The organism is Thiospirillum jenense, assembly GCF_014145225.1.
In the GTDB taxonomy this organism is placed as follows: domain Bacteria; phylum Pseudomonadota; class Gammaproteobacteria; order Chromatiales; family Chromatiaceae; genus Thiospirillum; species Thiospirillum jenense.
The window spans coordinates 1-57,671 of sequence record NZ_JABVCQ010000002.1 but is presented as its reverse complement, the minus strand read 5'-3'; the positions used below and the strand labels follow the sequence as shown (position 1 = coordinate 57,671).

Below are 57,671 nucleotides of genomic sequence, written 5' to 3'. Positions count from 1 at the left end.
TAATCCAACACCGCCTTCCCAAATTTCAAAGCCCGCTTCTATTGCCACTAGATAATCATCAGAATTACAATAACCGCGTTGCTGACAATCTACTAAAGCATCAGTTAAATTAATATCGACTGTGCCAGTAGTGGGTTCTTGCCGACGATATGCCACATAATGTTGCCAATTACTCCATGGTGCCGCATGATATACATCATAATTAACTGGTTGCCATACGTCATTTATTTTTTCGCGTAGTATTATTGTGCCAACCAGTTCGCCACCGGGGCGTATATCGCCGCGTGAATACATCCAAATCATCAATTCTGTTCCAGTAGGTGCGCCGCTGGTATTGTTAGTTGGGTTAATCCACAAATCATAAGCCGCATTCCAAATGCCAGCTGCTGAAGTATTAGAAATAGTCCACTGACTGGTGACTTCTGCAAGTTCGTTTAAATGAGAACTTGTCCAGCCATCGGTACAAGGTCGCCCCCAAGGATGACAGCCTCTCACAATAGATGGATAGGAAGCGGGAATAGGATTTTCACTATGAAATGTATGATTAGTGGATAAAACTTCATAAGTCGGTGTACGCATAACATCTAATAAAACAGTTTGCGTTCCAGCGTAAGGGCCATTGACGTTATTGCGCACATAATAAAAGGCGTTTTGCTCATTCTTAACTAAAATCTCTGCATTGGCTTCTGAATAAGCACTTGGAGTTTGAAATTGCATCTCACCAACCCGCGGAGCATAGTTTGTACTGACTGATGTGTATTCTATTTTGATTTTGTCGTAAAACTGCGTATTAACTGATACCTCCTCCCATCCCGGTAAAGCCGCAGATGCTGACGTAGCCCCAACCAATTCACTCCAAGTATTTTGACCATTTACCATACCTAAAACTTTATAGGTCGTAATATGATTGATACCATTACCTTGCGCATAACTGTAGAATCTTACCTTAGATACTAAAGTTGGCTGGCTAAATTCTATTCCCATAAAATTGGGGGCTTCATTCAATTCGGTGCTATTGACAGGCACTGTGGTCGGTGATTCACCGTATAATGGTGATAATTGATACCCCCAGTTAGGGGTGCCTATTAGTGTTCCAAGCGGCTCTGACCATTGAAATTCTGAATAATTGGAAAGCGTCTCATCTGCGTTGCTCTGTGAGAAAAAAAGCCCCCAACTCATAATCAAAATTAGTAAGGTATGTTTGTTAAATGGCTGTTTTTGAAAACGCGCTTTCATCGTAGATTTCCTCAAGTAGTTTAATAAAACTCGGTCAATATTCATGATGACAGCTAATTAACACTGACAAAAAAATAGCAAACCGCCGGAGTCGCCGCCACCGCGCCAATAAACCGAGCGTCACAATCAACAAAAGCGAAAAGAGCGGCTGCCGCGCCATTTGGCGAATGACGGGCGGTTGCAACCAAGCTGTCAGTTTCATTGGTAATTCCCCTGATAAAATTAAACAACACCCGTATTGTTTATCTGAAACACCCGCGCACGGCGGGATAAACAGTATAAAAAACACTCGGATAGAGTTTAGCTGGGAATTTGGAAAACTGCCAAATTTTTTATTGCCAAAAACGATTGACAAAATGCAATTGTTGAGTGATTTACAATGGAATTAAGCGGCGGGCGAACACTGTTAAAGTGACGACTGAAGTGCGGCGCGGGCGGGATTGGCAATATGCGCACCTGCTAATACAGGTGGCGCTGTCCGGCAATCCAATTGCTCATTCGTGGGGCCGTTTCAATACGCAGCACGAGCGCATCCGGCACCGCACCAAAGCGCCGTTGTAATAGGCGTAATAATGATTATTTTTTGTCTTATCTTCTAAGCGTCCTTGGTTTAGTCGTTCCCACGCTGGAGCGTAGGAGTGCACTCTTCCTTGACAAGCCAATTAGTTAAAATTTGAACCGTGTAACTCCTGTTAACTATTAAAAATAAGTAATAAAAACTCGGCACAGACTATCAAAAAATATCGCCTAACGCTGAAACACCATTGCAGGATCAATGGTCATGGCTTTACGAATTGAGACAACGGCCGCCAACAAACACATCGTTAATGTTAATAAAAAAAGCGCCGCCGCTAATTTGGGTGACACCAACACTAATACTGCACTTTTTAAACTGGCTTGTGCCAATAACATCGCCACTGAAATACCGACCGCATGACCAATTACAGCGCTAATTAAAGCCTGTCCAAAAATAATGCGGTAAATAAACCCACGCGGCGCGCCCATCGCCCGCAATGTGCCAAATTCAGTTAAATGATCAACGGTTGTCGCATATAAAACCTGTGCGACAATGACAACCCCAACAATCACTCCAAGCATGGCAGACAATAATACCGACGCTCCCGCACCGGTAGTGAACATCCAATAATGATGAGTCATGTCTGCCAGCCCTTGAGCAGTATAAACATCGGCACGCGGTAATAAAATGCGGAGTGCAGCGCAGACCGATTCCGTGTCAGCACCAGGGAGTAAAGTAACTAAAATGTAATTCCATTGATGCGGTGCAAAGTCAATAATACTTTGCGCTGTGCGAGCTGAAGTGAATACCCAGGGGAAGGTCGTAAATGAACGAATACCCTGCGTAAAACCCACCACCCGCGCCCGATGTTGATTGATTTCGACTTCTTGCCCAACTTCATTAACACCAAGTTTATCGGTAAATAAACGATCAATCATTACGCTATCGGCTTGGCGCAATGATTCCAATTCGCCGGCGACCAGATTCCATGGGCGCGCCAAGCCATAATTCAGATCAAAACCAAGAATTTGCACACTTTCTTCACCACCTAATGGTTTTTTCCAGGGTGCAAATTGAATAATTAACCCTTCAGCATGAGCAACGCCACTAACTGAACGTGCGAAATATAACTCGCGGTCTTGAATGGGCGGCGCTACTTCAAAATTGCGCGTACCCTTTGCCACAATCCAAATATCAGCGTGGGTGTGTTGAATAACACTGGTGGTGCTTTCAGTAAAACCGAAAAATAACCCCAATTCCATTGCAATAAGAATCACCGCAAAAATAATTCCAATCATGGTGACAAAAAAACGCGAGCGGTCATGGGCAAGATTACGCCAAGCGAGTAAGCCGGCCATTCCTAAACCAAATGCTGTTGTGTATTGTGACATGGTTTTGAGTTATTCACCGCTCGCAATAATTCGTCAGATTGTAGGCAATAAATACATTAGGTAATCATGCTACTTGCAAATCATTCAGATACAGTTGCCAAGCTGCTATGATAACGCGAATACGCAAAATAAATGACTAACCCTAATGCTAACCAAATACCAAAGCGCAGCCAGGTGATTGCAGATAAATTCACCATTAAGAATAAACAGGATAACGCGCCGAGTAGTGGGACAATAGGTGCGCCGGGGCTAAGGAATGGACGCGGCAAATCAGGGTGGCTACGCCGCATCATCACAACGCCAATGCAAACTAAAAAGAAGGCGGCGAGGGTGCCGATATTGACTAATTCAGCGACGTCACTAATTGGCGTGAATCCAGCAATTGCCGCCATTAAAACGCCGCTGACCATAATGACGCGAATGGGGGTGCGGGTTTTTGAATGCACCCGGGCAAATACCGGCGGCAATAATCCGTCGCGGGACATGGCTAAAAAGACGCGGGTTAATCCGTAATATAAAACCAACATGACAGTGGTTAAACCGGCAATGGCACCAGTCGCAACTAATCCCGCCGCCCATGGATAACCGAGGCGTAACATAACATCAGCGACGGGTGAACCGACATTTAATGTTGGATAAGCGACCACTAAGGTTAATAACCCAGCGACAATGATATAAATGAGAGTGCAAATACCCAGCGATAATAGAATGCCAATGGGCAAATCACGTTGTGGATTGCGGGCCTCTTCAGCGGCAGTGGAAACCGCATCAAATCCAATGTATGCAAAGAAAATAACTGCCGCGCCACCCATTACGCCTTCCCACCCAAATGGCATGAATGGAGTCCAATTCGCAGGTTCAATATGAGAGAGCGCAACGCCAATAAATAAGGTGATCGCTAATAATTTGACGACAACCATAATGGTATTGACTCGCACACTTTCACGCACACCTAAACTTAATAAAAATGCTAAAATTAACACAATTAACGCGGCGGGTAAGTTAATCCAACCACCTTGCACAGGTGTTTTAGTTAAAAGTTCCGGTAATGCCAAACCCATTGCAGATAACGCATTATTGACATAACTTGACCAGCCAATGGCGACAGCCGCAGTTGCTACACCATATTCGAGAATTAAATCCCAGCCAATAATCCACGCAACTAATTCACCTAAACCTGCATAGCTATAGCCATAAGCGCTGCCACAGCCACCGACTGCCGCCGCCAATTCTGCATAGGCTAACGCACTGAACGTACAGGCAATTCCCGCAACTGCATACGATAAAATAATTGACGGTCCGGCTTGCGTGGCGGCGGCAACACCTGTTAAAACGAAAATACCAGCGCCAATGATTGCACCTATCCCTAATAAAGTTAGATCAATTGGCCCTAGCACCCGACGTAATTCACCTTGATGATGAACATGATCGGCATTAATTGTTTTAGTACGCAATAAAGCGGCAAGTTGCATAAATGATTTCCTTTATTTTAAGCTGACTAAAAACGTTTGAACCTTGCAGAATTTAGCACATCCTTAACTGCCATGAGGGTAGACAATAGGCATGAATTTTGTCATAACCTCTGTGTAATAACGGTCGTTTTACATCACGAAACGACAATGCAACAAAGATCATCACCGGCTTTTTGTTATGCCATACAACCGCATTATTGGTGTCATGTTGCTATTAAGCGTCAGTCGCGTGGCGGAAATGCCCAGCGTTGCCCTTGCTGCAGTGCCCCTACCCGTGACGATTGGCGTGTTAACGCACCGCAACACTGCCGCCACACTTGCCCGCTGGCAACCGACGGCAGACTATCTTAGTACAACTTTACCACAGTATTATTTTTGCATCATGCCGCTGAGTTTCAACGCCGTTGAAGCGACAGTCACCAGTGGCAACCTTGACCTGTTGCTAGTCAACCCCAGTCTGTACGTCATGTTGTCCACGCGCTACCGTGTCTCACGCATCGCCACGCTGCGTACCCGCCGTCAGCAATTTACCACAATTGCACATGACCAATTCGGCCGTGAACCGGGTTTGAGCCGGTTTGCCAGCGTCATTTTCACCCGCGCTGTTGCGGATACCCCACAGAATTTAGCCGAGCTACGCGGGCGCAAAATTTCAGCCGTTGCGGCATTATCCCTGGGCGGTTTTCAAATTGCACAGGCAGTGTTGCAACAACACGACATTGAACTAAAAAACGACACTCACATCACTTTTACCGGCAGTCACGACGCCGTTGTCACCGCTGTTTTAAGTGGTCAAGCCGACGTCGGCATCGTACGCACTGGTATTTTGGAACGCTTTGCTGCCGACAAACTGCTTGATTTACAACACATTCGCATCCTCGGGCAGCAATTTCATAGCAATTTTCCACTCCTACACAGCAGCCCGCTCTACCCCGAATGGCCCTTTAGTATTTTGACCAATACCGACGCCACATTAGCGCAACAGGTCGCTATTGCACTATTAAAAATGCCACCCGATAGCGCCGCCGCAATTGCCAGTGATAACGCCGGCTGGACGGTGCCATTGGATTATCAACCGGTTCAAGAATTATTACAGACGCTACAGTTACCACCGTATCAACCGTCATCAAATTCTCTTGCCAACATCATTATCCAGCATTGGTTATCGGTATTGATTGCAACTATGATTTTAATTATCATGGCCACTCTCACTGGCTGGGTATTTCGATTAAATTATCAATTAAATCGCGCAAAAATACAACTAGAACAGCGTCAGCAGTTTATTCTTGATGCCGTGGCAGAAGGCATATTCGGAGTTGATTTAACTGGCCGTATTACTTTTGCCAATCGCGCAATTGAAAAACTCACTAATTGGAGTGCCGTAGATTTAATAGGTGCCGAAGAACATGCGCTATTACACCATACTCAAACGAATGGTGAACCCTTTCGCATAGAATACTGCCCAATTTGTGCCACCCTGCGCGATCATAAAGCGCGGTTTATTGAAGAAGACATTTTCTGGTGCAGTGACGGCTGCTGGGTCTCAATTGAATATAGCGCCGCGCCTTTGCGTGATGATCGCGCTCAAGTAATTGGTGCGGTCATTGTGGTGCGCGACATCACTCATCGCCGCGCACTCGCTGAACGATTACGTCAATTAGAAATCGAACACTCCCACATCACCCGCTTAACCACACTTGGCGAAATGGTCTCCAGCATCGGACATGAAATTAACCAACCATTAACCGCAATTGCAACCAATGCCCGCGCCTGTCTGCGTTTAATTAATACCAACCAAGCCGACATCACCATTTGTCAAGACGTATTAACCCGCATTGCTGAACAATCCGAACGCGCCGCCGAAGTTATTCGTCAAATGCGGCGCTTAGGATGCAAACAAGAAACCCAAGCCGCCCCAATCGCGGTCGCGGCGCTATTCGACACGGTACGCGTCTTATTAGGTCAGGATGCACGACGGGCGGATGTCACATTACAATTTGATGTGACTCCCATTACCACAATGGTATTGGCACAAGAAATTCAAATTGCACAAGTTTTGCTCAATCTCACTCGCAATGCGTTAGAAGCGATGAATGAAACGCCAAATAAACGCCGCGTCATCTTATTGCGGGCTGCTATCCGTTCCGAACAACCGGATCAAATAGAATTGCGCGTCGCGGACACGGGTCCAGGATTAGCTCGGGGTGTTGCACAACATTTATTTGAACCCTTTGTTACTACCAAACCGAATGGACTAGGACTCGGGCTATCTATTAGTTCGCGGATTATTGAAGCACATGGCAGTAGTCTGCAAGTTGAAACTACGCCAGGCATTGGCACAACTTTTTCATTTACCCTTCCACGAGTATTCAATACAACCATCCCGCTTGTGTCATCAACTGCAATTGACACCAACGATAGCGGCGCAAAGGAACGCCTATAAATGAACCCAATTGTCTTTATTATTGATGACGATCGTGACGTCCGTTCGGCGCTGGCTTTATTAATGACTTCCGCCGGCTTTGCGTATGAAACCTTTGATTCCGCTTGGAGTTTTTTATCACGATTTGATATACAACAATCTGGCGTATTAGTGCTAGATATACGCATGCGCGACATGACCGGATTGGAATTACAAGAACGATTAGCACAGGAAACCTATCATCCGCCAATCATTATGATTACAGGGCATGGTGAAGTGCCGGTGGCCGTGCGTGCTGTTAAAGCCGGTGCAATAGATTTTTTAGAAAAACCCTTTAATGACGAAGTCTTACTCAATGCAATACGCCGCGGTTTTGCATTAGATGCTGAATACCGTTATCAAACATCACGCCAAATCACCGTACAGCAACGACTACAGCGTTTAACCCCCCGCGAACGTGAAGTGCTTGATTTAATTATTGCGGGCAAACGCAATAAAGTGATTGCCGCTGATTTAGGAATCAGTCAATCAACCGTTGAAGCGCATCGTGCAAAAGTAATGGATAAATTAGAAGCCCGCTCGGTGTCGGAACTGATGCGTATGATGTTGGCGTAAATAAAACTCAAAATCAATGCAATTGCTTTTACATAGCAGGTGGTGATGCTCAAAAACGCATTAACTTATTTATTAGTTAGGCGTGACGCAATTTAACAACTCATGCGTCTAAATTAACATATGCTTGTGTGAAATGCACTCATGCTAAAAACGCTAAAACCTGCTATCATATTCTCGCGTTGATGACACCGCTTGTTGCAGTCAACGCGAATGAAATGAACCGTTTTTTACACTCACATTAAGGTATGACCTATGAATAAAATGATACAGTTCACCATTGCTGGTTTATTGGGTTTAGGCATCGTTACTGCTGCTGTTGCAGCGGATATAACACGCCCAGAAGAGCAAATTTTAACCCGTCAAGCAGGGTATAAGTTCATGGCGTGGAACATGGGCAAAATTAAAGCAAACCTGGCTGGAGACTATAATCAACAGCAAGTGAAAGCAGCCGCTAATACAATTGCGGCCATTGCAAATTCGGGTATGGGTGCGCTTTACGGCCCCGGCACAGATAAAAATATCGGCACAGTAGAAACACGCGCCAAAGCAGACATCTTCACTGATAAAGAAAAGGTGATTGAATTGGCGCGTCAATTCGTGACAGCGGCTAATCAACTCGCGGAAATTGCTACCAATGGTGACAAAGATGCAGTGAAACAAGCCTTTGGTCAAGTCGGGCAAAGTTGTAAATCATGTCATGATAAATTCCGCGCTGATTAATATTAGTTAGCGATTTCATATGGTGCTGTTAGCGTGTTTATTATGACATAATCGTTAACAGCTGCTCAAACAATGCGAATGCGCTGTACAGCTTTAATACCGCGCATTCGGCATTTAACCGCCTTAATCTTATGAACAATCAACTTGTTTATCCGCGTGAACCACTGCTAAGTGCCAGCACATTAATTTTAGGTTTATTAGTATGGTTGATACTTATCATTGGCACTTTCGGCGGCGCGTTAATTATTATTTTGTTAGGATTTTTATCCTACTTGTTCACCCAGTCCGCCTTAATTGCTCGAATAAAAGGCAATGGTGTTGAATTATCCGCAGCACAATTTCCCGACCTCTACGCGCAATTTGTTGCCTGTTGTCAACGCTTGAACATTAAAAATCCGCCACACGCATATCTTCTGAGTGGCAATGGTGTATTTAATGCGTTTGCAACCCGCTTTTTAGGGCGCAATTATGTCGTATTATTATCTGATATCGTTGATGCAATGAATAATCATCCCGACGGGGTACGCTTTTATATTGGTCACGAATTGGGACATATTCGGATGGGGCATTTAACTGGTCATTTATTACGCTGGCCAGTATTGTGGCTGCCATTATTAGGTGCGGCGTATGCACGAGCATGTGAAAACACCTGCGATCGGCATGGACTGGCGTGTAGTGATTCACCTACCAATGCCGCGCAAGCAATTGCCTGTTTAGCAGCTGGCGGACAACGTTGGCAACAATTAAATCTCACCGCTTATTATCAACAAGCACAAATCAGTTCGGGGTTTTGGTCATCATTCCACGAATTGATTGCCGGTTATCCCTGGATAACTAAACGTATTGCGCATGTGATGGATCGTGAGGCAAAACTATTGCCGCGCCATAAATTGGCTTATCTATTAGCAGCATTTGTTCCCTATACTGGACGATTGGGCGCAGGGTTTGGTGTGTTAATTCTTATCTATATTGTTGGGATACTTGCTGCCATTGCGATTCCGGCTTATCAGGATTATCAAACTCGTATTAAAATTGCGACGGCCTATCAAGAAACGACTGAAATACGCACGACAATAGCGCAACACTATTTAAGTTATCATCAGATTCCCGATTCACTGGACAGTTTGGGAATAAAAATACATTTAACTAATGGGGCGCAATTGTTGTTAGATGCAAACACGATGATGCTCACGCTGCGATTAGAACATGGTGAGTTGTATCTAATACCTGAAGAAACAGCCGATGGGCAAATTAATTGGCGCTGTAGTGGTAGTGCGGATTTAAAACCCGCTGTATTGCCGCCACCTTGCCGAAGTCAGCATTAATTGCCCTGAACTATTATCCAACCATTTAGTCAATTCACGCATTTTTTAATACTGTTTATTTATATGCCACGCATTAACACCGAAGCTTTTTATCAACGCGCTATAGAAAAATATGGCATTACGGCGGAGGGTGTGCATTGGAATTCGACCCAATCGCAAGAACACCGCTTTTCTATTTTACGCGCATTACTACCGCCTGATTTAACAGACGTGACCTTAGTGGATGTCGGCTGTGGATTTGGTGATCTCTATTTATTTCTCGCCCGCCAACAGGCATTACCTAAGCAATATGTTGGTATTGATGTCATACCAACTATGGTTGAGCAGGCGCGTATTCGTACTGGCTGTGAAATTTTACAGTGCGATGTGTTAGCAGATAATCTGCCCATAGCCGATTATTATCTGTGCAGCGGTGCGATGAATACATTAACTCGTCAGGAAACCTTTTGTTTTATTGAACGTTGTTTTCATGCTTGTCAACGCGGATTTGTGTTTAATTTGCTCGATGGAATTGATTGTTCGGATGTGTTTAATTATTCTAATCCCAATACCATCGTGACCTTTGCTCAGGAACAATTGGGCAGTCAAGCGGTGATTAAACAGGGTTATTTGCGGGATGACTTTAGTGTTTTTTTACCGCGTTTATAACATGCACGATGGCGACGATTGTTGTATCATTTTGCTAGATGATGGTTGATTGTTCCCGCGCTCCAGTGTTGGAAGGCTGCTTCACTTGAAAAAATAGCCAGTTAAGTAACTTATGAAATTTTATTGCAACTAAAATTTCTACAATTCATCACTTAAACCATAGAAATTTAATTATGGATTGGAAAACAGCTTCTATTCATTACGCCAAACGTCTTGAGGACGCACTCACTATTCGCCGATATGCCAGCCAATTAGCGCAGTTGTCGCAAGTGCGAACACTTGATGGAATAAACGACATTAGTCGTGTACTTAACGATGAAGGTAAACAGGCTGAACGGCAAAAGAAACGTCTCGATAAAGGCGAGTTTCGTATTGCAGTTGTGGGATTAGAAAAAGCGGGCAAAAGTACTTTTGTTAATGCTTGGCTTGGTTGTGATTTGCTGCCGACAAAATCGCAACGCTGCACCTTTACAACGACGCAGATTTATTCAGTGCCAGATGATTCAAATCAACGATTAGAAGTTGATCCAAAAACCTATCAGGCATTCGAGCGCTTATGTCGTGAATTAGAAGCGACCAAAAATGGTACTGATAGAAGTCAAGCTGAAAAAGCGGAAGCGGATTTACAAACAATTCGTAAAAATGACCATACACTCAAAAAAGTTTTAGAAGAACCGCCATTGCGTGAATCCTTCATTAACTTAGAAGACATTAAAAACGATCTGCGTAAATATGTTGCCGACGCATGTTATGCCCATGCTATTCAAGAGGCGCGGTTATTCACCTCACGCCTGGCAGAAGCTGAAGGAATTGTATTTTATGATGTGCCTGGATTAGATTCAGGTTTAGCCAAACATATTGAAGAATCGCGTGAAATGTTAACGGATTGCGATGCAGTCATATTAATTCAACGTTATCCAAGTCTGCGTGGACATGAAAAAGATTTAATCAAATTTGCTCGTGAAGGCGATAAACATATTGGCCTAGAAGAAAAACTGTTTGTCTTTTTTGCGCGCATGGATAGTTTTGCCTCGCACGAAGCATTCAAAAAAGATTATGAAGCTGTCGTACATGAATGGCAACAAGAGAAGAACGCATTATCGTAGGATCGGCGGGAGCGCATCTAGTTTTACATGCTGCGGCTGATGCAGAAACAATTGAGTATGTTGGTTCGATGAGTAAAGTTATCAATGATCTGAATCGTGTACTCAATGTGCAATATGATTCAGAGACACTCAAAAATTTAACCGGCATTGCCGAAATTAAACAACGAATTAATACCTATCTTAATACAGAACGAGTCGTAATTCTTGAACGGCGCTGTGACGCTCTCATTGATAATATTTATCGTCAATCTAGTGAGTTATATCGCCAAGTGAGAGCGCTTTATCCTGAAAATCCCGAAGCGGCAAGAGAAAAAATCGAAAGGAACCGGCGATTAGAATTTCGATTGTGGTTTAATAAAAAGAAAGAACAAATTCGGGCTGCTATGCATGAGCATTTCGAGCAAGTGCGGCATGATTTAAAGGCTAATACACTACAAACGTTTCAAGGGCGTTATAACCAAATTGTACGCGAAAAAATTGAATTACTGCCAAATCGTCAGGCAGAACAACGCAATGTATTATTTGGTGCTTGCTCAAATCCCGTATTTGATTCAAAAAAAGCTAATTATGATTGGCGGGAGCATTTATATACCGATGTCCGAAAAATGATTGATATCATTGCACAAGAACTTGCTTTAGAACTAACACATGAAGCACACACTTTAGTGGGATTTATGACGCAGCAATTATGGGATAGTGACTTTGTTGAACAGCGAATTATTGGCGATTTCAAAGCATTTGAAACTCGATTGCAATCCAGTCTTAAAGCATTATTTTTACGTTTCGTACGTCCGATTGCTGAGGGACTCATTCGCGGACCACTTGACACTGAATTGCGTCGAGACCTGATTGCTGCATTAGAGCGTGACATTGACATGATTGATATCTATTTCCCTGAAAAAGGCGATGATATTTATCGCTCGTTTAAGCGTTATTTGCGCTATGGCGTAGGACTGCTTACTGACGAGACAATCATTAAAAAAGAACTAAATAATAAGCAACCATCTGCAGCGTTACTTACAGCGTTGCAAAAAGTGGCTGAGTTGCAAAAAGTGGCTGAACAACCGATAGGCAGCACAAAAGACGTTGAACGCAAACGCACTGTTATTTGTGAAGTTGAATCGGATATTTTTGCACTTGAATACTATTTGTTAAACTCTCTTTTTGCAGCTTCTGGTTTCGAGGCATTTTACCTGCAAGAATTAGAAAATTTGCGTGATGATTTCTATAAAATGGAAGAAACCGATATTTGGGATCACATTGCCGATGAGGAATTTAAAAAGGGTAATCCGCTGTTGTTGAAAGAATTACCATCTCACATCCGCCCACAAGAATTGCAAACCGTCGTCAGTGACTATTTACGCCAACTTGGTGTGGTTTTGCATAATCATCCTTTGTAATAGAGAATATAATAAACGCGAATTACTGTGGGTTTTAGGTATGACAACCTAATTGAAACCAGCGCCTTATATTTAGAAATGATCACGTTGAAAAAATAGTCACTAACGATTACCTGGGCAATAGAAAGCCCATCACTCTAATCGAATCGCACCATTCAATCCCAGTGCCTGACTGAATGCACTGCCTAATGAAGTACCGAGCCGATCCGCAAAACGTTCTAATAAATCCTGCTTTTTAGTATATTTCACTATATCTTCCGCACCAATCAATTCACGCGCAATAAAACTGCTACTACCCAATCCGTCAGTTAATCCGAGTATGACACTCTCTTCACCATTCCAAAACAGCCCGCTGAATAACACAGATTCTTCACCTTTCAAACGCTTACCGCGACCGAGTTTCACGGCAGCAATGAATTGGCGATGCAATGCAGTTAATTGCTCGTGAATAAACAATTCGTCATCTGAATCAAGCGGTGAAAAAGGGTCTAAAATCCCTTTATTTTCACCCGCAGTCAATAACCGCCGTTCAATTCCTAATGATTCCATTGCCTGTTGAAAACCAAAGCTGTCTAACCGCACACCAATTGAACCGACGAGGCTAGATTTATTCACATAGATAGCATCAGTGGCGACAGCGACATAATATGCCCCAGAAGCACACACATCAACCGCCACTGCATATACAGGTTTATTCGGGTATTTGGCTTTAAGACGGCGGATTTCATCATTAATATAAGCCGATTGAACTGGGCTACCACCGGGGCTATTAATGCGCAACACAATGCCTTTGGCCTGTTCTGATTCAAAAGCACGGCGAATGGCACTAATTACACGCTCGGCGCTGGCTTCACTGTCGGCGGCAATGACACCATTGATGTCAATTAATGCAGTGTGTTGGCTCGTGGGTGTCACAACGTCATCCAGTTCATTGGCGTATATGAGTAATAAAACCACGCACGCATAAGTAATGATGACTAATTTAAAAAACCGACTCCAGCGTTGACTACGGCGCCGTTCGCGCAGAAATTCGAGTGCCAATTGCCGCATGAATGTTTGTTCCCAATGCGGATCTTCATTGGTAGATTGTGATAATTTAGGTGAAGAATGACGGGAAAACCAAGACATGGGTGTTATTCAATCGTTAGGCGTTAAATGATGAAGAGCATCATAGCAAATGACAGTATCAATTAATTAGGGCTGCCGAATGCAAATCAGGTGTGAAGTAGTTAAAGAGACAACCGAGTTAACAATAATGCACGGACACGCCACTGTGCAAACTAATCTACATTGCACATTTGTTGCGCCAGCGGTCAAACGTTGTGCAACCAACCGATGTTTTTTGATAGCCAAATTGACTCGAGCCTCCTATACTGTGTTCTCGAGTTGTCAGTTCAATCCATTGTTTAATCCATTATCACGGAGCTGTAGTTACAATGAAAAAAGTCGAAGCAATTATCAAACCATTCAAACTCGATGATGTGCGCGAGGCGTTGTCAGCGGCTGGTATTACCGGCATGACGGCAATTGAAGTTAAAGGGTTTGGGCGGCAAAAAGGACATACAGAATTATATCGCGGTGCCGAGTATGTTGTGGATTTTCTTCCCAAAGTTAAAATCGAATTGGTGCTGACAGATGACCAATTAGAAACATGCTTAGAGGCAATTACCAAAGCAGCCCGCACGGGTAAAATTGGCGATGGTAAAATCTTTGTCAGTGAAGTCCAGCGCGTGGTGCGTATTCGTACTGGTGAAGAAGATGAGGCCGCCATTTAAATAATATGCACCAGTGCGCTGAATGACTGCCGCGTTAATTCTGATCGAGATTAAGATAATCCCACACCCGCCGGCCAAGATTAAGTTCAGCGGGTGCTGGTTCATCAGTAATTAAGCGCCCGGCTTTGCGGTTTAATTCCAAAACACGCTTCGTATCTGCCGCCAACTGCTCTTCGCCGAGTTGCGTGTACGCATCAATTAAAATGACCAGTGCATCCACAACGGCAACGGTGCGTTGAAAACGTTCAATCACTTGTTGAGCGCGATTAGCAGCGGCAATATACGCGCCCAATTTCATATAATAACGCGCCACGTTGACTTCATGTTTTGCCAAGTTATTGCGCAAATAACGCATTCGCAACAACGCATCAGCGGTATATTTGCTATTCGGAAAACGCCGCGCCAGCTCGGCAAAATCTTGAAACGCATCCAATGCCGACCCCGGGTCACGTTGTGAGGCATCAGTGGGAATAAACCGATCCACAAATCCAACGCTGCGATTATAATTAATAATACCCTTAAGGTAATACGCATAATCCACCAGCGGATGCTGTGGATAAAGTTTAATAAACCGGTCAGCGGCGGCAAGCGCGGCCTCTGGTTCATCACCTTTATAATAGGCATATGCAATATCCAATTGCGATTGCATGGCATAGCGCCCGAATGGATAACGCGCCTCTAATTTTTCGTATAATTCCGCCGCTTTTTCATAATTGCCACCATCCAATTGCTCGGCGGCTTCTTGATATAATTTTGCCGCACTCCAATTTTTTGTTTCATCAAACTCTTTGGTTAATATGCCGCAGCCGCTCAGGTTGCCAATCAACACCATCCAACCAATTAAAAACCATGCCCGCTGTATCATTCTGCCCCATCCCATCCACAGTGTGGTTAACCCGTGTCGCAGTATAGCGAAACTGACTTGCTGACGCCGGCACCGCAATCGCCGACTGCCGATCACGCGACGGCGGCGCGGCAGCATGTGTTACCACCCACCGCCGCCGGCCGCCGTCTTGACCAAGTTCTAGCAGAATTGTTGCCAGAATTTTCGCGCTCGCGGCTGCAAACCTGGATTGCCGACGGGCAGGTGACGGTCAACGGTGCCATTTGTCAACAACAGCGGACGCGGGTGCGTGGTGGTGAGCAGATTGTCGTTTATCCGCAATTGTTGCCAAATGCACACGCGCATCAGCCGCAAGCCCTGCCGCTGGCGATCTGTTTTGAAGATGATCACCTGCTGGTGCTGAACAAACCGGCCGGGCTGGTGGTGCATCCAGCCGCCGGCAATTGGGATGGTACGCTGCTCAACGCGCTGTTGCATTATGCACCACAGTTGGCATTATTACCACGCGGCGGCATCGTGCATCGTTTAGACAAGGATACCACAGGGTTACTGGTTGTCGCAAAAACACTACAGGCGCACACGTCACTGGTGATACAATTGCAACAACGGACGGTGAAACGCGAGTATCGGGCGCTGGTGGTCGGCGAATTGGTGAGCGGCGGGCGGATTGAGTTACCCATCGGGCGGCATCCGACGCAGCGCACTAAAATGGCGGTGGTGGCAAATGGTCGCCCCGCCGTGACCAATTACCGCGTGTTGACCCGCTATCGTGGACACACGCTACTGGCGGTGCAGTTGCAAACCGGCCGCACCCATCAAATCCGCGTCCACTGCGCCCATCTGCGCCACCCGATTGTCGGTGATCCAGTGTACGGATTGCGCCCCCGCCCGCCAGTTGATGCTACACCGCAACTTGTCGCTGCATTACAACAGTTTCCGCGTCAAGCGTTACATGCTATCCAACTGGGCTTGACGCACCCGATCACGGCGCAGCCGTTGCAGTGGGAGATTCCACTGGCAGCCGATTTCGCCGCATTACTCGACCATTTCGCCGCCGATGTCAACGCTTTTGCTTCACATGTCAACCCCCATGTCAATTGAATCGCTCATTGAACCACGCTGGAAACATCCGCCAACGGTGCGCGCTGTGACTACAACGCGACAGGGTGGATGCAGTCAGCCGCCCTTTGCCAGTTTTAATCTAGCCACCCATGTCGGCGATGATCCCGACCAAGTTGCGCACAATCGTGCCCAATTACGCCATCTAGCCCAGTTGCCCACCGCGCCGTTGTGGTTAAATCAGACACACAGTTGTACTGTCGCCACAGTTGGCGCTGATCACCCCGATTGCACGGCGGATGCCAGCATTGCCCGAGCGCCGGGGCAGGTGTGCGCGGTGCTGACGGCGGATTGTTTACCAATACTGTTGTGTGAAACCAACGGTCGCGCTATTGCCGCAATTCACGCTGGCTGGCGCGGGTTGGCGGGTGGGATCGTCGAGCAGACGGTGGCGCAACTTGGTCATCCGCCGTTAAATTTGTCCGCGTGGTTGGGGCCGGCGATTGGCCCGACGGCGTTTGAAGTTGGCGCAGAAGTGCGCGAGATTTTTTGCGATTGTGATAGTCACGCAACAGTGGCATTTCAACCAACAAGGCCCGGGCATTGGTTGGCCAATTTGCCACTATTGGCGCAGCAGCGCTTGACGCGGTTGCGTGTTCGCCACATCGCCAGCAGCGGACTGTGTACAGTCACTGATCCAGCGCGGTTTTTTTCCTATCGCCGCGATGGACGCACCGGGCGCATGGCGACGGTGATTTGGTTAATTTCGGGGGATTAAGTAATAAAAATGACACAGTGTTTTGATATTGAAATGAAGGAACAAATAGCGCGAATTATATTTTGGCTAATAAGTTATTTTGGTTTTAATCTAATCACTTAAAATTGAGATTTTATTAGCTATAGCTATTAAAATGTTAACAATAATCGGTCGCGTACTTCGTGATTCTCAAGGCTTTTGCCATCCATTTGAAAACGTTTGAGCATTGAACGCCCGACATTGATAAACGCTTCACGTTCAAATAATCCGTTGGGTATTGCAATATTACACAGTTTGCGTCCAGAGTATTTTGTGCCGTCGATGCTTAAAACAACGAACACGCCCCGCGCTTTGCAAGCGGCTATAGAATTAAATAAACGTTGTAATGAAAAAGTCTGGGCGCCATAAAGAATTGCTTGGCTATCTGAATACGGTGGATCACAATAAACTAAATCACCTTCTTTTGCTTGTTTCATAGCCTCGGCAAAGTCTAGGTGTAAAAAACACGCTCCTTGAGTCCGAATATGCCAAATATCTACTCGTTTATTAAAACTGTCTGGTGTGATTGGATCGTGAATACCGACCGGGGTACTCATGTAACCATCGTTTTTGCGAAAACGGACAACACCGCCATAGCAGGCGCGGCAGAGATAAAGAAGGTCGGCGCCATTCGGTATCCTATTGTAATTTGCTCGGACAGATTCATAAGCCGTTTTTTTGCCTAATTGCGCTATCAATGCGTAGCGTTCGGCGTATTGTTTTTTTAATAACTCTTTATGATTATGTAAGGTTTGCCATATCTGAATTAATGGCGCAAATGTATCACTAGCAACTGCCTTTTTTGGAGCAAGTACGCCTAATACACCACCGCTGCCGAGGAATGGCTCAAAATAAGTATTAAACTGTTTTGGAAAGAAACTAATAATCAAGTCGGCTTGTTGCTGCTTGTTGCCAATCCATTTTAAGAGTTGAGTACGAAATGGCTTTATTTTGCCAAGTTTTGGTACGGGAGCAATGTCATCGGTCAACAGTTCCAGCTGATGATTGTTAGTAAGCACCAACATTGCTTAAATCCTTGCAGTGGTTTTATTTTAGTATTCTGATTTTAAAACTTTAACTCGAACTTAGAATTAAATATAATTTTAGCGTTCTCCAGCACGATTCAATCATTGTGCCGCTCCAGTGCTGATATTTGTTGAATTGGAACTGTACTCATATTGCTAATGCAATAATGCGCTCTAAAGTTAAATCTGTTGGTAAAGAATTTGCCTATGAACTGCCAAATATTAATACATCGCAAAGTATTAATAAAAAACGCCTACAGGTGGCACCCCCCGCGAAATAAACAAATTAAACCAATGAGTTGATAGTATGAATAATACGAAACCCGCCGTCGTTTTATTAAGCGGCGGCCTAGACTCGGCCACCACGTTGGCGATGGCAAAAGCTGCGGGGTTTACGCCATATGCGTTGTCATTTCGCTACGGTCAGCGGCATATAGTGGAATTGACCGCCGCGCAACAGGTCGCCGCGACTGTTGGAGTAGCGCAACACATCACGCTGGACATTGACCTGCGGCAATTCGGCGGCTCGGCGTTGACGGCGGATTTACCCGTGCCAAAAGGTCGTGAAGCCGCGCTGTTGCAACCAAACAACGCTGTTGCTATTCCGCTCACCTACGTCCCCGCCCGCAATACCATCTTTTTATCATTCGCGCTGGCATGGGCGGAGGTACTGGAATGCGGCGATATTTTCATAGGAGTCAATGCGTTAGACTACTCGGGCTACCCGGACTGTCGCCCTGACTACATCGCCGCCTTCGAGCACATGGCGAATTTAGCCACCGCCGCCGCCGTCAACGGGCGAGCCGTGCGCATCCACGCCCCGCTGATCGCGCTGACCAAAGCGCAAATCATCGCCGCCGGACGGGCGCTGGGCGTGGATTACGCGCACACCAGCAGCTGCTACGATCCCGCCGCCGACGGGCGACCGTGTCAAAAATGCGACGCTTGTATCTTGCGCGCACGCGGGTTTGCCGAAGTCGGATGCGCTGATCCGTTGCTGGCGCGATTTAATTCGGTCAACACTTGAAAAAACGTCGCAGTCACCCAATGCCAGTCATTCGGGTGCGATCACCCGTTTTTAATTCCCAACTTCATTCACGAGGACAAGTATCTAATGAAAACCAGCACCGCTCTCAGCATTATTTTAGCCACTACTGTATTCACCGTCGGCTGTACGCAAGAAACGCAAAATAAAATCGGCCGGTCTCTACAAAACTGGACGGGTGTTAATGGCACATTAGAGGTTTTTTCTAATGGTCAGGTCGTCAAACGCTTTATTAAAATTGATAAACTCACCACCGCCCCAGCGACTGATAGTGGCGGGATACGTCCTTATCGTTTTGGCTATGGCATTCTGGATGAAAACCTCAATGGTAAAAGTGATGAGAATGAGAGAAAAGTGTATTTTGAAATCAGCGATTATTCCACCAATTATGTGTTTTATGGTGATCCGTCTAATAAATAATGCAATTGGCGCTGAATAACCCCACCGAATTGGACGCTTTAGCGCAACAGATTAAATGCTGGGGACGGGAATTAGGTTTTCAGCAAATTGGTATTACCGCCGGAGTCACGCAACACGATCAACAGCGCTTGTTTAATTGGCTCGCGGCGGGTTATCATGGCGAAATGAATTACATGGCGCAGCATCAAGCAATGCGTTGTGATCCCGCGCAATTGCTCCCCGGCACCATTCGGATCATTACCGCCCGCATGAATTATTTACCCGCCGCTGTGCCGTTTTCTGCTAATCCAACCCACGCTGTCATTGCCCGCTATGCGCTCGGACGTGATTATCATCGTGTGATCCGCAAACGATTAAAACAATTAGCCCAGCGAATTGAACAACAGACCGGCGCATTTCATTATCGCCCGCTGGTTGATTCGGCACCGGTATTAGAAAAACCATTAGCACAACAGGCGGGATTGGGCTGGATTGGTAAACACACCAATTTAATTAACCAACAGGCCGGCTCGTGGTTTTTTTTAGGAGAATTGTACGTTGATTTACCGCTGCCAATTGATCCGCCGGCGGTTAATCATTGCGGGCGCTGTCACGCCTGTTTAATGCACTGTCCCACTGCTGCCATTATTGCGCCCTATCAATTGGATGCGCAGCGCTGTATTGCGTATTTGACCATTGAACATCACGGCGCTATTCCTGAATCATTGCGCAGTTTAATTGGGCAACACATTTTTGGTTGTGATATTTGTCAACAGGTGTGTCCCTGGAATCGGTTTGCGCAATTAACACAAGAACGGGATTTTCACCCGCGGCTGCAGTGGATCAATGCCGATTTAATCACGCTATTTAATTGGAATGAACCGCAGTTTTTACAGTACACGGAAGGTACGCCAATACGGCGGCTGGGTTATCAACGCTGGCTGCGTAATATCGCTATTGCATTAGGGAATGCGCCGCCATCACTGCGTATTTGGCAGGCGTTAATTGATCGCTTGGTTTATCCTGATGAATTGGTGCGCGAGCATATTCAATGGGCATTGGCGCGGCATAATCGATTCACACCTGCGCTGTATTAACCCGCAAATCGTGAACCACGCGATTAAACATTCGCATGGTCGCCGCAATGGCGGCAAAGACTTGATTAGCATGAACTCCGCGTGTTTTCCAATCGCCTTCGCCATGATTCCAGGTAATGGTGCATTCGGTCAGTGCATCGGTACGCCCCCCTTTAGGAATACGCACTTCATAATCAGTTAATAACGGCAATTGAATCCCCTGCCGCTTTACAATTTTATTTAAGGCCTGATTAAAAGCATCAAACCCACCATTGCCTGTTCCAGCCGCCGTTAATACCTCATCATCTAAACGTACTTTAATACTGGCAGTGGATTCTAATCCAATACTGCTGGTCACGGTGCAGGCTAATAATTCGGCGTGGTCATAATCCTTACTATCCAATACCTCAGCAATAATAAAAGGCAAATCATCCGCAGTAATAGACTTTTTAGAATCACCTAATTCAACAATCCGCGCTAATACTTTGCGCTGTTGTTCATCAGATAATGCAATATCCAGGCGTTCTAAATTCTTAGCTAATGATGCCTTGCCACTCAATTTACCTAGTGCATAGGTGCGGCGGCGATTAAAGCGTTCGGGTGATAAGCGCGTGTGATATAAACTGCCCTTGCGGTCGCCGTCGGCGTGAATACCCGCCGTTTGGGTGAATACGTCAACACCAATGATCGGGGCATTATCGGCAATGCGTTTACCAGAAAAATGCTGCACTAATTCACTCGCCCGCACTAAATGCGTTTCATCAATACCGAGTGAAAAACCCAATTGATCGCGTAAATTAACTGCGACTTCTGCTAATGAAGCGTTGCCCGCCCGTTCGCCTAAACAGTTAATGGTGCAATGCACCGCCGCCGCGCCCGCTTGGGCGGCAGCTAATACATTGGCGGTCGCTAATCCATAATCATTATGCGGATGAAAATCAAAGGCGCAGGTAGGAAAACGTTGGCGCATATCATTAATGGCAGAGAATACGCGCTCGGGAGTCATAACGCCTAAGGTATCCGGCAGCATTAAATGCTCAATACCCGCATCAGCTAATTGTTCAACTAAATGATACACATAGGCCGGCGAATCAACATAGCCATTTGACCAATCTTCTAAATACAAATTAACCCGCACGCCATGTTCATGCGCAAGATCAATAGTTTCGCGCACGTCAGCAAGATGCTGATCTAATGTTTTACCCAATTGCGTATGGCAATGTTTTTCACTGCCTTTGGCGAGTAAGTTAATCACTTGACCGCCGGCACGGCGAATCCAATTAACGCTATGACCATGATCCACAAATCCCAGCACTTCAATGCGATGCGCTAATCCTTTATCTCGCGCCCAATCCACGATATTCGCCACAGCAAGTAATTCACCATCGGATACTCGCGCTGAGGCAACTTCAATCCGATCCACACGCACTGCTTCTAATAACAATTTGGCAATGCTGGTTTTTTCATCAGGCGCGAATGAGACGCCCTGCGTTTGTTCACCATCGCGCAAGGTGGTATCGAGGATTTGAATAGAACGCGGCGCCGTCTCAATCATTATAGTTTTCCGTATTATCCAAGGTCGTCTGTAAATACTGGCGAATGACATCCGCATCCGCTGCTAAGGTCTTTTGGCGCGTTGGTTTATTCATTAACCCTTGCAAACTGAGCGGTAGGGGCGCGGTTTGACCAGTGGCAATTTGCACTGCTTCATTAAACTTGGCCGGATGCGCGGTGGCTAAACAAATGGCGTCGGGATAATTGGCGGCGGCGTGCATTCCAACCGCAGTATGTGGGCAAATGAAATAACCTGTATCATCATAAACCGCCTGCATTTGTGCCAATGTTTCACTATCATCCACCGCACAAGCAATGAAATCTTTATTCACTTGGCGCCGCTGTGTGGCATTCACAATCAACCGCCGCTCCTGTTCAAAATTAGTTAATGCCGTGCGCACGGCGGTCGCATTTTCATCCAATAGATAATACAAATAGCGTTCAAAATTTGACGCAATTTGAATATCCATTGCTGGACTTAAAGTTTGATAAACATCACCTGCGGCATAAATACCCGTTTGCACAAAGCGGGTTAAAATGGCATTGCGATTGGTGGCTAAAATTAACTGTTCAATTGGCAAACCCATGCGCTTGGCTAAATAACCGGCAAATACATCGCCGAAATTACCCGTCGGCACCGCAAAGCTGACGCGATGATCGGGATTACCGCCACTCACCCGTCCCCACGCATAAAAATAATACACCGTTTGCGCTAAAATTCGCGCCCAGTTAATTGAATTAACCGCGCCCAATTGATAGCGTGTTTTGAATTGCACATCAGAAAACAGCGTTTTAACAATGCGCTGCGCATCATCAAATGTCCCCTGCACGGCAATGGTCTGTACATTCGGCTCGGTGACAGTGGTCATTTGCCGTTCTTGAATTGGTGAAATGCGCCCGTGCGGGTAAAGAATGAAAATGTTAATTCGTGCTTTACCACTGACACCGGCAATAGCGGCTGATCCAGTATCGCCTGAAGTCGCGCCCAAGATGTTTAAATAACTGTCGTTTTGCGTCAATAGATAATCAAATAACTCACCTAACCATTGCAGCGCAATATCTTTAAATGCCGCCGTCGGGCCATGAAATAATTCGAGCAATTGACGTTGCCCAACTTGATGTAATGGCGTGATCTCAGGGTGATTAAAATTGGCATAAGCGCGTTCAATTAAATCGGTAATAACCTCGTCCGGTAATGAATCTCCAATAAAGGGCCGCATAATCTCAGCGGCTAATGCTTGAAAGCGCAATCCCGCCCAGTTCTGTAATTGATCGGCAGTAACAGTGGGAATAGATTCGGGAATTAACAAGCCGCCGTCAGTAGCCAATCCCATTAAAACAGCGTCGGCGAAATTGACTGGCATAATACCGCCGCGTGTGCTAATGTAATTCATAAAAATTACTCATTAAATAATTGAAATAATTGCGATGACGCAGCAATTGCGCATGACTCGGTTGCTGAACAACTCTCTTTTGCCACTGTTTCATTCACCGCCGCTTGTTCGTATAAACGGATTTTCGGTGCCGCTAATACGCACGGTTGTTGAATAATAAACACGGCAGTTTCCGAGCGAGTTAATTGGTCGGCAATAATGGTTTTTAAATCAACTTCACGGTCATTCGCCGAGAATAATTGCACATTATGAATACCAAGTGCTTGACATACCTTGAAAAAATCTAGGCGATGCGTGGCAGCATGATTAAGCGTCCGCCCCGTGCCGGGGTGTTCTTGTTGACCAGTCATGGCGGTCGTGCCATTGTCCAAAATCAATAATAAATGCCCCGTCGGCGGCGGGTTATACGCCATTTCGGCTAAACCGGTCAGCCCGGAGTGAACAAAGGTCGAGTCGCCGATCACGCTAACTACCCGCCGTGCTTGACTTTTTGGCAACGCATGACGCAATCCCAGCCCGACGCCGACGCTCGCGCCCATGCAAACGCAGGTGTCCATCGCCGAAAATGGCGGCAACACGCCGAGGGTATAACAACCGATGTCGCCCGCCACGATGCAATCCAAATCGTGCAGTGCCTGGAATACAGTACGGTGGGCGCAGCCGGGGCAGAGTTCCGGCGGTTTGCCTTTGGCGGGGACGGGTTCTGGACTGTTGTTTTGTGCCAACAGGCGTCGCACTCGCGCAACATCCAACTCACCAAAGCGGTAGCGGTCGGGCTTGCCGATCACGGGTAAACCAGCAGCGCGGAGCGCCTCATACAGCAACGGCTCGCCCTCTTCAACCACGACTAACTGCTTGACTTCACTGGCAAATTCACGGATGCGTTGCAGTGGCAGTGGGTAGGTCATGCCGACGGTCAAATGCCGCACGGTGGGGGCAGCTTCGCGGGCGTGCATTGCCGCAACACCTGTCGCAATGATGCCACAATTGGCACTGCCGCCGCTGTCCTCTACCGGCCCTTCCGCGTCATTCCACGCCGCAATCGCCGCCAATTTGTCACGCAACCGCCGATGCGCGGGCTTGGCATACGCCGGAATCATCACGCGGGCGGGAATATCGCGGCGAAATGATGCAGATACCGGCGCAATCGCCGACGATGGGCGCGGTTTAACCACCGTTTTGGCGTGACACACCCGCGTGGTCAGGCGCAGCAACACGGGAATTTTCCAGCGCTCCGCCACCCAAAACGCCAACAACGTGTAGTCATACGCTTGCTGGGCATCGGTCGGTTCAAGCATTGGTACGCCCGCCGCCCGTGCATAGTAACGGTTATCCTGTTCGTTTTGACTGGACGCCATGCCCGGATCATCGGCCGACACAATCACTAATCCACCGTCAATATCGGTGTAGGCGGCAGTGAATAATGGATCAGCGGCAACATTTAATCCAACATGTTTCATCGTGACTATTGCCCGCGCACCGGCAAATGCCACTCCTAATCCTACTTCTAGCGCCACTTTTTCATTAGGCGCCCATTGCGCTTTACCGCCCAGTTGATTAAAGGTTTCTAATATCTCAGTCGAGGGGGTGCCGGGATAACCGGTGCCTAAACAAACGCCGGCATGAATACAGGCTAATGCAACGGCATCATCACCGCTCATTAATTGGCGCGGTTCTAAAGAATGAACAGTCATGGGTGGTTAATCCAATTGAATAGGGTGGTTGAATACAGAATAAGTTGGGATTTAATCATACCCATTTTGCAATTACAATTTCAAATACGCCCGTGCTGTTGCGACATCCAGCGCAATTTGTGTTTGTAATTCATTTAAAGAATGAAAATGGCGTTCTTCACGCAGCCGCAAACAAAAGGTGACTTCCAAATGTTGCCCATATAAATCATCGTTAACATCAAATAAATGCACTTCTAATAGTTCGCGCAATCCACCACCGACCGTCGGACGTTGACCAATATTGGCCACGCCTGACCAGTGTTCATCATTCGTATTGCGCACCTGTACGGCATACACGCCGCGCAATGGACTGACGCGCCGTTGTAAATAAACATTGGCCGTTGGAAAGCCCAATTGTCGCCCGCGTTTATCACCGTGTTGTACCCGCCCGCAGATTGAATAGGACCGCCCTAATAAATGCTGTGCTAATTCAAATTCGCCCTGCGCTAATACATTACGAATGCGGGTACTGCTAATCCGTTCATTGCCATGTTCGATGCGATGCAGATTCTCTACTGCGAAACCGTGAATTGATCCTAACGTATTTAATAATTGAAAATCGCCTTCACGCCGATAGCCAAAACGGAAGTCATCTCCCACTAATAAAAACCGAATCCCTAATTGTTCAACCAGAACGTGCGTGACGAATTCAGCAGCGCGCATTGCCGCAAACCGCGGCGTGAATTCCAACACCAATAAACGCGGAATATGATTTGCCGCAATAGCCATGGCCTTTTCACGCAAACGTGTCAAGCGTGCCGGCGCCGTGGTTGGAGTAAAAAACTCCAATGGTTGCGGTTCAAATGTAATGACCGTTGCTGGTAAGTTGAGTAGGGCGGCAATTTCTAATAACCGTTGAAAAACAGCGCGATGCCCCAAATGAACACCGTCAAAATTTCCAATGGTTGCCACGCAGCCATGATCGGCTGGAGTTAAATTGGCCAGCCCGCGAATTAGTCGCATCACACCCGCAATCCTCTGGTAATTAGATTTGTCATATTTAGCTAATCACACCATATAACTAGATAAAACTTGATTTTTGAATAGAACTATTTATTCCATGATGCAGGTTTTAGCAATATCAATGCAGTATCAAAATCAAAACTATCTAATGCACGTTTCACTCGTTGCATCGTGGCAAATGGCAATATACGCGCAAAAGCGTCCGCGTGTCGAATCCACATATCAATTGCCTCTACATCACCCTCTGCTAATAACTGACAAAAATACCGCAGATCGCTTTGCGTAGCTGTCATGTCAAATATTGGTGACACATCTGATGCTGAGATCATTAAAGTGCTATTTTCAATAGCAGCAAGATGTTGCAATTGTTCTAAAACTGGCTGTAATTGTGCTAATAACGACGGTAAATGATGCGCAATGTCTAATGCACGAGTTTTGGCGGTTTGTTCAAATGCGGTAGCAGCTGGTGCTAAATGAACCATGCCCAATGTGCCGGCTAATCCTTTTAAGGTATGCGCGGTAGTAATGAGCGTATTCCAATCATCTTGTGCCAAAGCTGTCGTCAATGTTATTTGTGCATCCTTAAATTGTGTATAAAAACTATCCAACATGTGTTGATAAAATCTGATATTGCCACCCACGCGTGCTAATCCTGCTTGGGTATCTATGCCTTCAATCATTAGCAATGGGATGGAATTATCATTTGGGGTAAAATTATCATTCAGCAACGTAGAGCATGTGTGGCTCACTTCATTAGTAGTTACCACATTATTTGCACTACCAACATCACTATTGTCATGATGTTGATTTGCCTTATCGTGTAATAGATAGCGGCTGAGAACCTCATAAAGTTCATTTGGTTCAAATGGTTTAATAAGATAATCCTGCATTCCTAATGTCAAACCATGTTCGCGTTCTTCCGTCAACGCATGAGCGGTCATAGCAATAATGGGCAAATGAGAGTAGCGTTCATCTAAGCGGATTTGAACCGTTGTTTGATAACCGTCTAATACTGGCATTTGTAAGTCCATTAAAACTAAACCATAATATTCTGGTGAGTGAGCGGCAAGCTGTGTCATAGCTTCACCGCCATGATTTGCAATATCAACCTGAATCTGATGAGCTGACATCAATTCAGTTGCGATTTGTTGATTTAATAAATTGTCTTCAACAAGTAATACACGCATTCCGTGTAGTGCTGCGCCGGTATCACTATTGAATAATTGATTATTTGACGCCACTGGATAAAAAGATTTTTCATGCGATTGCGTAAGATAGTGGTAAAGTGCAGTTGGCATGAGTGGCTTGCTTAAAAAAGACACTTGCGCTAAAGGTGCAGTTTTATTGTAGCCGCGAACATTCTCCAAGTCATATGCCGTAACGATAATGGTGTGATCTGGTATTTTAATTTGACTAGCGTACAAAGTCGTTAATACAACGTCAGCATCCATATCTGGCATCACCCAATCTAATAAAACAACATCGTAAGGTTGACGATGTACCTGAGCAGTGCGAATCAATTCAATAGCTGCTTGACCCGTTGCACAGGTTTCTAATTGTGTAATACCGAATTGCTGTAATAAACGCAGTGATCCTTTTTGCGACTCCGGATAATTATCCACGATCAATGCGCGCCAACTTAACAAAGGTGTATTTGTATTATCACAATCGTTGATAGTTGATAATGGAGTTGGATATAAGCGCTGAAGTTGAATTGAAAATGTAAAACTGCTGCCCTGTCCAACCTGACTTGTCGCACTAATATCACCACCCATCATTATCACAAAACGACGTGAAATGGCCAAACCTAAACCAGTGCCGCCGTATTTGCGGGTCGTGGAAATATCAGCCTGCGTAAATTCTTCGAATAAGTGAGTTGTTTGCTCAGGAGACATACCAATACCGGTATCTTCAATACGAAAACAGACAGTTATCATTTGTGCATCTTCGGCAATGACATTCAACATTAAACGGACATGACCAATATGAGTAAATTTAACAGCATTGGACAGTAAATTGGTTAAAACTTGTCGCAAGCGCAGTGCATCACCCATGACCGTATTTTTTTCTTGCCATGATCGCAATCCATTAATTTCACACAATAATTCAATATTTTTTTCTTGCGCGGTTTGTTGTACTAATAATAGAGATTCACTCATCACTTGTTCAAGTTGAAATGGCGCGTTATCTAATTTTAATCGCCCCGCTTCTACTTTAGAAAAATCTAAAATATCATTTAAGATACCGAGTAGTGATTTAGCCGCCGCTTGCGCCTTTGTCAAATAATCATGTTGTTGCACAGTTAATTCGGTATTCAATGCTAAATGTAACATACCAATTACGGCATTCATTGGAGTGCGGATTTCATGACTCATGTTGGCAAGAAAGCGACTTTTTGCTTGAGTTGCCGCTTCAGCGTTCAGCCGCGCTACTTCTAATTCGCGCTGGACGATTTCACGTTGCGCAATATCATTTTCAATTGCAGTTGCCATTTTGTCTAATACATTTCCTAATATCGCAAGTTCTTCCGCACCATTAGTGCTATTACCAATTCGCGTTTTATAATGTCCAGTTGCCAGTTGATCAGCAACGATACGCAATGTACGAATCGGCCGTAAAATGTAATGATTAATCATATAGCTTTGGGCGCCAATCAATAAAATCATCACTAATACACCTAAACTGGATACCAGCGTCCAATTGAGCAACTGTTGACGTGCGCGATTTAATTCATTATTGGTACGCTGATCAACCAATCGTAATAGCTGTTCAATTGCTTCAGATAATCGTAAGCGTCGTTGATTATATTCACGGCTACCAATTTGGTGCTGGGCAAAGGTATAATCCGGATTTGCATCCGATACGAATTTTTTTTGTTTGGGATCATACAAACCTTGTGTTGCTGCAAAAGCAATTTGTTCAATCTCTTTTAATGATTCACTGACTGTCAAAATGTGATCTAATGCTGCTAGTTCAGTTTTATTAAACCCGAGGTGGCGCATTCGTTCACGCAGCGACTGTTGATCGCCATGAGTAGGCAATTGATGTTCTAAATCACCGGCAATCACTTTTTCCCAATAGATAGTTGGGTTTCTAACGGCAAGCGTTGGTTTTTCACCTTCACGGATACCTAAAATGTCATAATAATAAAGTAAAAAACGTGTTTCTCCCAAATTAGCATAAAGTCCAACCAAGCGCGCCAGTAATTCGGATTCTTGACGCAGTTGGCGAACTAATAAAAGTGCTTGTTGGCGGTGTTCTAATGCAGCATCAAGGAATGTGTGTGATTGCCATACAAACCATGCAAAACCACCATTGATATTGAGCATCAATAACAACATGATGGCAAAAACTATTGGGAGACGACTAAGTTTTAATTGATTCATTCTAATAATAACACAAGCGTATTGCATATTAGCACTGAGTTGTGTAAATTGGTAAAATAACACAATTGAAAACGATAGTCTATAATAACAAATGGCGGCAAAAGCCAACATTTCAGCTGAGAGCATTTGTTATTTCTGGTGATTCTAAATAAAACCATTTATCATGCCGAATGGTAGCAAACAACTCGCTTATCAAGCAGCGAAAAATCTCAGTTATGCGGCGCTATTAAAAAACAATAGTGACACTGAATAATTCTAGGTTAATCTATGTCTATTCAATTACTCCCGACCCATCACCATCAAAGTATTACCGCTTACACTGCTACCAGCATTACTGTTGCAGGCCATGAATTTCAGCACAGTTTTATGATTGGAACGGAATTGGCGCCGCGCATCTGGGACGCTGCCAATATCATGACGATCACGTCTGCACATTTGGAATATTTATTAGTCAATTCTCCGCAAATTGTTTTGCTCGGTATTGGCAATCGACAACAATTTCTTGATCCAAAAGTGTACGCAATCCTCTATGAACGTGGGATTGGATTGGAAATGATGACGACAGGTGCCGCGTGTCGCACCTATAATATTCTTATCGGAGAAGGACGCCGCGTTACGGCTGGATTTTTATTAGATTAAATATAAAATCAGGGGTTTTTAAATAAAACCGCGATATTATTATAATTCAAATGATTTAATCCATGCTGCCATAGGTTTTGCTGTTTCATTGTCATTGTTCACTTCTTTCCAACCATGTTCATCTTGAATCATTGCCAATAAACTGGTATCGCTATTTAAATAGCGATTCAGCTACTCCATTTCTTGCTCTAATGTGCCATCATAAAGATATGAATATTTCCGGAAAACTGTCAATCTCAATTCGGCAAGTTTGTGAAGATAAGCAGCTAATGCCTGACCACGATATATTTCAATATGGGGATTTAGAATAATTAGATAGAAATTCTTGTTATTTTGGGTTAATAAAAAATACTTTATGCAAGTAAATCTGGTATCAGCTGATGTATTTTGGCAGTCTTTTTACCATAATGCTAGTGTTAACAAACATAAAAGAGTGATGAAATACGATTAAGTTATGGATGTTTTACTTTATGAACCAGAAATTCCACCAAATACAGGAAATATCATGCGGCTATGTGCGAATGCCGGTGCGCATTTACACCTGATTGAACCACTGGGATTTTCGCTTGATAACCGCCAGTTGCGCCGCGCTGGATTAGATTATCGTGAGTGGGTTGAAGTTGTCACTTATCCTTCTTTAACAGCATGTTTGGCACAATTAAATCCGCCACGTTTATTTGCATTGACGACTCGCGGGCAACGTTATTATACCGATTGCCATTATCAACTGAATGATGCGTTATTATTTGGTCCTGAAACCCGAGGATTGCCGTGTACCGTACTTGACCAATTGCCAGCTAATCAACGCCTGCGTATTCCAATGTGTCCTGGTAATCGCAGTCTTAATCTGTCTAATGCCGTTGCTGTGGTATTATTTGAAGCATGGCGCCAACAGGGATTTAATGGTGTTTAGGCAGTGATTTTAGACTTACATGCACGGCATTATCAATGATATTTTTTAGTCAATATCGTTTCAAGCGGGCGGGGCTGGCAATCAAACTCTTGATGGCGGTTTTGACCGTAGCCTTGTTTTTTATGAGTTATCAATGGGGTAATCATTGGCAACACAATCATTCGTTGAATACGCTGCCATCATTGCAAGGTGTTCAATTGCAACCGCCACTGGTATTGCCACTTTTATCACTGTATGATGCCGCCGGTGCGCCGTTTGATTTAATCCATGAGCAGCACAATTGGGCATTGCTTGTCTTAATACCAAATCAATCAAGTATCACTCAAAAAACTATTAAACGCTTGATTGAAATCATCAATCGGTTAGCTGGTCAACCTACATTGCAGCAAGCATTGCAATTGTTGCTCATTATGCCGATGCTCGAATCGCAGCAAAACGTGAAATTAACAATTTTGCCGCAATTACATTTGCTCACGGCGAGTGATCGGCAACTGGAGCAGTTACGTTTAGTGTTGGGTGATCATTCGGATCATAATACACAACCTTCGGCATCTGATTCCGCCGCCCTGCCGCCATTTTATCTAATTAACTCCAACCATCAAGTCATTGTTTTATTTCCAGCGGTGCAGTCAGCAGCGAGTATTGCCGATGACTTAAAACACGTTTCAATGGCGTATCTTAATAATTAGTTTCTTAAATCTGTATAAATTGTTGGGTGTTATCACTAAACGCTTTTTTATTAAAGCAACACGAGGATTTTGCCATGTCTCATTTGATAAAAACATCTATAAAACCCGTGACAGTGATTACTGGTGCGGCGGGTAATCTCGGCGCTGCCTTTGCGACTGCAATGGCCGCGACGGGTGCGCGGTTGGTGTTACTCGATCATAACGCCGATGCACTGAATGCCGTGTGTGCGACCTTGCCAGCGGGTTGTGAAGCGACGTCCTTTATAGTGGATTTAATGACGCCCGCGGCAATTGCGCAAACCATTGCTGCAATTAAAAAACGGTATGATCACATTGATATTTTGGCAAATATCGCCGGTGGATTTAGTATGGGACCACCAGTGCATGAAACCAGTGATGATGATTGGGAACGTATGATGAATTTGAATGCCCGCAGTGTGTTTTATTTATGTCGTGCAATTGTTCCCACAATGATCGCCCAAGGTGGCGGTAGTATTATCAATGTCGCAGCGCGGGCGGCGTTAATGGGTCAAGCGCAGATGGCGCCGTATTGCGCATCTAAATCAGCAGTGATGAGTTTAACTGAAAGTTTAGCGGCAGAATTATCTGCGCATTCTATTCGAGTCAATTGCGTTTTGCCTGGTACTTTAGATACGCCACAAAACCGAGCGGCAATGCCAAATGCCGATTATCAGCGGTGGGTGACGCCGGCATCACTCGCGGAAGTGATGGTATTTTTAACATCCAATGCAGCGCGGGATATTTCGGGTGCGGCAATTCCAGTGTATGGGCGTTGTTAATTTATGTTCATGCGTTATTTATTCAGTTCATTAGCCATAACATCCGTCTTTTTAATAACCATAGGCAGTTCTTCAAATACACCAGCGGCACCGTTGCGTGATCCGCAAATGGCGCCGCTATTGCTGACACTTGTAACGACGGCAAAAGAATTAGATTTATACAATAGTCGCTGCCGTAAAGATGGCGCTGGCCGTTATAGCGACAATTTGAATAAAACGCTGGTGAGTCGCTATCGAATGACTATTCTGGATGTGCAGGATCGTTATTTCCCAGAACGGGATTATCGAGCGGCACAAGCGCAACTAGACCAGCATTTTTTTAATCAATTACAAGCACTCGGCGGGTGCGCCGCCGCAAAACAGCAAGGGTTTTTTGAGCAATTGCGCGAGCGTTTCGATCAAGCGTTAGCCGAATTATTACGCCTGCTTTAAATAACGTTGGCATTCATCATCACCGCTTTATTGCGGCAATTCAGTCACGCGCAATTGTAATTGCATGTCTGATTGCTGTTGGGTTGACCAATGCTGTTGGCCGCCGGCGTTATTCCACTCACCATTGATATTCACCGCACCGATATTTAGCCAGGTGCCTAAATGACCACGCACCGTTGTAGTCGCCTGTTGGGTATGTTGATTGCCATTTAATTCGGGGCGCTCATTCCACTGATACAATTCAATTGTCACTTGATCGCCGTGCAAACGTGGCAGTGCATAAAAGCCGGCCGTTTGTGCTTGATAAGTCGTTTCCATTGTCAAGGGCGGTGGTGGAATACGCGGATCACGCGCTGGATACCAGGGCAATTGATATTGCATGGTAGGAATGACTTCACCACTCCGAATTAACGCCGGGCGCCCGTCTAATGTTTGCACCCGTTGCGCAATGGAATCATTCAGATCATTCGTTCGATAATAGCGAACAGTGCCGCGTGTATCTTGGCTATTTTGGTCACGCGCTTGGCGCACTTCTATTAACAACTGCCGCGCTGGTTGATCTAATCGCAGCAGCGCTTCACGAATAGCGTGTAATTCACTGGTGCTGGCATTGACAATTAACTGATTGCCATGTGCGGTAATACTACTACCGCGCCCGAGTAATGGCCGCAATACTTCGACTAGATCACCCGCGGGCTGTTCATAAACGGGTAGTACCACTAATGAACGGGCAGCAAACGCGGGTGCTGGAATCGCTAGATAACTTAAAATAAAACAAATCGCCAATCGCAACTGGCGCGAAATGTCATTGCTATTAATCAACATCTTTCATTACTCCGCCGCTGGGGTTAATTGATCTGGAATAAAGCGCAGGACGTGGCTGTTAATACAATATCTTTGTCCCGTCGGGGCGGGTCCGTCATTAAACACATGCCCCAAATGAATGCCAGAACTGGCGCTGCGCACTTCAGTCCGTTTCATACCGTGACTCTCATCTTCATGCAGCGTCACTGCACCGTTAATTGGTTGAAAAAAGCTCGGCCAACCGCTGCCGCTATTAAACTTACTATCACTGCGAAATAACGCCGCACCAGTGAGTGGATCAATATAAGTGCCGGGCGTATGTTGATCGAGTAAATTGCCAGTGAATGGACGTTCTGTGCCGTGTTGATAGGCAATGTGTTGCTCTTCGGGCGTTAATAATTGTTCACCCAACCAGCGCCAAAACGCCGCCGGCTGCCCCTGATAACCCGTGAAGCGCGCCACCTCGGTTGCGTCACGAAATAACACAACGGTCGGCGTCGCCCACAACGGCTGCGCCAGCGTCCACCCGTCCGGCAATTGCGTACTGGTTGTGGTGATGATCGGCACCGTTCCTGCCCAATTCGCGGCAATATCGCGGTCAAATTGCGCACAATAGCTGCATTGAATGCTGGCAAACACGATCAACTGCTGGGCGCGTGATAAATCAGTTACTTGCACCGCCGCCGCCGAACTTGCAGTTGAAGGCGGCGTTGATTTAACCGCCGTCGGGAATTTGACGCCAATGCCGCCCAGCCCGCAGTAACCGCTCGGATTGCGCACCAAATACTGCTGATGTTCGGGTTCGGCGGGGTAAAATTGCGTCAACGCGGCAATTTCCGTCGTAATTTTGCCAAAACCCGCCGCCGTCAGCGCCGTTTGATACGTTGCCCGCGTCATTTCCGCCACTTTTTGCTGCGCTGGGGCGGTGAAATAGATCGCGCTGCGGTAATTGGTGCCGATGTCGTTGCCCTGCCGATTACCCTGCGTGGGGTCGTGATTTTCCCAAAACGTCGCCAATATCTGCGCCAAACTAATCTGCCCCGGGTCGAATGTCACCTGCACCACCTCGGCGTGATTGCGCACAGTTGGGCGGCGCTCGTCGGCTAACACCTGATAATAACTGGGATTTTCCCGCTCACCGCCGGCGTAACCCACCGAGGTCGCCACCACGCCCGGCAGTGCGGCAAGGCGTTTTTCCGCCCCCCAAAAGCAGCCCATGCCCAGTACGATGCGCTCGTGGGCGGCGGTGGCGTCAATTGGCGCAGCCATTGCTGCTTTACCTGTCCAGGACGTGAATACGGCAATGGCTAATACAATAGTTAAACTCAATAACAATCCAATAGACATGATTTGTCCTCCAACAGCAATTTAGTGATAACATATTTTAAAAAGCATCGTGGTGACGCACAGCAGAATAAATAAACTGCCGTGATTTAACGTCATCATGTGACGCTGAATTGATAAACATGCGTTGTGACGACGACGTGTGCAGTATTTTGTGTGTTAATCGTCATTATTCAAGTGAACCCAATCACTCTATTCCACTCACCCCCAGGTTTTTGCTATGAATGCGGTTTCTCTTTCTGCACCTTCTTTTGGTATTGCACCACCTAAAGATATTAAAAAGCACTTTAGTCTGAGTGCTAAAGTGACCACTGTATCCATTATTACTACGCTACTGTTTATTTTGATTTTGGGCGGCTATATTCAATACTTTCGCGCCCAGTTAATTGAACAAAGTAGTGCTAATTTAGCCACGTCCTTACAAACCCAAATTGATTTATCTATTCAGTACAAACTGGATTTATTGGTCACTAATGCCATTTCAATCACGCACAGCGATTCAATTATTATGGCATTGCAAGCTGACAATGTGGTGCTGTGTGAACGCGAATTGCAGCATTTAACTGACGAATTCAAAACTGCTGATTTTCAAGGAGTGCGCTTTCATGTCATTCGCGCCGACATGACCAGTTTTTATCGCAGTTTTTCTACCGACCGCAATGATGACGTGTCATTTCGCGCCATGCTGCGCCAAGTGGCAACAAGTAAAAAACCCGTTGCGGGTGTTGAATTAGGGCGCGAAAGCGTCGCATTACGCGCCATTGCCCCGGTCTTTGATGGCAATAACAAGTTAATTGGCATGGTGGAAACCATGATGGGCGTTGGCAGTATTAGCCGTGAATTGCGCAATCAAAATAGTTTTTACATGTTATTAGTGAAACGTGATGTCGTGGATGAAGCGCAGTTTCGAGCCAAAGCCGGTGGACTTGAAATTGGCCGCAATTATTTTGCAGCAAACGATAAATGGTTTGATGCCGACACCATTGCTTTTGCGCGCAATGCGAATGATGCCACATTAGACAGTTTCACCACGCAATTAACTGATGACTACTTTTTTGCGGCCGCGTCCGCCCGCACTACCGATGGCAAGGTGTATGGAATTCATTTAACGGGAATGCCGCGAGCGCAGTATGAAAGCAATCTAAAAGCAGTATTTGAATTAGCCAATCATTTATTATTTGGTATCATTATTTTGTTAGTTGTGATGACGGGATTGATGTTGGGGTTATTACGCTATCTAGTGGTGAATCCAATTAACGCCCTTAGCACGTTTTTACTCAACTTGGGCTATGATTTAACCCAGCGGTTTCATTGGACCAGCCGCGATGAAATTGGACAAATCAGTCACAGTGTCAATGCGTTATTAGCCCGGTTGCAACATTTATTAGCGCAAGTGACCACCGAAATTAACGCTGTCGTTGAGGCGTCAAATACATTGAATCAGGTGTCGCGCCAAGTGAATAATAGTGCCGATAATACTTTGCAACAGACAACGAGTGTAGCAACGGCGAGTGAAGAATTGAGTTTGACCAGTAATGAAATTGCGCACAGTTGTCATGTCGCAGTTGATAATGCTGCGCATGTTGTGAGTCTTACGCATGATGGTTTTAAGGCGGTGCGGGAAACGGTGACTGGTATTAAACGGCGGCGTGGTGGAATGCGTAAAAATGCCGAGGTAATGACTTCATTATCCGAACGTTCTAAACAAATTGATAGTATTGTGGCAACGATTGATGAAATTGCCGGTCAAACCAATTTATTGGCATTAAACGCGGCAATTGAAGCAGCGCGAGCGGGTGAAATGGGGCGGGGATTTGCGGTGGTGGCGGATGAAGTGCGTGCATTAGCGGGACGCACTACGCAGGCGACTAAAGAAATTAACTCCATGATTACGGCAATTCAGGCGGATACGCAGGCGGCAATGCAGGCGCAGGAGGCGAGTGCCAGTGATGCCGAAAAAGGGGCCGCGCAGGCGGAAGAAATGGAAACTATGTTGCATGGTACGCTGGCGCAGGTGGATCAGGTCAAGCAGCAAATTGACCAAATCGCCACCGCGGCGGAGGAACAGACCTGTGTGACGGCGGAAATTGCCAATAATTTGGCGTCAACCACTCATGCAACCGAAAGAAGTGCCGTGGCCGCTGCTGAATTGGCTAAATCTGCGCATAATTTGGATGGATTAGCTGATAAATTGCGGCGTTTGATCGCACAATTTCAGTTTTAGTCGGTTGGGTTGTGTACCTGGCACGCGATTGATGATAAATGACCAATCCAAGCGGCACACAACCCAACATTTCCCCACCCACCCATTCAAACCTAACCCAATTCATTTAACGCTTGATTGAATTGGAATTAACCAACCGCCGCCGGAACATCGGGTAGCGCTGTTGAGTTATTCAGTTAATACCCGCCGCCGTGGAATGACGATGCGTGTTAAAAATGATTGTCGGTTAATAAACACTGAACAGCCGTGAAATTGCGGAAAGGATCAGAATGGCATTGAATAGAATATTCAATAAAAGGCCATAGAGACTGCCAAAATGATGCGAAATAAAAAGCGGGATCGTCGTGCCGCAACTTATTACATTGATTATTATCGCAGCGCCTCTTCCACCAATCCTAAAATCCGCCCAGCCGTCGTGGTGGTATCCGCCGCGCCGTTGGCATCGTGAACCGTGACGCGAGTGGCGCCGCCCTGTTGTTCGACCAAACGCACCTGATATTGCTCAACTTTGCGATCTTTATTCGTCTCTTTCCAAAATGCCAAGCGCGACGTTAGCCCAGTATTCGCCATCGGCTCGCGATTAGGATCATCATAGCGGACAAAAAAGATGCCCTTGCTGCGGTCACGGTCAGCCACCGCAAATCCCGTTCGATCCAGCGCCAATCCCACCCGCCGCCACGCATCGGCAAAGGGTTGTGGCATTAACAACTCCGCCCGTTCATTAGTCACGGTTAATTGCGCTTTGGAGCGGGATGATGGCGCTGTGGTTAATTCAGAAGCAGCGGCCGCTTCATTACCCGGCGCGGCAGTTAATAATTGACGAGCGCGCTGGTCATTCACGCCTAAATGCAGCATTAATCGCCGCATCATTGCCACTTCTTTATCAGGATCACTGGCGCTCGGTTCCCAAATGCTATTGGTATCCTGCCCGAGTGCATTATTCACCAGCCGCTCTTGCATTCCGTGATGCGTTAAAAAGATTTCACTGGTTTCGGGTGTATTGCCGGTATCTAATCGCACTCGGTATTGATCGCGGGTGCCGGATGAGTACATGCCATCCACGACCTTGCGAAACAAGTTCGTCACCATATCTTTTTGAATATCGGCACGATTTTCAATCCAATCGGTTTTAATAATTCCCGTTGTCGGGCTTTGTTCTAATAATAAAATGCCCTGCTGGCGCCAAAAGGTAATCAATTGCGGCCACACCCGCTGTGGTGACGCTTGAATCACTAACCAGCGTTTATCACCAGAGCGCGCCAATGTCACGCCCGCCACCATCGGTAATACCGCTGAATTGATGGGTGATGATTGAGCGGATGCGGTTGTTTGCTGGGCGCGCCCCGACGTGTAATTTGAATAGGTCGCGGTGCCATTCGCGGCGGGAATATCCAGTGCGTCATCAAAATTGACCGCTGTCAAATCTGGCGGTAATTCGAGATTCTCCCGCGCTTCGGTTTGTTTTTGATATTGCAACCGTTGGTCGGGCAGGTATTGATCTAATTGGGTGCTGCTACAGCCTGCCAATCCTAACAATAACCCGTACACTAATAAAAAATGAGCGCGTGATGACGACATCTGAATCAACATGGTTATTACAAATGAACGCGGCTAATCGAAATAACCCGCATGATAAAGTTAATTAACATATCATTCACAGACGCCGGCGTGAATTAACGCAGCGCGGACTCTGGCATGGCAATCTTCGGTCAACCAGGTGAGTGGTAGGCGAATACCGGCTTGGCATAAACCCAATTGCGCAACCGCCCATTTAACGGGAATGGGATTGGATTGCACGAAGAGCGCCTGGTGCAATTGATCTAATTGCGCGTTGATGGTGGTGGCGGTCATTTGATCGCCGGCCAGCGCGGCGTCACACAGCGCCCGCATGGCGGCGGGGGCGACGTTGCTGGTGACGGAAATCACGCCATCGCCGCCGCCGAGCATGAAGGCGCAGGCGGTGGCGTCGTCACCACTGTAGAGCAAAAAATCCGCGCCGCACTGGGCGCGCAATTCACGAGCGCGGTCGAGGTTGCCGGTGGCGTCTTTGATGCCAATGATGTTGGGCAATTCTGCCAGCCGAGCGGTGGTCTCGGGTAGCAGATCACAGGCGGTGCGCCCGGGGACGTTGTATAAAATCTGTGGAATATCAACCGCTTCGGCGATGGCGCGGTGATGTAGGTATAAACCTTGCTGGGTGGGTTTGTTGTAATAGGGTGTGACCAGTAGCGCGGCGTCTGCCCCCGCGTGTTGGGCGCAAGTGGTTAAACGGATGGCTTCGGTCGTTGAATTAGCGCCCGTGCCGGCGATGACGGGAATGCGGCCGGCGACGTATTCGACGGTTTTGGCAATCACACGGCAATGTTCGTCCTCATCCAGTGTGGCGGATTCGCCGGTGGTGCCGACGGAGACAATGGCGGCGGTGCCTTGCGCAATGTGAAATTCCACTAATTGCTGCAATTGCGGCCAATCCAATTCACCAGTGGGCGTCATGGGGGTCACGAGCGCGACAATACTGCCACGAATACGGGTCGGATTCATATCAAATGGCTCTCCGCAGGTGCGGTGAATAACGAAAAAATAACGGTGGCAACGCGCACTGGTTGCTGCTTGGGTGATGATACGCTGTGGGAGTGAGGTAATCAATAGCCAATGACAGTGTGTTATCAATCATCACTTGATAATTATAGATCATTAAGAAAACGCGGCGCGGTTGGTTGATTTTTTATAACTGTCCAGCCTATTCTATTGGCAAAAAACGTCATTTTACAGGGGCGCAGCAATTAAGAATTCTTAGCTAAACTAATCAAAGATTCTCGCGCCGCTCGAAATAACAAGCGCCACCCGCCGTTAAAAGGGAAATAAGTTAAACTGGAGGGCCGGTTTATTTATTGTGCAATGCGGAATTGGTTGCATCTGTGTTAAAATAAAATCAACGCCATGTTTAATAATACAGTTTCAGCCACCGATGTTTGCACAAGATAACCAACTTGAACAACTCCGCACCCGATCATTGGGATTAATTTTTGCTTGTCCATTCAATCAAAATAATCCAGATGATTGTCCACTACATACGGTTCGTCAATGCAGTATAACTGAACGCACTGCTTGGTTAAACGCACTGTCGGTTGCGCAATTACAAGCATTATATCAATTTCACTGTTACTGTCTTGCCTGCCGTGAAATGAATTAACCTGCGCTTCCGTTGCCTATTACTCAACTATAACATCCCTGATTTTATTAAACATGACCAATCATTATGAAAATAAACCTGCCAGTTACCGGCAAAGAAAATGATTACCCCGCATCACATATTCTTGTCTCCGTGACTGATACCAAAGGGATCATTACTTATTGCAATCGCGCTTTTGTCGCTGTCAGTGGCTTTGATGAAACGACGTTGTTGGGCGCTAGTCATAATATCGTGCGTCATCCTGATATGCCTGCTGCTGCATTTAAACAACTGTGGGACACGGTTAAAAGCGGTAAATCATGGCGGGGGATTGTTAAAAACCGCTGTCAGAATGGCGATCATTATTGGGTAGATGCCTATGTCACTCCAGTTTATGATGGCGATACACTCACTGGTTATCAATCGGTGCGAGTTAAACCAACCCGCCTGCAAATCCAAGAAGCCGATGCGCTCTATGCCAAAGTACGGGCGCGGCAATTAACGGAATTACCGCAATCCTGGTGGCCGGATATTGGCTATCAAACACAGTTAATGATGAGTTTTATGTTGACTGGGATTGGCGCGGTGGCGGCCGGCTGGTTGAACAATATTTGGATTGGTGTTGCCACGCTGGCATTCGGTTTGACCATTGCCTATTGGCTGGCAAATACTCTATTGCAACCTGTACAAACAATTATGATTGCCGCCAAAAAGATCGCCGGTGGTGATTTAACCTATGCCATTAGTATTAACCAAACGAATGAAGTTGGTGCGATTTTACAAGCAATTAAAATGCTGCAAGCGCGACTGGCAACGGTGATTGGTCATTTACAAGAATCCATGTCATTATTAACCAATGCGACGCGTGAAATGACCGAAGCGACGACTGCCACACATCAATTGATGGGGCAGCAGCATCACGAAACCGATATGGTGGCAATGGCAATGAATGAAGTGTCAATAACGGTCACCGATGTGGCGCGTAATACGGTTGCTGCCGCCGATGCCGCGCATCAAGCCAGTATTGAAGCCCATGCAGGCCACCAATTAGCGCATCATACAATGAGTGTGATTGACCAATTAGCAATGATTGTAACTGAAGCGACAGCCGCAATTGAAAATTTAGGTGAAAATGCGAATCACATTGGCAGTATTGTGGGCGTCATTCACGAAATTGCCGATCAAACCAATTTATTAGCATTAAATGCGGCAATTGAAGCAGCGCGGGCGGGTGAACAAGGGCGCGGGTTTGCGGTAGTAGCAGATGAAGTGCGTGCATTAGCCAAGCGCACTCAAGAATCAACGCAAACAATTCAAGACATGATTCACTGCTTGCAAAATGGTGTGCAGAGTGCCGTGACCATTATGGGACGTGGGCGGCAACAAGTGATAAATAGTGTGAATGCGGTGCGTCAAACGGGTGATGCACTCAGCGCCATTGTGAATGCCGTCATGTTAATTAACGACATGAATACACAGATTGCAACCGCCGCTGAACAACAATCCGCTGTTGGTGAAGAAATGAATCGCAATGTGGTGAGTATTCGTGATTTAGCTGAACAAACGTTAATGAGTGCTGATCGGGTGGTGGCGGCGTGTGATCATCTTGATGATTTAGCACAACGATTAAATAAAATGGTTAATCAATACCGTATATAAACGATTAAACTCATGGAGTTTTTGATAGCTGTTCTATTGTCTCACTCGCCATGCAATTGCGCCCATTTTCTTTAGCACGATACAATTGACGATCCACTGCATTTAATAACAACATTGCCGATACATTTGAATTACAATACGCTGAAATCACGCCTAAACTAGCCGTGACGCATGGTGCAACGTGAGAGAATTGATGTGGAATGGCAGCCGTCACAATGGTATGGCGAATGGTTTCAGCAATCATCTCCGCGCCGGCTAATGGCGTATTAGGTAAAATACAAACGAATTCTTCACCACCATAGCGCGCCACAAAATCTGAGGTGCGCGTAACGCTTTGACTTAATAATTGCGCGATTTGACGTAAGCATTCATCGCCCTGCGCATGACCGTAGTTATCATTATAGAATTTGAAAAAATCCACATCTAATAAAATCAACGATAACGGCGCCCCTGAGCGAATATGGCGCGTATGTTCACGATGCAACACTTCATCAAAATGTCGCCGATTGGCAATACCCGTTAAGCCATCAATGCGTGTGAGTGCCGCTAATTGCCGATTGGATTCCATCAGTTCTTCCGTGCGCTCCCGAATACGTTGCTCTAATGTTTGATTGGCTTGCAATAACGCATTTTCTGAATGCTGCAAACTGTCCGTCATTGTATTAATAGACTGTGCCAATTCACCAATTTCATCTTTAACATCGATTGTTGCCCGAACACTACGCGCCCCAGTGGCAATGTGTTTGGTCACGCCAACTAATCGGCTAATCGGCGTGGTGATTTGCACAAATAAAAAGTTTTTAATTTTCTGTGCGGCGACCAGTGACATCCCAAACATCAAAATCATCATTAGATTTGCATTGAAAATACGCTGCCGAATATGTTGGCGACTTTGGTTTTCGAGCGCCACACTCATTTGATACACTTCATCGCTCAACATCAATAATTCTTTTTCTGTTTGTACAGTTTGAATAGACTGTTGAATAAAACGTTCAAACATGGACACATAATCACGCGCATCCCGCATAATTCGGAAAAAAGCACGTTGTTCACTATTGTCTGGGCGCGGTATGGCATGGGCGCGTTCAGCATCGGTCATTAATTGTTCAGCAATAGTGCGCAATCGGGTTGCCGCCGGTAAGGTATTGGTTAATGCCACTTCTTGTCCTTGCCACTGAATGTTTAACACCTGACTAATGATATTGGTTAATTCGTTGCTATTAAATAATCCCGTCTGATATGTGCGCATGGTTGACAGGGTGCTAACCAGATTACGCCCTAATGTGATGGTGCTATTTTCTAATGCCGCCATTTGATCGCGTTCAATCACAAATTTTTGAAATTTAACACGAAATCGGTCAAGTTGACTATTGATACCCGTGCGGCTCAATTCAAATTCAACGCGGCCACGATCTTTTAACCACGCATGAATTGTTTCTAGTAACGCATATACTTGATTAGCATGTTCGCGTGAATGTGTGCGGGAAAAATGATTCGCTGCGATATTGACTTGATTAACAATGCGAATCACACGCTCAATACGGCTGCAATACTCCATTTGCCGATTGACCGACAACATAATAAGATTTGCCGCCACTGCGTTGATTGAAATTAGTATCATCATCACCGCAAAACTCAATTGGAGTTTTTGGCGAAATGTTAGACGTGCAAGATAGTTGGCAATCATTACAATTATTGAGATTGGTGTAACGGATTTATGGTAAACCAATGCGCCACATCATCTGCTAATCGCTGTTGTATTTGCTGACGTTCGGCAGGAAATTCGAGGAATTCAGTCATCGCATTAATCCCTAAATCGGCAATGGGGGGTGGGGTAGATAAATCATACGGGAATGCAAAATGCGCACTATGCATGATTTCTTGCATCATTCGTTGGCGCACCGTGTCATACTCCTGCGCTGACACTTTTAAACTCGGCGCTAATGCACCAGCGCCACGACTCATTGCCAACTGTGGGGCGGCTTCGGTCAAAAACACCATCACTTCTTCAGCGCCGTTTTTATTCACAGCGCGACCTGGTACTACTAATCCGTCAATTGGACCGGTGGACACTAATGGAATGATTGGATCAATGATAGGAAATGAAAAAAAGTCAAAATCACGCCCGGCAACCCATTGATGTTGCGCATCTGTCCATTGCCCAATCACCCAACTGCCAACCAATGTCATGGCGGCTTTGCCGGTATACACCAATTCATTCGCGCCAGTATCCCAAGAGAGATCATTTGGTTCGGCATTAAAATAACCACGCTCAATCAATTGCGCCCAGGTCTCAAATACAGCAGTAACAACGGGATTATCATAACCCACTTGCCCTTGCATCAATTGGCTACGAAATGAATAGGGTGCGGTACGCATGAGCAATAAATCAAACCAAAATTGCGCTGGCCATTTTTCGCGTATACCTAATGCAATGGGGATGATTTGCTGGTTTTTCAATTGCTCACATACGACTAGGAATTCATCCCAAGTAGTCGGCGGTGTGATATTGTGTGTATCAAAAATCTTTTTGTTATAGAAAAAACCAATATAATGCTGGGTCAAGGGAACAAAATATTTGTGGCCATCATATTCGCAAGCTGCTTTAATAATCACGGGCGAAAAACACTGATCGAGTTGGTATTGTTGCCACACGCGATCAATGGGCGTTAAATCTTCTAAAATAGATTGGGTGCGGGCGCCGGCCCAATAAGAATATAAATCGGGTGGGCTGGATTTGAGGGTGTAGCGGATGCTGGTTTCAAATGATTCATGATTAATCGCGGTGGGTTTTAGATCATATTGTTGATTGCGGCTATTAAATACAGCCGCCATGTCATTAATACCACCGCTCAAGGAATCCGTAAAATAATGCAAAAAGATGATGCTGGTTTTCACTGACAGCTTGTCTTTGCTATCATCGGTGCGATCACACCCAATCACGCTGATTATTAATATGGCAACGATGACTGTGCGCGCCAATAACCGATCTGTACTGATAATCATCACTAATCCCCTTTGTTTGTTTTATTGTCACTGATGAGTAACAACAATGATAGAATTAGAATCACCGCAACCGCCGAGTAAAAGTCAATTAAAACGTGACCATAAAGCGTTACAAATGCTGGCAAAACGCTTGTGTCATTTGCCGCAAACTGAATTAGCGCAGTGGGCGCTGAGTGATGCAACTCGGGCGGCGCTGGATGAAACAGCGCGGTTAAAAGATCAGCGCGTATTAGGGCGACAGTATAAATGGATTGCAAATTGTTTGCTGCGCGAGGATGCGGCGACGGTGCAAGCATTATTGAATCACTATTAACCATAAACTGGACGAACGGGCGCTGGTCAGCTTTATTATTCACTTGTCACAGTTGCTATCAATCACTGTGTTAATCATTAGCGGGCTTTTATGATGCAATTAACATCTATTCGATTTTATGCTCATCTCACTGGGTTTGTGTGCGTGTTATGTTTAATTATCGCCGGCTGTAGTACATCGCCGCACCGCGATGCACCGAATGCGCTGCGTACGGCTGAATTGGCGTTTAATAACGGGCGGGCAAATGAAGTGATTAGCATTTTAACGCACTCATCGCCGCGTGGTTTATCCCCCGAATTGACGCTGCGCTATTGGGGGTTATTAGCGGCGGCGTATCGCTTTGTTGGGCAGCCGGTGCAAGCTGTTGCACAATTGGATCGCCGCGATGGGTTATATCCGCCATTATCCACCGCCCGGCGGGATAATCAATTGGCAATTTTGACGACATTAAATACATTAAATTCGACGGCATTAAATCATGCGGCGCGGACGGCTGGTAATGAACAGTTGCGTGATTGGATTGATATTGCGCGGTTATTTCGCAGTACTACCAATCATAGTATTGCCGAGGTGAGTTATCAAAGTTGGCGGGCGGCGCATAATCATCATCCGGCATTGCCTGAATTGGCCGAAGTGTATTACGGCGCTCGCGCTGGTCATTATCCGGCGAATAGTCGCGTGGCGGTCTTATTACCGAAAGGCGGGCGGTTTGCGGATGCCAGTCATGCAATTCGCACGGGATTGATGGCGGCTTATGATGCGAATCATTCTGGAGCGCGGCCGTATTTACATGTGCCATCCGCTCAAACGCCAGCGGTGTATGATGCGGCCGTGACGGCGGGCAGTGATGTCGTTATTGGTCCATTAGAAAAAACGGCGGTGGATGAATTAGTGAGTCGGCGGGAATTGCCGGTACCGACCTTAGCACTTAATCGTATTTCGGATGATTCACCGAATAGCGGGCGGCAATTAAACCTGCCGGATCAATTGACGTTGTTTGCATTATCCCCCGAAGATGAGGCAATTAACGCGGCGCAATATGCGTGGGCGTCGGGATTGCGCAGTGCATTATTATTAGCGCCGCAGGGGCAATGGGGAACGCGCTTGGCGAGTGCATTTCGCAGTGCATTTCGTGCATTGGGCGGGACGGTGGTGCGCGAGCAGGTGTATGGCGCGACCTCGGGTGGTTATGGCGCGGCAATTGGGAGTTTATTAGCGGGATCAAAAGCGGATGTGATTTTTGTGGTGGCGACGAATACGGTCATTGATGAATTATGGCCGCTATTAGAACAGGCGAATCGAACGCAATTGCCGGTCATTACCACTTCACATGTGCATGATGGATTGAATAATGTGGTGCGCGAATCAGGTTTAATTGGGTTGTATTTCGTGGATATTCCCTGGTTATTAGAGCAGAACGCGGCTGATCCATTAACCCGTGAGCAATTGCAGGCGACGTTGCCGGGTGTGACGGGGCCATTGGCGCGGCTATACGCGATGGGCATAGATGCGTATCGAGTTGCGCCGTATGCGGCGGCGTTGCGGCAGGATCCGGGGTTGGTATTTAGCGGCGCGACGGGTGAATTAAGCGTGGATCCGCAGGGTGTGATGGTGCGGCAATTAGCGTTGGCGCAATTCACAGCGACTGGGGTGCGGCGGGTGCAGCAGGTGGGGCGTGGTAATTAAAACTCAATAATGGGTGCTGCTTACGGCGGTATAAAACGAATGTTTTGTTCACATCTCAGCAGTAAGCAGCGTGTCACCTTTTATTTCGGTGTATTTAAACAGGGGCGGATCATTTATGATGAAGTTAACCAATTTTCCGCACCGGTAACACCGGCGGCATCCCATCTTTCCTGTAAATAATCAGAATCGAGTTCATTGTCATTATCCTGCCGTTCTATAATATGTTTACCTTTCAAATCCTTGTATTCTGTTCTACTACGAAGTTGAGGAGAGACCGCTATTTTTTTCGTGTCAGGATTGATTGCAATTAAATTTGCATCAAACAGGCGTCGTAAGTCTGACCTTAGTAAAATCCCGTTTTCTAGTTCAAAGCCACCTGCTTTACTAATACGCACTGCTTCTATCACCTCGGGCGTTGTTTCTCCGGTAATGACGCATTGGCAATCATACAAACGTAGCAGGCGTAATCGAAAATCGGCTTGGTCTCGCCTTTCTTTACCAACTTGACTGTGATTTATTACTAATTCATTTTTATTGACCATTCCATGTTTTTCAAGCATTGCTTTTGTAAGTTCTATAAAACTGTCACACAAACAGTCCCATTTTTTATTTTCAACAAGCACTTTGCTGATTAATTTCTCGTCTTGATGAACAAAATTTAATTGTTGTCTTAATTCACAGTAATTTTTATAATTAGCTGTTTCTCTATCTACTGGCGACAGATGCAACCATTTGAAAACTTCTATATTTTCAGCTTTTGTAGGCCGATTTAAATACCATAAAAAACTAGAAACATCGTTTGTCACAAGCAGCGATAGATCAAGTTGAAACACATAAGGACGCGGTTCATTTTCGTTGAAAAATATGATGTAAAAACGACGTGGAACTTCGGGTGTATCGCGCCACTCCAAAAACTTAATGCTGTAATTTTCTTCTATCTTGATAGTTAGATAAACTTTTTCTCTGTTCTCATAATATCCACCGCGTTCGATCTGCTGATCAGTAAAACCAAAGGCTTGTGTTATTTCGTTCATTAACTCATAGCCCAAATTTTTATAAAATGCGTGATAGTTTTCCATTTTTAGCCCCTTCATTAAATTCAGATTTTTCACTCAATAACACAAACGATCACACACACGAATTTGAAGTCGTTATATGATCGTGTTGCCAGTATAATACGTCGAAAACAGTTCTGCAAAATTCAGCCGTATCGCCCGCCCTGCTTTTGTCAAGCACCGTGTCCACGTCACATCTGCAAATTAAACCTTGTCATTATCCTGCCGTTCTATTATGCAACCGCTGTCACACTTTGCTAAAGGCCTTGCGTATGAACAACACGCCTGTTTATTCCTTGAACAACGCGGGTTGGAATTAATTATGCGCAATTATCGCTGCCGCGCTGGGGAATTAGATTTAATCATGCGCGATGGTGACACGCTCGTTTTTATTGAAGTGCGTTATCGCGCCAATCATTCTTTTGGTGGCGCGACTGCCAGCGTGACACTGCGCAAACAACAGCGGTTAATTGCCGCCGCGCAACGCTATTTACAACAATACCCAAGTGATGATCCGTGCCGCTTTGATGTGATTGCCATTAACGGCAACGGGCAATGCACCTGGTTGAGGAGTGCGTTTCATGTTCACGACGCCAATTAACACCCCGCCGCTTTCGCCACTCAATTACCACAGCCCGACAATTAATCACAGCAGCACATCAACATTGAATAATGACACTATGGCAACAAATAATCATACCTCCACATCGCCTAATTATCGCGCAATGGCCGTGCGGTTAATGTTAATGGGTAGCATGGTGCCATTACTCACCAGTTGCGCCGGTCCATTATTAGTCGCCGGTGCTGCGTATGGTGGCGTGGTCTTACATGAACGGCGCAGTGCGCAAACGGTTTTAACTGATGAAACCATTGAATGGCGGGCGCGGGCGTTGTTATTGCAATATCCGAGTATTAATGATTACGCCGATATTAACGTCACCAGTTATAATCGCAATGTGTTATTAACGGGTGATAGTCAAGGTGAGCGGGCGCGGCGGCAATTCGCGCAATTAGTTAGTCGCCTGCCACAAGTGAAGCAGGTATTTAATGAAGTGCGCGTTGGGACGGCGGCGCGGAGTGCCGGGCGGGTGACGGAAGATGAGTATTTAAGTTCCCGCGCTAAATTGGAATTAGCGGGAATTAACTTGCCCGGATTTGATCCATTGCGGGTGAAAATTGTGGCGCATGACGCGACGATTTATTTAATGGGTGTGGTGACGGATTTGGAGGCGGAGGCGGTGGTGCGCAAGGTGCGGCGTATTCCCGGAGTGAAGCACATTGTGCGGCTGTTTCAATATGTGAATCTTGATTAAATCCCCTGTCCCCTATTCATAAAGCAGGGCTGTTAAGTTCTTCGGTTAAGACAGGTGTCATTCCCGCGAAAGCAGGAATTCAGAATGCGCTGTCGCTTCAAAGTCAGCGCACCTGAAGAATCTCAACAAGATAATTAAGATTTTTCACTTTGCTTGACAGACTAAACGCCTCTTTTGAAATAGATTGAGTCGCAACCAAATCATTTTTGGCAGTCAATTCAATCAACGCCCAAACACTGATTATTTCACCTGAGTTATTCCCATGCGCATTGCCAATCCAATCTACGATTCAGTTTTCAAGTATTTATTAGAAGACAATCAACTTGCCAAACTTATCATTTCAACAATTCTTGGCGAGGAAATTACTGAATTAGACTGCCGCCCGCAAGAACACACTGCGCAACTTGCCGTCCACAGTTTAACGGTTTATCGCTTGGATTTTGCTGCGACGATTAAAAATGCGGCGGGTGAATACCGCAAAGTGTTAATTGAAATTCAAAAAGCGAAGTTTGAAACGGACATTATGCGCTTTCGCCGGTATTTGGGCAGTCAATACGCCGACGTCAATAACGTGCGCGTAGATCAGGGGAATAAACAGGCGCTGCCGTTGGTGACAATTTATTTCTTAGGTCATCCATTAAATTATATTACGGCGCCGGTGATTCGGGTTGGGCGCGAGTATTATGATTTAACCACGAATGAATCAATTGCCGAGCGCGAGCCGTTTATTGAAAGTTTGACGCATGATAGTTACATCATTCAAATCCCGCGGTTGCACCAAGACTATCGCAGTGAAGTAGAGGAATTATTGCAGGTGTTTAATCAAGATAAAATCCCGGGGGTTAATAAACATATTTTGGAAATTCAGGAGGATGAAGTTGCCGAGCGCTATCGGCCAATTATTCGGCGCCTGCATCGTGCAATTGCCGAACGGCCGGTAATTGATGCAATGGATGTGGAAGATGAAGTCTTGGAAGAATTGCAGAAATTAGAACGTAAAGCAGATCAGGAACGGATTGAAAAAGAGCAGGCTTTGGCTGATAAAGAATTGGCTTTGATTGAAAAGGAGCAAGCTTTGGCAGAACAACAACGATTATTGGCGTTATTGAAAAATGCGGGAATTGATCCAAACGGCTGATCGTCGGCAGTCAATTCAAACAACGCCCAACACTGATTATTTCACCCGAGTTGTTCCCATGCGCATTGCCAATCCAATCTACGATTCAGTTTTCAAGTATTTATTAGAAGACAATCAACTTGCCAAACTTATCATTTCAACAATTCTTGGCGAAGAAATTATTGAATTAGACTGCCGCCCGCAAGAACACATTGCACAAATTGCCGTCCACAGTTTAACTGTTTATCGCTTAGATTTTGCCGCGACGATTAAAAATGCGGCGGGTGAATACCGCAAAGTATTAATTGAAATTCAAAAAGCGAAGTTTGAAACAGACATTATGCGCTTTCGCCGGTATTTGGGCACTCAATACGCCGACGTCAATAACGTGCGCATCGAGCAGGGGAATAAACAGGCGCTGCCGCTGGTGACGATTTATTTTTTAGGTCATCCATTAAATTATATTACGGCGCCGGTGATTCGGGTCGGGCGCGAGTATTATGATTTGACCACGAATGAATCAATTGCCGAGCGCGAGCCGTTTATTGAAAGTTTGACGCATGATAGTTACATCATTCAAATTCCGCGTTTGCGCCAAGATCATCGTAGTGAAGTAGAGGAATTATTGCAGGTGTTTAATCAAGATAAAATCCCGGGGGTTAATAAACATATTTTGGAAATTCAGGAGGATGAAGTTGCCGAGCGCTATCGGCCAATTATTCGGCGCCTGCATCGTGCAATTGCCGAACGGCCGGTAATTGATGCAATGGATGTGGAAGATGAAGTCTTGGAAGAATTGCAGAAATTAGAACGTAAAGCAGATCAGGAACGGATTGAAAAAGAGCAGGCTTTGGCTGATAAAGAATTGGCTTTAGTTGAAAAAGAGCAGGCATTGGCGGAAAAAGAATTAGCTTTGGCGCAGCAACAACGGGAGCGAATTGAAAAGGAATTTGTGTTGGCAGAAAGAGAACGTGAACGAATTGAAAAAGAATTAGCTTTGGCAGAACAACAACGATTATTAGCGTTACTCAAAAATGCGGGAATTGATCCAAACGGCTGATCGTCGGCAGTCAATTCAATCAACGCCCAACACTGATTATTTCACCCGAGTTGTTCCCATGCGCATTGCCAATCCAATTTATGATTCTGTGTTCAAGTATCTATTAGAAGACAATCAACTTGCCAAACTCATCATTTCCACGATTCTTGGCGAAGAAATTATTGAATTAGACTGCCGCCCGCAAGAACAAATTGCCGTCCACAGTTTAACTGTTTATCGCTTGGATTTTGCTGCGACGATTAAAAATGCGGCGGGTGAATACCGCAAAGTGTTAATTGAAATTCAAAAAGCGAAGTTTGAAACGGACATTATGCGCTTTCGCCGGTATTTGGGCACTCAATACGCCGATGTCAATAACGTGCGCATCGAGCAGGGGAATAAACAGGCGCTGCCGTTGGTGACGATTTATTTTTTAGGTCATCCATTAAATTATATTACGGCGCCGGTGATTCGGGTTGGGCGCGAGTATTATGATTTGACCACGAATGAATCAATTGCCGAGCGCGAGCCGTTTATTGAAAGTTTGACGCATGATAGTTACATCATTCAAATCCCGCGTTTGCGCCAAGATCATCGTAGCGAAGTAGAGGAATTATTGCAGGTGTTTAATCAAGATAAAATCCCGGGGGTTAATAAACATATTTTGGAAATTCAGGAGGATGAAGTTGCCGAGCGCTATCGGCCAATTATTCGCCGCCTGCATCGTGCAATTGCCGAACGGCCGGTAATTGATGCAATGGATGTGGAAGATGAAGTCTTGGAAGAATTGCAGAAATTAGAACGTAAAGCAGATCAGGAACGGATTGAAAAAGAGCGGGCTTTGGCTGATAAAGAATTGGCTTTGATTGAAAAAGAGCAGGCATTGGCGGAAAAAGACCGTGAACGGATTGAAAAGGAATTTGTATTGGCGGAAAAAGAACGGATTTTGGCGCAACAACAACGGGAGTGTGTTGAAAAAGAGCAGGCTTTGGCGGAACAGCAGCGGTTATTGGCGTTATTGAAAAATGCGGGAATTGATCCAAACCAATAATGTCACGATCAATTTTTATTAATCAGATCAATTAAAAACTGAGCAGTTTTGAATATGTCAACTCATCCGCAATTGTCCACGCCGCACCGCTGCGCATTGATTGAGATTGTCGGGGCGGACAATTTGCTGACTAATGCGGCTGACCGCTGGTGTTACGGCTACGACAACAGCCGCCGGCAGGGTGTGCCGCTGGCGGTGGCGTTTGTGACCAGCACCGCGCAGGTGCAGCAGTTACTCAGTTACTGTCACGCCGAGCGCCTGCCGGTGACGGCGCGGGGGGCGGGTACGGGTACGACCGGGGCGACGGTGCCGGAATCGGACGGCATTGTGATTGCGTTTCAGCGCATGAATCAGATCATCACGATTGATCCGGCCAATCGGTTGGCGCGGGTGCAGCCGGGCGTGATTAACGCGCAATTGCAGCAAGCGGTTGGTTTATATGGCTTTTTTTGGCCGCCCGATCCGACCAGCAGCGCGGTTTGCACGATTGGCGGCAATTTGGCGCATAACTCGGCGGGGCCGCGGGCGGTCAAGTACGGGACGCCGCGGGATAATACGCTCGGGTTGACGGCGGTGACGGGTGACGGGACGGTGATTCGTACCGGGGTGATGACGACGAAAGGCGTGGTCGGGTATGACTTGACGCGGCTGATGATCGGGTCGGAGGGGACGTTGGCGCTGATTACTGAGGCGACGTTGAAGTTGACGCCCGCCCCGGCGGCGCGGCGCACGATTCAAATCACTTATGCCGATATTCACGCGGCGGCGGCAGCGGTGGCGGCGATCATGGCGCAGCCGATTACGCCGTGTGCGTTGGAATTTATGGATGCGGCGGCGATTGCGATGGTGCGCGAGTATTCGGATTTGGGGATCGGGGCGGAGGTCGGGGCGTTGTTGATGGTGGAGGTGGATGGGGCTGTGGAGTGTGTGGATGGGGCGGCGGCGGCGGTGACGGCGGCGGCGCAGGTGGCGGGGATGTTGGTGGCGCGGGTAGCGACGACGGCGGATGAGGTGGCGGCGCTGTGGAAGACGCGCAAAGCGTTGTCACCGGCGCTGCGGCATGTGGCGCCGAAGAAGATTAATGAGGATGTGGTGGTGCCGGTGGCGCAGATGGCGCAGTTTGTCGAGCGGTTGGCGGCGCTGGGGCGGGAGTGGGGTATTCGGATCGTGACCTTTGGTCATGCCGGTAATGGCAATATTCATGTCAATGTGCTGCCGGCGGCGGAATATGAATTCGCACGGGCGCGGGAGTGTGTGAGTGCGATTTTTAATACGGTCATTGAATTAGGCGGTACGCTGTCGGGTGAACATGGCGTGGGAATTGAGAAGCGCGAGTTTATTGATCGGGAATTGACGCCGGCCGCAGTGGAGATGATGTGGAAAATCAAACAGCAATTCGATCCGCGGGGGATTTTGAATTGCGGGAAGACGTTGCCAATGTCGGAAGAGATGCGGTAGAATCCTGACGCAGTTGCAACCCAATATCCATTACAACAAGGATTGCAAAAACAAACCGCCAAAGTGTAAAATTTGCTGACAGAAAATTATTTTGGTGGCGCGGCTGAAGTGCTGTAAATGATTGTTTTTAGTGAGAAAAAAAGCACTTTCAAACGTCAAAATTTGGGTCAAAATATGCCGTTTTTCGCAAAATTTCGGTCAAAAATGCCAAAAAGGAGGTCAGAAAATTTTTTGTATTTGCTTGAATTTTGTAGGTTTTTGCCAAAAATGCGGTTGCAACCCAATATCCATTACAACAAGGATTGAAACATGCTGCGACGTTTTTATTAAGTGCGCTGTGAATTGTTGCAACCCAATATCCATTACAACAAGGATTGAAACCTACATAACCTGATACTGACCGTTCGCTTTTTCTGGTTGCAACCCAATATCCATTACAACAAGGATTGAAACCCTGGACATGAACGCTGCGGCAACCACATATCCAGAGGTTGCAACCCAATATCCATTACAACAAGGATTGAAACATAAAGTCATCTTCGTACTGTTCAAAATCACCGCCGTTGCAACCCAATATCCATTACAACAAGGATTGAAACGCTCATTCCATGCAATGGAAAGTGCCGCATTTTTTAGTTGCAACCCAATATCCATTACAACAAGGATTGAAACATGGACGCGATCTGGAATAGCCGCGGGCTAACCGGTTGCAACCCAATATCCATTACAACAAGGATTGAAACTCCGGCTGCTGCCGCGCAATCAACCTCGCGGGCGGGTTGCAACCCAATATCCATTACAACAAGGATTGAAACATGGCCGCGCCTTTATCTCTGGCTCCAATACTGGAACGTTGCAACCCAATATCCATTACAACAAGGATTGAAACCCCGCCCACCCGCCTGGAAGTGATGGCGTGGCATTCAGTTGCAACCCAATATCCATTACAACAAGGATTGAAACTCCACTTGTCGTCGGTTGGATGGAACAGTACTAAATTGTTGCAACCCAATATCCATTACAACAAGGATTGAAACCAATATGACTACAGAAATTCAATTAATCGGTGGGATGTTGCAACCCAATATCCATTACAACAAGGATTGAAACAAGCATCGATCATAGGATCGTTCAAGGCTAAATGTTGCAACCCAATATCCATTACAACAAGGATTGAAACGCAACCGCGTCAAAAGATCGCACGGGCATCTTTGACGGGTTGCAACCCAATATCCATTACAACAAGGATTGAAACCTGCTAAAACAGTGCGTGTCGAAGATAATGCTGTTTGGTTGCAACCCAATATCCATTACAACAAGGATTGAAACGATTCGACGGTCAGCCAATCGCCGCTGTCAGCGCACAGTTGCAACCCAATATCCATTACAACAAGGATTGAAACCGCTGTCATTAAAAAACTCCAATTACCAATCGAGGTTGCAACCCAATATCCATTACAACAAGGATTGAAACCAACGGTGGGTATGTCATTAGCCATTTTGACGCTAAGTTGCAACCCAATATCCATTACAACAAGGATTGAAACAGAGCTAACTCAATCAATTCGCCTTGATTGTGGCAACGTTGCAACCCAATATCCATTACAACAAGGATTGAAACTGCACCCTCTATGGTGAAAGTTAAAGTTAAAAGAAGTTGCAACCCAATATCCATTACAACAAGGATTGAAACACTGGTATCATCTAAGTTAAGTTCGATCATGGTATTGTTGCAACCCAATATCCATTACAACAAGGATTGAAACGTTGGATTGACCTCAGTAACGGCGCACGGAACTCGAGGTTGCAACCCAATATCCATTACAACAAGGATTGAAACCAATGCACAAGCGGGCAATGGCGGCTATTAAAAACGGTTGCAACCCAATATCCATTACAACAAGGATTGAAACATGACAATACCGCGTCAAGTTGACGCATTAGCTTTTTGGTTGCAACCCAATATCCATTACAACAAGGATTGAAACGGTGTTCTAAACCGACAGCCCGGATCATCATTCCACTGTTGCAACCCAATATCCATTACAACAAGGATTGAAACATGTGTTTTGCTGCGCGAACACGCCGTGACATTTGCAGTTGCAACCCAATATCCATTACAACAAGGATTGAAACTGGCCGCCCTTGTGGCCGCCTGACCGCGCATATCGTGTTGCAACCCAATATCCATTACAACAAGGATTGAAACTTCACCAGTAGCGACGGTATAGAAACGAATGATTGCCGTTGCAACCCAATATCCATTACAACAAGGATTGAAACAACGCCGGAAACGGCACGGAGTCTCTCTCATGTTACGGTTGCAACCCAATATCCATTACAACAAGGATTGAAACAGCAATTCTAGTGCCAAAATGCCGTCCTCGGCATTGTTGCAACCCAATATCCATTACAACAAGGATTGAAACGCGGCACGATCATTTTTTTCCTTGGCGCCGCATGCAATGTTGCAACCCAATATCCATTACAACAAGGATTGAAACAACCATGTCAAGTGCGTCCATGGCTTGCATACACCGAGTTGCAACCCAATATCCATTACAACAAGGATTGAAACTCCAAATCCAATTTCTGACTGAACACTCATACGCAAGGTTGCAACCCAATATCCATTACAACAAGGATTGAAACGTCAACTCAATTGACTTAGCAGTCGCCATTCCCTCGGGTTGCAACCCAATATCCATTACAACAAGGATTGAAACTTCTTTAGTAAGGCTACATAATCCTCCTCTTCTATGGTTGCAACCCAATATCCATTACAACAAGGATTGAAACATACGAACACGAAGTGTGTCGCCGCCGATGGTGACTGTTGCAACCCAATATCCATTACAACAAGGATTGAAACCAACAAGCGATTAAATCTTCGCCATTGGGATCAATGAGTTGCAACCCAATATCCATTACAACAAGGATTGAAACCAACAAGCGATTAAATCTTCGCCATTGGGATCAATGAGTTGCAACCCAATATCCATTACAACAAGGATTGAAACGCGAGTGGAGTATCAACGATTTTATTGAACGAATAA

At 45.9% G+C, this 57,671-nt stretch carries 48 protein-coding genes and 1 CRISPR repeat array (1 of these 49 running past the window's edge); of the genes, 29 read left to right on the top strand and 19 right to left on the bottom strand.

Annotated features, from left to right (window positions below; all coding sequences use genetic code 11):
- Together HUK38_RS01000 and HUK38_RS00995 are read right to left on the bottom strand one after the other, a co-directional pair.
- A protein-coding gene (locus tag HUK38_RS01000; RefSeq protein ID WP_182581914.1) for an InlB B-repeat-containing protein crosses the window boundary here: on the bottom strand, nucleotides 1-717 show its 5' end (the start). It extends 783 nt beyond the left edge of the window; only the first 717 of its 1,500 coding nucleotides appear in the window; the start codon lies at nucleotides 715-717; its stop codon lies off the left edge, out of view.
- Nucleotides 718-1,270: 553 nt separating this feature from the next.
- Nucleotides 1,271-1,438, bottom strand: a complete 168-nt coding sequence (locus HUK38_RS00995; RefSeq protein WP_182581913.1) for a hypothetical protein — start codon at nucleotides 1,436-1,438, stop codon at nucleotides 1,271-1,273.
- Between the two features lie 167 nt (nucleotides 1,439-1,605).
- Here HUK38_RS00995 and HUK38_RS00990 point away from each other — a divergent pair, with 167 nt between their 5' ends.
- On the top strand, nucleotides 1,606-1,797 hold the full coding sequence (locus HUK38_RS00990; RefSeq protein WP_182581912.1) for a hypothetical protein: 192 nt from the start codon (nucleotides 1,606-1,608) through the stop codon (nucleotides 1,795-1,797).
- A gap of 186 nt (nucleotides 1,798-1,983) precedes the next feature.
- Here HUK38_RS00990 and HUK38_RS00985 read toward each other — a convergent pair whose 3' ends face one another.
- Nucleotides 1,984-3,144, bottom strand: a complete 1,161-nt coding sequence (locus tag HUK38_RS00985) for an ABC transporter permease (RefSeq protein WP_182581911.1) — start codon at nucleotides 3,142-3,144, stop codon at nucleotides 1,984-1,986.
- A gap of 80 nt (nucleotides 3,145-3,224) precedes the next feature.
- A complete protein-coding gene (locus tag HUK38_RS00980; protein ID WP_182581910.1) occupies nucleotides 3,225-4,616 on the bottom strand; it encodes an amino acid permease in 1,392 nt (463 codons plus the stop codon).
- A gap of 178 nt (nucleotides 4,617-4,794) precedes the next feature.
- On the opposite strand from HUK38_RS00980, the gene HUK38_RS00975 reads away from it, so the two are divergent.
- From HUK38_RS00975 to HUK38_RS00945, 7 genes are all read left to right on the top strand, one after another.
- The gene (locus HUK38_RS00975; RefSeq protein WP_182581909.1) at nucleotides 4,795-7,059 is read left to right on the top strand and encodes a PhnD/SsuA/transferrin family substrate-binding protein; all 2,265 of its coding nucleotides are present in this window, start codon (nucleotides 4,795-4,797) and stop codon (nucleotides 7,057-7,059) included.
- On the top strand, nucleotides 7,060-7,653 hold the full coding sequence (locus HUK38_RS00970) for a response regulator transcription factor (protein ID WP_182581908.1): 594 nt from the start codon (nucleotides 7,060-7,062) through the stop codon (nucleotides 7,651-7,653).
- Nucleotides 7,654-7,905: 252 nt separating this feature from the next.
- Nucleotides 7,906-8,373, top strand: coding sequence for a c-type cytochrome (locus HUK38_RS00965; RefSeq protein WP_182581907.1), 468 nt, complete (start codon nucleotides 7,906-7,908; stop codon nucleotides 8,371-8,373).
- A gap of 131 nt (nucleotides 8,374-8,504) precedes the next feature.
- Nucleotides 8,505-9,698 carry a M48 family metalloprotease gene (locus tag HUK38_RS00960; protein WP_182581906.1) on the top strand — a complete coding sequence of 398 codons (1,194 nt, stop codon included), beginning with the start codon at nucleotides 8,505-8,507 and terminating at the stop codon, nucleotides 9,696-9,698.
- 63 nt (nucleotides 9,699-9,761) lie between these two features.
- Nucleotides 9,762-10,346 carry a class I SAM-dependent methyltransferase gene (locus tag HUK38_RS00955; RefSeq protein WP_182581905.1) on the top strand — a complete coding sequence of 195 codons (585 nt, stop codon included), beginning with the start codon at nucleotides 9,762-9,764 and terminating at the stop codon, nucleotides 10,344-10,346.
- 173 nt (nucleotides 10,347-10,519) lie between these two features.
- Nucleotides 10,520-11,452: a dynamin family protein gene (locus HUK38_RS00950; RefSeq protein WP_182581904.1), complete on the top strand. Its 933-nt coding sequence runs from the start codon at nucleotides 10,520-10,522 to the stop codon at nucleotides 11,450-11,452.
- Nucleotides 11,422-12,852 carry a hypothetical protein gene (locus HUK38_RS00945; RefSeq protein WP_182581903.1) on the top strand — a complete coding sequence of 477 codons (1,431 nt, stop codon included), beginning with the start codon at nucleotides 11,422-11,424 and terminating at the stop codon, nucleotides 12,850-12,852. Before HUK38_RS00950 ends, HUK38_RS00945 begins: the two co-directional genes overlap by 31 nt.
- 132 nt (nucleotides 12,853-12,984) lie before the next feature.
- Here HUK38_RS00945 and HUK38_RS00940 read toward each other — a convergent pair whose 3' ends face one another.
- Entirely contained in the window at nucleotides 12,985-13,980 is a 996-nt protein-coding gene (locus HUK38_RS00940) for a S49 family peptidase (RefSeq protein WP_182581902.1), read from the bottom strand.
- Nucleotides 13,981-14,288: 308 nt separating this feature from the next.
- Here HUK38_RS00940 and HUK38_RS00935 point away from each other — a divergent pair, with 308 nt between their 5' ends.
- Nucleotides 14,289-14,627, top strand: a complete 339-nt coding sequence (locus HUK38_RS00935; RefSeq protein WP_182581901.1) for a P-II family nitrogen regulator — start codon at nucleotides 14,289-14,291, stop codon at nucleotides 14,625-14,627.
- Between the two features lie 34 nt (nucleotides 14,628-14,661).
- Here HUK38_RS00935 and HUK38_RS00930 read toward each other — a convergent pair whose 3' ends face one another.
- Nucleotides 14,662-15,492 (bottom strand): outer membrane protein assembly factor BamD, encoded by an 831-nt coding sequence (locus HUK38_RS00930; RefSeq protein WP_182581900.1) that lies wholly within the window; start codon nucleotides 15,490-15,492, stop codon nucleotides 14,662-14,664.
- 117 nt (nucleotides 15,493-15,609) lie between these two features.
- On the opposite strand from HUK38_RS00930, the gene rluD reads away from it, so the two are divergent.
- Nucleotides 15,610-16,572 (top strand): 23S rRNA pseudouridine(1911/1915/1917) synthase RluD, encoded by a 963-nt coding sequence (rluD, locus tag HUK38_RS00925; RefSeq protein ID WP_338065339.1) that lies wholly within the window; start codon nucleotides 15,610-15,612, stop codon nucleotides 16,570-16,572.
- A complete protein-coding gene (gene pgeF / locus HUK38_RS00920) occupies nucleotides 16,562-17,308 on the top strand; it encodes a peptidoglycan editing factor PgeF (protein WP_182581899.1) in 747 nt (248 codons plus the stop codon). The genes rluD and pgeF overlap by 11 nt, the downstream gene beginning before the upstream one ends.
- 128 nt (nucleotides 17,309-17,436) lie before the next feature.
- Here the strand turns inward: pgeF and HUK38_RS00915 are convergent, their stop codons facing one another.
- Complete coding sequence (locus HUK38_RS00915; RefSeq protein WP_182581898.1) at nucleotides 17,437-18,351, bottom strand: DNA adenine methylase; 915 nt, start codon at nucleotides 18,349-18,351, stop codon at nucleotides 17,437-17,439.
- Nucleotides 18,352-18,658: 307 nt separating this feature from the next.
- On the opposite strand from HUK38_RS00915, the gene queC reads away from it, so the two are divergent.
- The 3 genes from queC to queG all read left to right on the top strand — a co-directional run bounded on the left by queC (nucleotide 18,659) and on the right by queG (nucleotide 20,892).
- Nucleotides 18,659-19,378, top strand: coding sequence for a 7-cyano-7-deazaguanine synthase QueC (queC, locus tag HUK38_RS00910; RefSeq protein WP_182581897.1), 720 nt, complete (start codon nucleotides 18,659-18,661; stop codon nucleotides 19,376-19,378).
- An 87-nt stretch (nucleotides 19,379-19,465) separates the two neighbouring features.
- Nucleotides 19,466-19,816 carry a hypothetical protein gene (locus HUK38_RS00905; RefSeq protein WP_182581896.1) on the top strand — a complete coding sequence of 117 codons (351 nt, stop codon included), beginning with the start codon at nucleotides 19,466-19,468 and terminating at the stop codon, nucleotides 19,814-19,816.
- Nucleotides 19,816-20,892: a tRNA epoxyqueuosine(34) reductase QueG gene (gene queG / locus HUK38_RS00900; protein ID WP_182581895.1), complete on the top strand. Its 1,077-nt coding sequence runs from the start codon at nucleotides 19,816-19,818 to the stop codon at nucleotides 20,890-20,892. Before HUK38_RS00905 ends, queG begins: the two co-directional genes overlap by 1 nt.
- Here queG and HUK38_RS00895 read toward each other — a convergent pair.
- The 5 genes from HUK38_RS00895 to HUK38_RS00875 all read right to left on the bottom strand — a co-directional run bounded on the left by HUK38_RS00895 (nucleotide 20,873) and on the right by HUK38_RS00875 (nucleotide 29,901).
- Nucleotides 20,873-22,426: an alpha-isopropylmalate synthase regulatory domain-containing protein gene (locus HUK38_RS00895; RefSeq protein WP_182581894.1), complete on the bottom strand. Its 1,554-nt coding sequence runs from the start codon at nucleotides 22,424-22,426 to the stop codon at nucleotides 20,873-20,875. The two genes, queG and HUK38_RS00895, sit on opposite strands and share 20 nt — an antisense overlap.
- Nucleotides 22,419-23,819: a threonine synthase gene (thrC, locus tag HUK38_RS00890; RefSeq protein WP_182581893.1), complete on the bottom strand. Its 1,401-nt coding sequence runs from the start codon at nucleotides 23,817-23,819 to the stop codon at nucleotides 22,419-22,421. The genes HUK38_RS00895 and thrC overlap by 8 nt, the downstream gene beginning before the upstream one ends.
- Before the next feature lie 5 nt (nucleotides 23,820-23,824).
- Nucleotides 23,825-25,513, bottom strand: a complete 1,689-nt coding sequence (locus HUK38_RS00885; RefSeq protein ID WP_182581892.1) for a thiamine pyrophosphate-dependent enzyme — start codon at nucleotides 25,511-25,513, stop codon at nucleotides 23,825-23,827.
- A 72-nt stretch (nucleotides 25,514-25,585) separates the two neighbouring features.
- Complete coding sequence (ribF, locus tag HUK38_RS00880) at nucleotides 25,586-26,515, bottom strand: bifunctional riboflavin kinase/FAD synthetase (protein WP_182582001.1); 930 nt, start codon at nucleotides 26,513-26,515, stop codon at nucleotides 25,586-25,588.
- A gap of 86 nt (nucleotides 26,516-26,601) precedes the next feature.
- The gene (locus tag HUK38_RS00875; protein ID WP_182581891.1) at nucleotides 26,602-29,901 is read right to left on the bottom strand and encodes a hybrid sensor histidine kinase/response regulator; all 3,300 of its coding nucleotides are present in this window, start codon (nucleotides 29,899-29,901) and stop codon (nucleotides 26,602-26,604) included.
- A 267-nt stretch (nucleotides 29,902-30,168) separates the two neighbouring features.
- Between HUK38_RS00875 and HUK38_RS00870 the strand changes: the two genes are divergently transcribed.
- The 5 genes from HUK38_RS00870 to HUK38_RS00850 all read left to right on the top strand — a co-directional run bounded on the left by HUK38_RS00870 (nucleotide 30,169) and on the right by HUK38_RS00850 (nucleotide 33,374).
- Complete coding sequence (locus HUK38_RS00870; protein ID WP_182581890.1) at nucleotides 30,169-30,540, top strand: Mth938-like domain-containing protein; 372 nt, start codon at nucleotides 30,169-30,171, stop codon at nucleotides 30,538-30,540.
- A 454-nt stretch (nucleotides 30,541-30,994) separates the two neighbouring features.
- Nucleotides 30,995-31,453, top strand: a complete 459-nt coding sequence (locus tag HUK38_RS00865) for a tRNA (cytidine(34)-2'-O)-methyltransferase (RefSeq protein ID WP_182581889.1) — start codon at nucleotides 30,995-30,997, stop codon at nucleotides 31,451-31,453.
- Nucleotides 31,454-31,488: 35 nt separating this feature from the next.
- The gene (locus HUK38_RS00860) at nucleotides 31,489-32,142 is read left to right on the top strand and encodes a hypothetical protein (protein ID WP_182581888.1); all 654 of its coding nucleotides are present in this window, start codon (nucleotides 31,489-31,491) and stop codon (nucleotides 32,140-32,142) included.
- 74 nt (nucleotides 32,143-32,216) lie between these two features.
- Nucleotides 32,217-32,942: an SDR family oxidoreductase gene (locus HUK38_RS00855; protein ID WP_182581887.1), complete on the top strand. Its 726-nt coding sequence runs from the start codon at nucleotides 32,217-32,219 to the stop codon at nucleotides 32,940-32,942.
- A gap of 9 nt (nucleotides 32,943-32,951) precedes the next feature.
- Nucleotides 32,952-33,374, top strand: coding sequence for a hypothetical protein (locus tag HUK38_RS00850; RefSeq protein ID WP_182581886.1), 423 nt, complete (start codon nucleotides 32,952-32,954; stop codon nucleotides 33,372-33,374).
- A gap of 27 nt (nucleotides 33,375-33,401) precedes the next feature.
- On the opposite strand, the gene HUK38_RS00845 is transcribed toward HUK38_RS00850, so the two are convergent.
- Nucleotides 33,402-34,199, bottom strand: coding sequence for a secretin N-terminal domain-containing protein (locus HUK38_RS00845; RefSeq protein WP_182581885.1), 798 nt, complete (start codon nucleotides 34,197-34,199; stop codon nucleotides 33,402-33,404).
- A 6-nt stretch (nucleotides 34,200-34,205) separates the two neighbouring features.
- The gene (gene msrA, locus HUK38_RS00840) at nucleotides 34,206-35,525 is read right to left on the bottom strand and encodes a peptide-methionine (S)-S-oxide reductase MsrA (protein WP_203218646.1); all 1,320 of its coding nucleotides are present in this window, start codon (nucleotides 35,523-35,525) and stop codon (nucleotides 34,206-34,208) included.
- Between the two features lie 217 nt (nucleotides 35,526-35,742).
- Here msrA and HUK38_RS00835 point away from each other — a divergent pair, with 217 nt between their 5' ends.
- Complete coding sequence (locus HUK38_RS00835) at nucleotides 35,743-37,746, top strand: methyl-accepting chemotaxis protein (RefSeq protein WP_182581884.1); 2,004 nt, start codon at nucleotides 35,743-35,745, stop codon at nucleotides 37,744-37,746.
- Between the two features lie 369 nt (nucleotides 37,747-38,115).
- Here the strand turns inward: HUK38_RS00835 and bamC are convergent, their stop codons facing one another.
- Nucleotides 38,116-39,336: an outer membrane protein assembly factor BamC gene (gene bamC / locus HUK38_RS00830; protein ID WP_203218645.1), complete on the bottom strand. Its 1,221-nt coding sequence runs from the start codon at nucleotides 39,334-39,336 to the stop codon at nucleotides 38,116-38,118.
- 60 nt (nucleotides 39,337-39,396) lie between these two features.
- Nucleotides 39,397-40,287 carry a 4-hydroxy-tetrahydrodipicolinate synthase gene (dapA, locus tag HUK38_RS00825; protein WP_182581883.1) on the bottom strand — a complete coding sequence of 297 codons (891 nt, stop codon included), beginning with the start codon at nucleotides 40,285-40,287 and terminating at the stop codon, nucleotides 39,397-39,399.
- Between the two features lie 718 nt (nucleotides 40,288-41,005).
- Here dapA and HUK38_RS00820 point away from each other — a divergent pair.
- Nucleotides 41,006-42,577 (top strand): methyl-accepting chemotaxis protein, encoded by a 1,572-nt coding sequence (locus HUK38_RS00820; protein WP_182581882.1) that lies wholly within the window; start codon nucleotides 41,006-41,008, stop codon nucleotides 42,575-42,577.
- A gap of 10 nt (nucleotides 42,578-42,587) precedes the next feature.
- Here HUK38_RS00820 and HUK38_RS00815 read toward each other — a convergent pair whose 3' ends face one another.
- Both HUK38_RS00815 and HUK38_RS00810 read right to left on the bottom strand, forming a co-directional pair.
- The gene (locus HUK38_RS00815) at nucleotides 42,588-44,201 is read right to left on the bottom strand and encodes a diguanylate cyclase (protein WP_182581881.1); all 1,614 of its coding nucleotides are present in this window, start codon (nucleotides 44,199-44,201) and stop codon (nucleotides 42,588-42,590) included.
- Nucleotides 44,202-44,269: 68 nt separating this feature from the next.
- Nucleotides 44,270-45,583 (bottom strand): ABC transporter substrate-binding protein, encoded by a 1,314-nt coding sequence (locus HUK38_RS00810; protein WP_182581880.1) that lies wholly within the window; start codon nucleotides 45,581-45,583, stop codon nucleotides 44,270-44,272.
- A 46-nt stretch (nucleotides 45,584-45,629) separates the two neighbouring features.
- Between HUK38_RS00810 and HUK38_RS00805 the strand changes: the two genes are divergently transcribed.
- Both HUK38_RS00805 and HUK38_RS00800 read left to right on the top strand, forming a co-directional pair.
- The gene (locus HUK38_RS00805) at nucleotides 45,630-45,896 is read left to right on the top strand and encodes a dual-action ribosomal maturation protein DarP (RefSeq protein ID WP_182581879.1); all 267 of its coding nucleotides are present in this window, start codon (nucleotides 45,630-45,632) and stop codon (nucleotides 45,894-45,896) included.
- A 90-nt stretch (nucleotides 45,897-45,986) separates the two neighbouring features.
- Nucleotides 45,987-47,582, top strand: a complete 1,596-nt coding sequence (locus tag HUK38_RS00800; RefSeq protein ID WP_182745101.1) for a penicillin-binding protein activator — start codon at nucleotides 45,987-45,989, stop codon at nucleotides 47,580-47,582.
- Between the two features lie 113 nt (nucleotides 47,583-47,695).
- Here HUK38_RS00800 and HUK38_RS00795 read toward each other — a convergent pair whose 3' ends face one another.
- The gene (locus HUK38_RS00795) at nucleotides 47,696-48,694 is read right to left on the bottom strand and encodes an HNH endonuclease (RefSeq protein WP_182581877.1); all 999 of its coding nucleotides are present in this window, start codon (nucleotides 48,692-48,694) and stop codon (nucleotides 47,696-47,698) included.
- 178 nt (nucleotides 48,695-48,872) lie between these two features.
- Here HUK38_RS00795 and HUK38_RS00790 point away from each other — a divergent pair, with 178 nt between their 5' ends.
- The 6 genes from HUK38_RS00790 to HUK38_RS00765 all read left to right on the top strand — a co-directional run bounded on the left by HUK38_RS00790 (nucleotide 48,873) and on the right by HUK38_RS00765 (nucleotide 54,615).
- Nucleotides 48,873-49,238, top strand: a complete 366-nt coding sequence (locus tag HUK38_RS00790; protein WP_182581876.1) for a YraN family protein — start codon at nucleotides 48,873-48,875, stop codon at nucleotides 49,236-49,238.
- Nucleotides 49,219-49,950 carry a BON domain-containing protein gene (locus HUK38_RS00785; protein WP_203218644.1) on the top strand — a complete coding sequence of 244 codons (732 nt, stop codon included), beginning with the start codon at nucleotides 49,219-49,221 and terminating at the stop codon, nucleotides 49,948-49,950. The genes HUK38_RS00790 and HUK38_RS00785 overlap by 20 nt, the downstream gene beginning before the upstream one ends.
- Before the next feature lie 262 nt (nucleotides 49,951-50,212).
- On the top strand, nucleotides 50,213-51,088 hold the full coding sequence (locus HUK38_RS00780; protein WP_182581875.1) for a hypothetical protein: 876 nt from the start codon (nucleotides 50,213-50,215) through the stop codon (nucleotides 51,086-51,088).
- Complete coding sequence (locus tag HUK38_RS00775) at nucleotides 51,063-52,127, top strand: hypothetical protein (RefSeq protein WP_182581874.1); 1,065 nt, start codon at nucleotides 51,063-51,065, stop codon at nucleotides 52,125-52,127. Before HUK38_RS00780 ends, HUK38_RS00775 begins: the two co-directional genes overlap by 26 nt.
- 58 nt (nucleotides 52,128-52,185) lie before the next feature.
- Entirely contained in the window at nucleotides 52,186-53,157 is a 972-nt protein-coding gene (locus HUK38_RS00770; RefSeq protein ID WP_238787346.1) for a hypothetical protein, read from the top strand.
- A gap of 54 nt (nucleotides 53,158-53,211) precedes the next feature.
- Nucleotides 53,212-54,615 carry an FAD-binding oxidoreductase gene (locus HUK38_RS00765; RefSeq protein ID WP_182581872.1) on the top strand — a complete coding sequence of 468 codons (1,404 nt, stop codon included), beginning with the start codon at nucleotides 53,212-53,214 and terminating at the stop codon, nucleotides 54,613-54,615.
- Nucleotides 54,616-54,887: 272 nt separating this feature from the next.
- Nucleotides 54,888-57,635: a CRISPR direct-repeat array (repeat unit 37 nt; unit sequence GTTGCAACCCAATATCCATTACAACAAGGATTGAAAC).
- Nucleotides 57,636-57,671 lie beyond the last annotated feature (36 nt).

Bases quoted from the DNA above. Each gene is read 5' to 3' on its own strand.
- HUK38_RS00995 (WP_182581913.1), bottom strand. From the start codon at position 1,438: ATGAAACTGACAGCTTGGTTGCAACCGCCCGTCATTCGCCAAATGGCG.
- HUK38_RS00985 (WP_182581911.1), bottom strand. From the start codon at position 3,144: ATGTCACAATACACAACAGCATTTGGTTTAGGAATGGCCGGCTTACTC.
- HUK38_RS00980 (WP_182581910.1), bottom strand. From the start codon at position 4,616: ATGCAACTTGCCGCTTTATTGCGTACTAAAACAATTAATGCCGATCAT.
- HUK38_RS00975 (WP_182581909.1), top strand. From the start codon at position 4,795: ATGCCATACAACCGCATTATTGGTGTCATGTTGCTATTAAGCGTCAGT.
- HUK38_RS00970 (WP_182581908.1), top strand. From the start codon at position 7,060: ATGAACCCAATTGTCTTTATTATTGATGACGATCGTGACGTCCGTTCG.
- HUK38_RS00965 (WP_182581907.1), top strand. From the start codon at position 7,906: ATGAATAAAATGATACAGTTCACCATTGCTGGTTTATTGGGTTTAGGC.
- HUK38_RS00960 (WP_182581906.1), top strand. From the start codon at position 8,505: ATGAACAATCAACTTGTTTATCCGCGTGAACCACTGCTAAGTGCCAGC.
- HUK38_RS00955 (WP_182581905.1), top strand. From the start codon at position 9,762: ATGCCACGCATTAACACCGAAGCTTTTTATCAACGCGCTATAGAAAAA.
- HUK38_RS00950 (WP_182581904.1), top strand. From the start codon at position 10,520: ATGGATTGGAAAACAGCTTCTATTCATTACGCCAAACGTCTTGAGGAC.
- HUK38_RS00945 (WP_182581903.1), top strand. From the start codon at position 11,422: ATGGCAACAAGAGAAGAACGCATTATCGTAGGATCGGCGGGAGCGCAT.
- HUK38_RS00940 (WP_182581902.1), bottom strand. From the start codon at position 13,980: ATGTCTTGGTTTTCCCGTCATTCTTCACCTAAATTATCACAATCTACC.
- HUK38_RS00935 (WP_182581901.1), top strand. From the start codon at position 14,289: ATGAAAAAAGTCGAAGCAATTATCAAACCATTCAAACTCGATGATGTG.
- HUK38_RS00930 (WP_182581900.1), bottom strand. From the start codon at position 15,492: ATGATACAGCGGGCATGGTTTTTAATTGGTTGGATGGTGTTGATTGGC.
- pgeF (WP_182581899.1), top strand. From the start codon at position 16,562: ATGTCAATTGAATCGCTCATTGAACCACGCTGGAAACATCCGCCAACG.
- HUK38_RS00915 (WP_182581898.1), bottom strand. From the start codon at position 18,351: ATGTTGGTGCTTACTAACAATCATCAGCTGGAACTGTTGACCGATGAC.
- queC (WP_182581897.1), top strand. From the start codon at position 18,659: ATGAATAATACGAAACCCGCCGTCGTTTTATTAAGCGGCGGCCTAGAC.
- HUK38_RS00905 (WP_182581896.1), top strand. From the start codon at position 19,466: ATGAAAACCAGCACCGCTCTCAGCATTATTTTAGCCACTACTGTATTC.
- queG (WP_182581895.1), top strand. From the start codon at position 19,816: ATGCAATTGGCGCTGAATAACCCCACCGAATTGGACGCTTTAGCGCAA.
- HUK38_RS00895 (WP_182581894.1), bottom strand. From the start codon at position 22,426: ATGATTGAGACGGCGCCGCGTTCTATTCAAATCCTCGATACCACCTTG.
- thrC (WP_182581893.1), bottom strand. From the start codon at position 23,819: ATGAATTACATTAGCACACGCGGCGGTATTATGCCAGTCAATTTCGCC.
- HUK38_RS00885 (WP_182581892.1), bottom strand. From the start codon at position 25,513: ATGACTGTTCATTCTTTAGAACCGCGCCAATTAATGAGCGGTGATGAT.
- ribF (WP_182582001.1), bottom strand. From the start codon at position 26,515: ATGCGACTAATTCGCGGGCTGGCCAATTTAACTCCAGCCGATCATGGC.
- HUK38_RS00875 (WP_182581891.1), bottom strand. From the start codon at position 29,901: ATGAATCAATTAAAACTTAGTCGTCTCCCAATAGTTTTTGCCATCATG.
- HUK38_RS00870 (WP_182581890.1), top strand. From the start codon at position 30,169: ATGTCTATTCAATTACTCCCGACCCATCACCATCAAAGTATTACCGCT.
- HUK38_RS00865 (WP_182581889.1), top strand. From the start codon at position 30,995: ATGGATGTTTTACTTTATGAACCAGAAATTCCACCAAATACAGGAAAT.
- HUK38_RS00860 (WP_182581888.1), top strand. From the start codon at position 31,489: ATGATATTTTTTAGTCAATATCGTTTCAAGCGGGCGGGGCTGGCAATC.
- HUK38_RS00855 (WP_182581887.1), top strand. From the start codon at position 32,217: ATGTCTCATTTGATAAAAACATCTATAAAACCCGTGACAGTGATTACT.
- HUK38_RS00850 (WP_182581886.1), top strand. From the start codon at position 32,952: ATGCGTTATTTATTCAGTTCATTAGCCATAACATCCGTCTTTTTAATA.
- HUK38_RS00845 (WP_182581885.1), bottom strand. From the start codon at position 34,199: ATGTTGATTAATAGCAATGACATTTCGCGCCAGTTGCGATTGGCGATT.
- msrA (WP_203218646.1), bottom strand. From the start codon at position 35,525: ATGTCTATTGGATTGTTATTGAGTTTAACTATTGTATTAGCCATTGCC.
- HUK38_RS00835 (WP_182581884.1), top strand. From the start codon at position 35,743: ATGAATGCGGTTTCTCTTTCTGCACCTTCTTTTGGTATTGCACCACCT.
- bamC (WP_203218645.1), bottom strand. From the start codon at position 39,336: ATGTTGATTCAGATGTCGTCATCACGCGCTCATTTTTTATTAGTGTAC.
- dapA (WP_182581883.1), bottom strand. From the start codon at position 40,287: ATGAATCCGACCCGTATTCGTGGCAGTATTGTCGCGCTCGTGACCCCC.
- HUK38_RS00820 (WP_182581882.1), top strand. From the start codon at position 41,006: ATGAAAATAAACCTGCCAGTTACCGGCAAAGAAAATGATTACCCCGCA.
- HUK38_RS00815 (WP_182581881.1), bottom strand. From the start codon at position 44,201: ATGATGATACTAATTTCAATCAACGCAGTGGCGGCAAATCTTATTATG.
- HUK38_RS00810 (WP_182581880.1), bottom strand. From the start codon at position 45,583: ATGATTATCAGTACAGATCGGTTATTGGCGCGCACAGTCATCGTTGCC.
- HUK38_RS00805 (WP_182581879.1), top strand. From the start codon at position 45,630: ATGATAGAATTAGAATCACCGCAACCGCCGAGTAAAAGTCAATTAAAA.
- HUK38_RS00800 (WP_182745101.1), top strand. From the start codon at position 45,987: ATGATGCAATTAACATCTATTCGATTTTATGCTCATCTCACTGGGTTT.
- HUK38_RS00790 (WP_182581876.1), top strand. From the start codon at position 48,873: ATGCAACCGCTGTCACACTTTGCTAAAGGCCTTGCGTATGAACAACAC.
- HUK38_RS00785 (WP_203218644.1), top strand. From the start codon at position 49,219: ATGTTCACGACGCCAATTAACACCCCGCCGCTTTCGCCACTCAATTAC.
- HUK38_RS00780 (WP_182581875.1), top strand. From the start codon at position 50,213: ATGCGCATTGCCAATCCAATCTACGATTCAGTTTTCAAGTATTTATTA.
- HUK38_RS00775 (WP_182581874.1), top strand. From the start codon at position 51,063: ATGCGGGAATTGATCCAAACGGCTGATCGTCGGCAGTCAATTCAAACA.
- HUK38_RS00770 (WP_238787346.1), top strand. From the start codon at position 52,186: ATGCGCATTGCCAATCCAATTTATGATTCTGTGTTCAAGTATCTATTA.
- HUK38_RS00765 (WP_182581872.1), top strand. From the start codon at position 53,212: ATGTCAACTCATCCGCAATTGTCCACGCCGCACCGCTGCGCATTGATT.